The organism is Streptomyces pseudovenezuelae (assembly GCF_029892565.1).
Taxonomy (GTDB): Bacteria; Actinomycetota; Actinomycetes; order Streptomycetales; family Streptomycetaceae; genus Streptomyces; species Streptomyces pseudovenezuelae_A.
In genome coordinates this window covers 172,356-218,399 of record NZ_JARXVH010000016.1, presented here as the reverse complement: position 1 = coordinate 218,399, position 46,044 = coordinate 172,356, and the positions used below count along the sequence as shown (strand labels likewise).

Genomic DNA, 46,044 nt, shown 5'->3' with positions numbered 1-46,044 from the left:
CAAGGGGAGGGGATCGGAGACGGTGACGAACTCCCGCAGCGGATGCTTCGCCAGGACCGCGTCCACCTCCGGCGTCAACCCCGCCGCCAGGCGGGCCGCGACCGGCAGCGAGTCGTCGAGCAGTGCCTTCGCCGCCGCCAGCAGCGTCGTACGCGCCGCTCCTTCGGGTGCTCCGGCTGCCGCCCGTTCGAACAGGTCGGCGCCCTCCTCCAGGACCAGGCCGACGTCGATGCCGGCCGGGATCTTGATGCGGGCGTGGTGCCGCCAGGTCGCGATGGGGTCGCTCCATGCCTCGACCTGGTAGGTCCAGTGGCCGACGGCGGCAGGCGTGACTTCGGCGGCCCAGCGGTCCGAGCCCGGGGCGAGTTCGCGCATCGGCGTCCACGGGCCGGGACGGCCGTCCGGATCGGTGAGTACGACATTCGCGGCGACCGCGTCGTGGCCCTCGCGGAACACGGCGGCGGACACCTGGAACGACTCGCCCGTCACCGCCTTCGCCGGGCGTCTGCCGTACTCGACGATCGGCTGGACGTCGCGTACCGGGATGCGGCCGATGGCCGGGATCGGGCTCATGGGTGTCACCTCCGCCGTGCTCGGGCCGGGCCCGAGGCCCGGCGGGGGATGCAAAGTGCGTGGGCGGACGGTTACCGCCCCGCGGGGGACGGCACGTCCGCGGTCGGCGGTCCGTGTCGGGCGGCCCTGCTCGCGCGCAGGTCCTGGTCCCGGAGGTAGGCCACCAGAGTGGTGCGCAGATAGCGCTCGGCGGCGTCCGCGGCCTCGCGGGCACAGCGCTTGCCCAGCAGCACACACAAGGTGTAGCCCGCGTCCTCGAAAGTGGCCCGTACGGTGCGGTCGGTGGGGGACGCGAGCATCGCGCGTTCCCAGGCCCGGTACCGCCTCAGTTGCCGGGCGACTTCGGCTTTGGCCGGTAGCAGCATGGCGCCGTTCACCTTCCGGGCTCGATCGCGCGTCTCCCGACCGTCGGGCGGCGGCCGCGCGCGGACACGCACGGGCCCGTTGTGGGCATCGAGGTCTTCACACATGGTGCACGCGTGACGACTCAGCGTCTTGTTGGATCCTCAACTAACGGAGATGTGGCTCGTATGTGGCTAGGTGCGCTCTCAGGAGTTCGCTCGTGTTGCACGAATGGCGTAGCTCTCCCACTCTTGAGGTGACTCAGGAGCGATCAGTGCTCACGCTTCGTGTTCGGGCCCGTCCCGCGAGGGCGGTGCGGAGCTGGAGCTTCCGCCGGTGAGGAGCGAACGACGATGAAGACCGCAGTGCCCTGCTACTACCACCTCGATGTGGAAGTCGGCCCGGAGCGGGTCGGACAGGTTCGGCGCATTCTGGCCGCGCATCTGCGGCTCTGGGACCTGGAGACGCTGGTGGAGCCCGTCTGCCGTGGTGCCGAGCTGCTGCTGAAGGCCATCGACGAGCACGCGAGCGACAAGAACACCTCGATCGAGATGTGGTGGAACGGCCAGCATCTGATCACGGCCATCGGCGACCATGACCGCGAGCTGCGCCCGGACCAGGAGCTGCGGGCCTGTCTGCAGCGCATCGCCGCGATGAGCGACGGGTGGGGCTGCTGCGCCACGGACACCGGCAACCGAGTCATCTGGTTCTCCCAGCGGGCCCGCGCCGGCGGGCGCGTCCCCCTGGTGCCGACGGCCCCGTCGCCGAGCCTGCGCGCGGTGCGCCAACTGCCGCGCGAGGTGCCGGCCGAGGCCCTGGCCCCGCCGGCGAACGGCCCTCTGGAAGCCGCCCGGTGACCCGGAGGAACCGTCGCACGGCAGGGGTGCCCGTCTGGAGCGGGCGCCCCTGTCCGTTGGGTGTCGCGTTCGACGGGAAGGGCACCAACTTCGCGCTGTTCAGCGAGGTCGCCGAGCGCGTCGAGCTGGTCCTCGTGGACGACGACGGCACCGAGCGCAGCGTCCCGGTCACCGAGGCCGACGGATTCGTCTGGCACTGCTACCTGCCCGGCGTCGGCCCCGGCCAGCGCTACGGCTACCGCGTGCACGGCCCCTGGCACCCCGAGTCGGGCCACCGCTGCAATCCGGCGAAGCTGCTCCTGGACCCGTACACGCGAGCGGTGGACGGCCAGATGGACAGCCACGCCTCCCTCTTCGAACGCTCACCGGACGGCCCCTCCCCGGCGGACAGCGCCGGGCACACCATGCTCGGCGTGGTCACCGACCCGGCCTTCGACTGGGGCGACGACCGCCCGCCGAGCCGCCCCTACGCCGAGACCGTGATCTACGAGGCCCACGTCCGCGGCCTCACCCGCACCCACCCCGAGGTCCCCGCCGAACTGCGCGGCACCTACGCCGGTCTGGCGGACCCCGCGATCGTCGAGCACCTCACCTCGCTCGGCGTGACGGCGGTGGAGTTGATGCCGGTCCACCAGTACGTGCAGGACGGCGTCCTCAAGGACCGCGGCCTGTCCAACTACTGGGGCTACAACACCATCGGCTTCTTCGCTCCGCACAACGACTACGCCGCCCAGGGCAGTCGGGGCGGGCAGGTCACCGAGTTCAAGTCGATGGTGAAGGCGCTGCACGCGGCCGGGCTCGAAGTGATCCTGGACGTCGTCTACAACCACACCGCCGAGGGCAACGAGAAGGGCCCCACCCTCTCCTTCCGGGGCATCGACAACGCCTCGTACTACCGCCTGGTGGACGGCGACTGGGGGCATTACTACGACACCACCGGCACCGGCAACAGCCTGCTGATGCGGCATCCCTACGTGCTCCAGCTGATCATGGACTCGCTGCGGTACTGGGTCACCGAGATGCACGTCGACGGCTTCCGTTTCGACCTCGCGGCCACACTGGCCCGGCAGTTCCACGAGGTGGACCGGCTGTCGGCGTTCTTCGACCTCATCCAGCAGGACCCGGTGATCAGCCGCGTCAAGCTGATCGCCGAGCCCTGGGACGTGGGGGAGGGCGGCTACCAGGTGGGCAACTTCCCGCAGCTGTGGTCGGAGTGGAACGGCAAGTACCGGGACACGGTGCGGGACTTCTGGCGCGCCGAACCGCACACGCTCGGCGAGTTCGCCTCCCGGCTGACCGGCTCCTCCGACCTGTACCAGCACAGCCGGCGCCGCCCGCGCGCCAGCGTCAACTTCGTCACCGCGCACGACGGTTTCACCCTGCGCGACCTCGTCTCGTACAACGACAAGCACAACGAGGCCAACGGCGAGGGCAATCGGGACGGCGAGAGCGACAACCGCTCCTGGAACTGCGGCGTCGAGGGCGAGACCGACGAGCCGGGCGTCCTGGACCTGCGCGCCCGCCAGCAGCGCAACCTCCTGGCCACCCTGCTGCTCTCGCAGGGCATCCCCATGCTCTGCCACGGCGACGAACTGGGCCGCACCCAGCGCGGCAACAACAACGCCTACTGCCAGGACAACGAAGTCTCCTGGATCGACTGGCGGTTGACCGGCGAGCAGCACGACCTCGCCGACTTCACGCGGTACGTCATCGGGCTGCGCGCCGCCCACCCCGTACTGCGCCGGCGCCGGTTCTTCCGCGGCGAGACCGCGACGCACGCCGATCAGCCGCTGCCCGACCTGGTGTGGCTGGCACCGGACGGACGCGAGATGACGGAGGACGACTGGCAGCGCCCCGACGCGCACTCCGTCGGCGTCTTCCTCAACGGCGACGCCATCGCCGAACCCGACCCGACCGGGCAGCCGGTCGTGGACGACTCGTTCCTGCTCCTGCTCAACAGCCACTGGGAGCCGGTGGAGTTCCTGCTGCCCGACGTGAGTTACGGCGAGCGCTGGACGACCCTCGTCGACACCGCCGAGGCCGAGGGCGATCCCGACGAGGCGGAGCACAAGGCGGGCACGGAGATGACGGTCGAGGCGCGCAGTCTGGTGCTGCTGACCCGGCCCTCCCGTTCGGCCGGCTGAGGGTCAGCGCTCGGGGCGCGAGGTCACCGTGAACAGCGCGCCGTCGGGATCGCGCAGCACGGCCTCGTCGCTCCCCTTGGACAGGACGCTGCCGCCGTGCAGCTCGGCGGCCCGCACACAGGCCGCCACGTCCGCGACCACGAAGTGGACCTGCCAGTGGGGCCGGAGCGTGGGGTCGGGGGCCGCCTCCAGGGCGCCGGAGTCGATGCGCGCCACGATCGTGTCCTCGCTGCGCAGCACGACCTCGCCGCCCTCGTACTGGACCTCGACGCCGCCGGGCCGCCCGGACGCCCAGTCGAGGACCTCGCCATAGAAGATGGCGGCGGCGAACGCGTCGCGTGTGTGCAGCCGGATGTAGGTCGGGGCGGCCCGGCGCCATCTCTCCCAGTGCGCGACGAGCTGGCCCTCCCAGATGCCGAAGGTCGCGCCGTCCCGGTCGGACAGCAGCGCCGCCCGCCCGGGCGGAAAGGAGATCGGCCCGACCGCGGTCGTTCCGCCGCGCTCCTGGACCTTCGCCACGGCCTCGTCCGCGTCGCGCGCGGCGAAGTACGGCGTCCAGGCGACCGCCATCTGCCACATGGTGGCGACCGCGGCGACGCCGGCTACCGGTGTGCCGTCCGCCAGCGCGATCCGGAAGCGGTCGCCGAGGCTCGCGGACCGCCATCGCCAGCCCAGGACGGCTCCGTAGAACGTCTCGGTGGCGTCCAGATCGCGGCTGGTCAGGCTCACCCAGCAGGGGGCGCCGAACACGGAGTGGGTGGAGGTGGTCTTGGGTTCGGTGTCGGGGCGGGTCGTGTCGTGGTTCATGGCACTCGCGTCCTGATCTCGTCGACCGGCGGTCACCGGTCCGCTACCAGTGTCCGACCGGAAGGGGTCCGGGCGCCTGCCGAGTACCCGGCCGACAGCGCGGGACACGAGCCTGGAGCCGTGCGTCCGCCGGGTGGCACGCGGCCGAGTGAGTGACGACGATAGGGGAAGGAACAGTGCCCGAGGCGACCATTGGGGAGGCGACGATGTCCACGGACGGGGACCCGGACCGCATCTTCGCGCTGCAGGAGGAGGTCCACCAGCTCAAGGAGGCCGTCTCCTCGCACGCCGTCATCGACCAGGCGATCGGGATGATCGTCGCGCTCGGCCGGGTGACGCCGGACGAGGGGTGGGAGCTGCTCAAGGAGGTCTCCCAGCACACCAACATCAAGCTGCGCAACGTGGCCGAGATGATCCTCGTGTGGGGCCGCAACGGAGTGATGCCCGAGGAGATCCGCGCCGAGCTGGAGGACACCCTGGACCGGTACGGGCCGACCCAGATCCCCGGCGCCCCGTCGGATCGGTGAGGTGCCGGGGGCGGACGGCCGGGTTCAGCCGGCCCCGGTGAGCACCTCCTCGCGCACCTGGGCGCAACAGCCGCTCAGCAGGCGGGATACGTGCATCTGCGAGATGCCCAGCTGCTGTGCGATGCGCTTCTGCGTCATGCCTCGGAAGAAGCGCAGATAGAGGATGGTCCGCTCACGCTCGGGCAGCGCCCGCAGACACGGCTCCACGGCCACGCGGTCCACGACGGTGTCGTAGGCCGGATCGGGTCCGCCCATCGCGTCGCCCAGGGTGTAGCTGTCGCTGCCGGGTATCTCCGCGTCCAGCGACAGCGCGGAGTAGCAGTCGAGGGCCTCCATGCCGGTACGCACCTCGGCCTCGGTCAGCTGGGCGCACGCGGCGATCTCGGCGACGGTCGGGGGCCGCCCCGCGGTCGTCTGCGCCAGCTCCTTCACCGCCTTGCGTACCCGATTACGCAGGTCCTGGACCCGGCGCGGCACGTGCAGCGTCCAGGTGTGGTCGCGGAAGTGCCGCTTGACCTCGCCGGTGATCGTGGGCACCGCATAGGCCTCGAAGGCGTGGCCGCGGGCCGGGTCGTAGTGGTCGACGGCCTTGACCAGGCCCAGCGCGGCGACCTGGTAGAGGTCGTCCAGGGACTCGCCGCGGCCCCTGAACCGGACGGCGATCCGCTCGGCCATGGGCAGCCAGGCCCGGACCAGCTCGTCCCGCAGCGCGCTGCGGTCGGGCCCCTCGGGCAGCCGCGTGAGCCGGTCGAATGCCGCGGCGGTGTCCGGGGCGTCGTCGTGCGGGTGGGACTTCGTACTGCCGGTGGTGACACGCATGGCGCGCACTTCCCTCAGCCGGTGCTGGATGGACGGACACCGTGGGAAGCGCGCACTCGGAGCGCCAGGAGGACACCCGGGGCCCGACCGGCGGGCTCCCACGGACGTGCCTCCTGTCCGAAGCACTGAGATGCGGATTCCCGTATTCCGGGTGTTCGAAACAAATCGGACATCGCTGTGTCGTCGCATCGCCCTGCAGTCCTGTGCGCTTGACCATCCCTTGGGTTCGTTACCTCTGCTACAGAGGTAATCTTCCTGGTGTGGATCCCGAACGTGAACCGGAGACCTTCCCGGACGAGTTGATGGACGCCCTCATCGGCGTCCAGCGGCTGCTCCGCCGCCGTCTACGCTCGCAGATCGCACCGCAACTGCGTGGCGCCGAAGTGGAGCTGCTGCGCCTGGTCGTGGCCCAGCCCGGTATCGGGATCTCCGACGCCGCCAAAGACCTGCATCTGGCGAGCAACTCGGTGTCGACGCTGGTCAATCAGCTGTCCCGGCAGGGCTATCTGGTCCGCGAGACCGACCCCGCCGACCGACGGGCCGCCCGCCTGCTGCCGACCCCCGCCGCCCATGCCCGGCTCGACGAGTGGCGCAAACGGCGCGCCGAACTCGTACGCGGCGGACTGGCCCGCCTGGACGAGGCGCACCGGGAGGCGCTGCACGCGGCGATTCCCGCCCTGCGCGAACTGGCCGACAACCTGCACGAGGAGGCCGAGGAGTCATGACGCGGGACGCTGCCGACGAGCAGCACGATGCCGTGACCTGTACCGGACTGACCTACACCTTCGGCGAGACCAAGGCCGTGGCCGGTCTTGACCTGTCGGTGGGGGAGGGCGAGGTCTTCGGACTGCTCGGCCCCAACGGCGCCGGAAAGACCACGGCGATCCGGTGCATCACCACCCTGCTGCCGGTCCCCGCCGGAATGGTCCACGTGTTCGGCCACGACACGGCCGGCGACCGCATGGCCGTACGCCGACTGCTGGGATACGTACCGCAGCAGCTGTCCGCCGACGCCGGACTCACCGGCCGGGAGAACGTCGCCCTGTTCGCCCGCGTCTTCGACGTGCCCCGCCGAGAGCGGGCCGCGCGTGTCGAACAGGCGCTGACCGCCGTCGACCTCACCGAGGCCGCGGGCCGGCTCGCCAGTACCTACTCCGGCGGCATGGTGCGCCGGCTCGAACTGGCCCAGGCCCTGGTCAGCGCGCCCCGGCTGCTGATCCTCGACGAGCCGACCATCGGCCTCGACCCGATCGCCCGCACCGGCGTGTGGGAGCACATCAACGCCGTACGCGCCGCCACCGGCATGACCGTGCTGGTGACCACCCACTACATGGACGAGGCCGACCAGTACTGCGACCGGGTCGGCCTGATGCACGGCGGCCGCATCCGGGCCCTCGGCACGCCCATCCAGCTCAGGGAGGGGCTGGGCGAGCGCCGACGTGCCGAGGGCGGGCCGGCCGACGCCCCGCTGCCCACCCTGGAGGACGTCTTCCGCGAAGTCGCGGGCAGCGGACTCGACGACCAGTCAGGAGGCTTCCGCGATGTCCGAAGCACCCGCCGCACCGCGAACCGTGTCGGCTGACCGCCTCGACCCCGACGGCATCAACCTGCTGCTGAGCCCGCCCGAGCCGCGCGCCGGCTGGCGGCTGCTGCCCGCCCGGGTGGTGGCGATGTGCGCCGTCGAACTGCAGAAGCTCAGCCACGACCGCACCGAGCTCTACACCCGCGCGGTCCAGCCCGCCCTGTGGCTGCTGATCTTCGGCCAGACCTTCACCCGCATCAAGGCGATCCCCACCCCCGGCATCCCCTACATCGACTACCTGGCGCCCGGCATCATCGCCCAGTCCGCGATGTTCATCGCCATCTTCTACGGCATCCAGATCATCTGGGAGCGGGACGCGGGCATCCTCAACAAGCTGCTCGTCACCCCGACTCCGCGCTCGGCGCTGATCACCGGCAAGGCCTTCGCGGCCGGCGTGAAGTCGCTGATCCAGGCCGTCGTGGTCATCGTCATCGCCGCGATCCTCGGGGTGTCGCTCACCTGGAACCCGCTCAAGCTGCTCGGTGTCGGGGCCGTCGTGATCCTCGGATCCGCCTTCTTCTCCTGCCTGTCGATGACCATCGCCGGCATCGTCCTCAGCCGCGACCGCCTGATGGGCTTCGGACAGGCCATCACCATGCCGCTGTTCTTCGGCTCCAACGCCCTCTACCCCGTCTCGGTGATGCCCGGCTGGCTCCAAGTGGTCAGCAAGGTCAACCCGCTGAGCTACGAAGTCGACGCCCTGCGCGGCTTGCTGTTGGGCACGCCCGCCCATCTCGCCCTCGACTTCGGGGTGCTCGCCGTGGCCGCCGCGCTGGGCATCGCCGCCGCCTCCTCGCTGCTCGGCCGGCTGGCCCGCTGATCATGGCCGGGGACGTGATGTGCGGCACGCGCCCGTACGCGTGCGCCGGGGCGTGTGTGCCGATTCCTGCTGGGCACGGCTTGATCGCTGATCAAAGGGGGTGAATAGGCTGGCCACAGCGCATTCTGCTCATTTGACAGTGCGCTGAGCACACAGATAGGAAGCAGCTCTCTGAGGTGGAGAGGTGGACCGTGCACGAGCCGAACGTGGTCGGTGACTGGCAGGAGTACGACGAGCACGCCGGCCTGCGTGTCCGCGTCCACCGACTGGAAGCCGCCGAGCCGCCGCGCGGCCGGGACGACGCCGCCGCCGGGCTGACGTACTTCAGTCTCCGCGTGACCGTGGAGAACCGCGGCAACCGGCACTTCGGCATCCACCTGGAGGACGGCCAGATCGACGTCCGCATCGGGCCCGACGGCGAGGCCGCGTTCATCGACTGGCGCAACTCGCAGTTCATCGAGGGCTTCGACGTCTACCCGCTGCGCCGGGCCACCGCCGTGCTCTACGCGGCAGGGCCCGAGGCCTCCCTCAGCCAGGTGGACGTGCAGATCCAGCTGCGCGTCGACGAGGAGTGGACCGACCGCCGACTGTGGGCGGGCGGCATCGGACTCGACGAAGGCCCCGCATGCGCCCACGCGGGTGCCGGGCGCGAGGGCCTGGCACACCAGGTGAGCAACTTCCTGCGGGGTCAGGCGGAGGAGGGCACCGCCTGACGCGGTGCCCCTGTCTCGCCCCGCGTGTCGTGTCGGGCAGCCCGTCCCGACCTCGCCCGGAGACCCCAGAGGACTCAGAGGGCTCGAAGATCAGGGCAGCAGCACGATCTTGCCGCGGCCGCCGCCCCGCTCACTGAGTTCGTGGGCGGTGGTGGCGTCCGCCAGCGGGAGGGTGGTGCGGACCGGGGCCGACAGAGTGCCCGCCGCGTGCAGCGCGAGGGTCCGGGACAGTCCTCCCACGGCGGTGTCGGTGCTGCCGCCGCTGGTGAAGGTGACCCCGAGCGGGCCCGCCTCCTGGGCGGCGGCGATGGTGACCACCCGCTCCGGACCGCCCACCAGCGCCACGGAGTCCGCCAGGACGCCGTCGCCACTGGTGTGCAGCACCGCGACCACGGGTTCACCGGCGGCGGCCTCGCGGACCCGGTCGATGACGCCGTCCCCGTAGAGCACCGGGATGGCGCCCAGCTCACGCAGCGCCTCCTGGTCCCGTTCCCCCGCCGTGCCGATCACCCGGACACCGTCCTCGACCGCGAACTGGACGGCCAGGGTGCCGACCGCCCCTGCGGCGCCATGGATCAGCAGGGTCTCTCCCGGCTTCAGGTCCAGCAGCCCCAGACCCCGCACCGCGGTATCGGCGGCGACCGGCAGCCCCGCCGCCGTCTCCACCGGGAGGTCGGCGGGCCGGGCGGCCAGCGTGGCGGCCTCCGCGACGGCGTACTCGGCGTAGGCCGCGGACGCCAGGCCGAGCACCTCGTCGCCGGCCTGCCAGGACTCGACGCCGGGCCCCGTGGCGACGACCGTCCCTGCCGCCTCCAGGCCCGGAACGTGCGGGAAGGTCACCGGGAACACCCCCTGGAGGAAACCGCGCCGAAGCTTCCAGTCGAGCGCGTTGACGCCCGCGCCGCCGACCCGCAGCAGGACCTGTCCGGGGCCGGGCTGCGGGACGGCCAGGTCGGTGACCCGCAGCTCGTCGGGCTCGCCGTACGCGGCGAAGGTGACGGCCTTGGCTTCGGTGGGCAGGGTGAGATCGGACATCGTGATCGCCTTCGTCCTTGGCTGGTGAAGCGACGCGCGGGGCAGGGATTCCGCTCCCAGGACGAGAATTCCACGGCACCTCGGGGGCGACAATCGGGGCGCTCGCCCGGCGGTCGGCGACCGCGCGGGGGCCGTTACCCGCGCATGGTCTGGCCGGTGAGCCAAGCGGGCTCGGCGGACGGGAGGAAGGCGAGCATGGAGGCGAGGTCCTCGGGCTCGCCGAGCCGGGGGAGCGCGGTCCGCGCCAGGAACGCCTCGCGAACCTCGGAGGGCGTGCCGGTACGGACGTTCTCCGTGAGGACGAATCCGGGGGCGACGGCGTTGGCCCGGATGTTCTTCTTGCCCCAGGCGTGGGCGGTGTGGCGGGTGAGCGCATGCAGGGCGATCTTCGACGAGGCGTACGCGACGGGCGCCGACTCCGGCTCCCATGCCGCCAGGGAGGAGACGTTAGGGCGAGATCCGACGCCACCAGGATGTGTACGACAGGAACGCCACGCGGAGTTCGTGACGGACGTGAGGCGCGGCGGGTCCTGTCTTCGGCACCCGCCGCGTGATTGCCCGGGACAGGCTAGTGCGGGATGCCGTCGATGATCTCGCGGGCGCCCTGACGCAGCAGGGCCACGGCCACCGACGTGCCCAGGGTCGCGGGGTCGAGCCGGCCGGCCCACTCGTGGGCGTTGAGGCGGGTCTTGCCGTCCGGGGTGAACACGCAGGCGCGCAGGGACAGTTCGCCGCCGTGGTCCACGCGCGCGTACCCGGCGATCGGGCTGTTGCAGTGCCCCTGGAGGACGTGCAGGAACATCCGCTCCGCCGTGGCCTCCCGGTGCGTGTCCGGATCGCCCAATCCGCTGACGGCGTCGATGAGTTCGCTGTCGCCCTCGCGGCACTGCAGAGCCAGGATGCCCGCGCCGATCGGCGGCATCATCGTCTCGGTCGAGAGCACCTCGGTGATCACGTCCTCGCGGCCGATGCGCTCCAGGCCGGCCATCGCGAGGATCGCCGCGTCCGCCTCGCCGGCCGCCAGCTTCGCCAGCCGCCGGTTGGCGTTGCCGCGGAACGGCACGCACTCCAAGTGCGGGTGGGTGGCCAGGAGTTGGGCGACCCGGCGCACCGAGGAGGTGCCGATCCGGGTGCCGGCCGGGAGTTCGTCGAGGGTGAGTCCGGCCGGGTGGATCAGGGCGTCCCGGATGTCGTCGCGCTTCAGGAACGCCGCGAACGTCGTCCCCGCCGGCAGCGGTCGGTCCGCGGGCACGTCCTTGACGCAGTGCACCGCGAGATCGGCCTCGCCGGCCAGCAGCGCGGCGTCGACCTCCTTGGTGAACGCCCCCTTGCCCTCCACCTGGGAGAGATCGCCCATCCACTTGTCACCGGTCGTCTTCACCGGCACGACCTCGGTGCGCACACCGGGGTGCAGGACCGTCAACTCGGCGCGGACGCGCTCCACTTGGGCGAGCGCCATGGGCGAGTCGCGGGAGACGATACGGATCAGTTCGGGCACGGACATGCGGACACGATAGACCTTCGCGGAGGGTTGTCCGTACGGGACGGGACGATTCTCACTCTCCTGGCGCCGGGGCGGACAGGCGCCGTCTATTGTGTCTGCGGCTCCGCCACCGGGGCCGCCATCCGGGACCGGGGCCAGGTCAGGACCGCGAGCGCTCCCACCGTGAGCAGCCCTCCGACCAGGACCGTTCCGCGTACCTCGACGAGTGGGAGCAACGCGCCGCCGAAGAGGGCGCCTGCGGCCACACCCACGTTGAAAGCGGCCGAGTTGGCCGCCAGCGCGGTCTCCGTGCGGCCCGGTGCCGTGTGGAGCACCTGACTCTGCGTCGCCATGAACACGGGCCCGACCGAGGCCCCGAGCACCATCAGCAGCAGCACGGTCGCCACCTGGCTGCTCCCGCCCGCGTACAGGCCGAGCAGCGCTGCCGACTGCGTCGCCACCGGCACGGCGAGCGTGGCCCGCGGGAAGCGGTCGAGCAGTGGCCCGGTCACCGTGACACCGACCAGACCGGCCGCGCCGAACGCGAACAGCACCGCGCTCACCGCGTCCTCGCCGAACCCGCTGACGTCGTCCAGGAAGGCCACGATGTACGTGAACCCGGCGAAGGCGCCGGTGACCGACAGGGCGGTGGTGGCGAGGACGGTGAGGAACCGGCGCCGGTCCGGGGCGGCGCCGTACGCCGCGTGGTTCTCCTGCGGACGGGATGTCGGCAGCAGGACGACGACCGCGACCAGCGAGACGAGCGCGAGCGTGCCGAGCACCGCGAACGGCATCTGCCAGCCGGTCCGTCCGCCCAGCCAGGTGCCGGCCGGCACGCCGAGCACCGTGGCCAGCGACCCGCCGACCGACAGCAACCCGATGACCCGGCCGCGCCGTTCGGGCGGGAACAGCCCCACCGCGACCGGACCCATGACGGCCCAGAACGCGGCCTGGGCCAGCGCCGTCACCACCCGCGCCGCCAGCAGCATCCCGTACGAGACCGAGCCCAGCGCCGTGCCCCAACTGGCGATCGCCAGCAGCCCGAGCAGCCCGGTCATGAGGTACCGGCGCGGCACGGACCGGGTGGTGTGGGCGATCGGCATCGACACCACGGCCACGGTCAGCCCGTACCCGGTGACCAGCGCGCCCACGGCCGTGAGCGACACCTTGAGGTCGTCGGCCATGAGCGGCAGCAGGCCGACGGGGATGTTCTCGGTGGTGTTGAAGGTGAACGCCGCCAGCATCAACGCCGCGACGACGGCGCCCCTGCGCCACGCGGCCGCACGTACGCTGCCCATCCAGATGCCCTCCGGAGTATCGGTGAATCGGCAAAGGTGCCGGGAAGCAGGGGGCAAGCGTGTTGCGAGCTGGGGCGGGCTTCTACTGTTTCGATTCGGGCCGAATCACTCATGGAGGCAGCCTTGCCGCTGACCCTGCACCTGGGGACCGACGACCTGACGCGCTGCCGGTTCGCGATCTCGCCGCTGTGCCAGACGCACGAGGCGCTGCGCCTGCTGCGCCGCCCGGCCCGGCACGGCTACCACCACGCCTGGCTGCGCCGGGTACGCCGTGCGCTGGCCGGCCTGGACCTGGCGCCCCTGTGGCTGTTCATCCCGCCCGCCGGCGGCTACACCCCGGACTGTCTGGGCCCGCCTCCGGAGGAGCCGTACCCCTCCATCGAGGAGGAGTTGGCGCGGATGCGGGTCACCGATCCCGATCTGGCCCGGGCCGAGATGGCCCGTTCGCTCGCCTGCACACCGGGACTCGCCGAGTCGCCCCGGGGCCGCGCCGCGCTCGACGACCCGGCCGCCACCCTGCGCAGCCTCGCCGACCTCACCGAACTGGCCTGGCATGTGCTGCTCGCCCCCGACTGGCCGCGCCACCGCGCCGTCCTGGAGGCCGACATCGCCCACCGCTCACGTCAGGCGGCGGACGGCGGTCTCGACGCGGTGCTCGCCGGCCTGCACTCCGGCATCGAGTGGGCCGGTCACACCCTCACCCTGCGCATGACCGGTGATCACGAGGACGCCCAACGGGCCGATGGGCGGGGCGTGTTGCTCATGCCGAGCGTGTTCGTGTGGCCGGACGTGGTCAGCGGCTTCGCACGCCCCTGGCAGCCGACGGTCGTCTACCCCGCCCTCGGGATGGGGCGCCTCCACCAACTCCCGCCGCCACGCCCGCCCGAGGCCCTCGCCCGCCTGCTGGGCCACCAGCGAGCCGCCGTCCTCACCGGCCTCACCATGCCCGCCTCGACCACCGAACTCGCCGACCGGCACGGCCTGGCCCCGTCCACGGTGTCGGCCCACCTCACCACCCTGCGCGAGGCGGGCCTGCTCGACTCCCGACGCCAGGGCTACTACGTCCTGTACGGCCGAACTGCCCTCGGAGACGCCTTGGTTGTGGGGGAGCAGTAGTCCCTGGCGGTCGAGATGGGACCCCGGCGTCAGCTGTTCTGGGCCCGGTCGTACACCTTCTTGGCCAGCGACCCGAAGATCTCTCCCTGCATCTCGGTCGGTGTCAGGGAGTCCAGGCCGCTGTTGACCGAGACGAGGGTGCCCTTGCCGGTGGTGGCGTTGAAGCCGGCCAGCCACGGGCCGCCGCTGGAGCCGCCGGTCAGGTCACAGGGGATGGCCTGCAGGCCGAGCTTCTTCTTCGGTTTGCCGACGCAGCGCAGGAGTTCCTCGCCGAGCTGCGGGTGGGTGGCGGAGTAGCCGAAGGCGGAGATCGTGGCGCCGACGGGGCGGTTGAAGGCGATGGCCTGGCCGCCCACGACGTCGGTCAGCTTGCGTCGGCTCTTGTCCAAGTCGACGGTCAGCGTGGCCAGGTCGTCGGTGGAGTCCTTCTCCCAGGTGCGCGGGGTCGCGGCGTTGCGGACCGCGAACACGCCGTACGGCTTCTTGCCCTTGTGGTAGCCGGGGACGAACACCATCGAGGTGTTGGTGTTGCCGGGAGACGAGCCCAGGCGCACGCAGTGGGCCGCGGTCATCACGGCGGAGCGGTTGGCGCTCGTCACCGCCGTGGCCGTGCACCAGGTGTCGTAGCCCCGCGCGTTGACGAAGAAGAGCCGGCCCACGGTCTTCAGCTCGGTGCCCGTCCACGGCTTGGCCTTGGGCCCGGTCGGACCGAGGTCTACGGACTTCCCGACCGCCTTCATCCGGGCGGGCGTCCAGTAGGCGAGGGCGTCCTTGCGTTCCTTGACGGTGAACTTCAGGACGGAGACCGGGTCGGCCGCGGCGGCACCGGCCTGGACGGTCCCGGCCGTCGCCGGCAGCGGGGCGGCGAGGGCGAGGGCTGTACCGGCCACGGCGAGTCCCGTGGCCCGGCCGCGAAGACGCCGGATGACGGAAGGTGAGGTCTCGGGCATGGCGGGTGTCTCCTCGGTTGGTGCCGGCAGCGGACGGGGCTGCCGGTTCGCCCTGCCAGAGAGGGGAATTCGGCTGTCCGGTTGGCGCTGTTGATGTTCTGTGACACAGGTGCGCCCCTACGGGTGTTCACGGCGCAGTTCCCTCCGCCCGAGTGAGCGTGAGACCTGGTGACCGGGCCGACGGGCAGGAGATACATTCCGTCTGGGAAGTGCGCGAGGCATACGCGCCAGGGGGGCGGGGCGATGATGTGGGCGTTGCTGTGGGGTGTCGGGTTGGTGGTGGCGTTCCTGGCGGGATTCATCGTGCGTGGTCGGATTCCGCGGTCCGGTGACGCGCGCGGAACGGCTGGAGACGCGGTCGGCAGCGGGGACGGGGAGGCCGGGCCGGTGGATGCCGTGGAGGCGGCGGCGAAGGCTGGGACGAGAGCCGAGGGACCAGGTGTAGGGCTGGACAAGGTGAAGGCCCTCCGTCCCGGACGGGCCCCCGGGGGCCGGGGCATTGTCGCGATCGCCGTATGTCTAGGCCTGGTCGGCGGGCTCTGGGCCTGCTGGCCCGGCGGCTCGGACGAGAGCTCCGCGAAGCCGGTCCCGCCCCGGAACAAGCCCTCCCCCTCCGCCAAGCCGACCGTGGCCTGGCAGGTGCCGGCCACCGGCGGCCGGTACGACGAGCAGCCCGGCGCCTGGGGGCTGGGGGACGCCGTGGTGCAAGGACGGATCGACGGACTCTCCGCCTACGCGGCCCGTGACGGCGCCGTGCGTTGGACGCTGCGCGCGCCGACCCGCGAGGCCGTCTGCACGATGAGCCCGAGCGCCGCACGGGGCGTCGGCCTCATCGCGTACGGGAAGCACGACGAACCGTGCGCGACCCTCCTCGCCGTGCGCACCTCGGACGGTGAGGTGCTGTGGCAGCGGTCCCTCACGGGCGACGGCATCGGCGACGGCGGTCTCGCGCTCGCCGGTTCCACCGCCGTCGTCGCGGAGGACGGCGCGCTGCGGGCCCGCTCCACCGAGTCGGGCGCACAGCTCTGGCAGCGGGCCATGAGGAAGAGCTGCGAGGCCAAGGCGGTGGGCGCGACGACGGCCCGTACGCTCCTGGTCGAACAGTGCGGTACGGGCGCGCGGCTGGTCGCGCTCGACACCCGTACCGGCAAGGAGCGGTGGGTCGATCCCCTGCCCGTGGAGTCGGAGGTCACCGCCTCCGTGGTGTCCGTGGCGCCGGTGGTGCTCGCCGTCTCGGAGGAGGACCAGCGCGGCACCCGCGCCCTGCTCGGCTTCGACGACCGGGGGGCGGCGACCGTGACCGTACCGCTGTCCGGGCCCGCCGGAGAGCTCGTCGCTCCGACGGGCGTATGGGCGGACAGCGGATCGGAGGGCCGGCCCCTCGTCATGGACGATCTGGTGATCACGCTCGCCGAGCGGGACGAACTCGTGCCCGACGTGGTGGTCGCCCACTCCCTCAAGAGCGGGCGCAAGGTGTGGGAGTACAAGGCGGACCCGCTGACCACGGACAGCCTCGCCCGCGAGCCGGACGGACGTATCGGAGTCCTGGCCGACAACGGGGACGGCGGGCTGGTGATCCTCCTCGACCGGGATGGGACCGAACGGGGACGGATCGCGCCGGCGAAGACCAAGAGCGTGGCCGTCTCGATCCGTCCCGAACTGATCCCGGTGACGGGCGGTCATGTCGTCGTCAACCACGTCTCGACGACCGGTGAGCCAGGGGTCTTCGCCCTGCGCTGACCCGGGCCGCTCCCGGGGGCTCGCGCCGCACCCACCCCACGGCGCAGAGAAACCGACGCGCGCCCCGTGGGTCATGGTCACTACGATGTGGGACCAAGACAAACCAGTCGACCGGCTGACGGGAGGAGTGCCCTGAGAGCCGGTCGGGGTCGCCGATGCCAGGGACCGCTCCCCGGGCTGCGGTGATCTTCCTTCCCAGGAGGACCCCCCGCATGTTCCGAAGTATTGGCACCGCTGTCGTCCGTCATCCCGTCTGGACGATCGTGGCGTGGCTGATAGCGGCGGTGGCGATTGTCGCCACCGCCCCCGGCCTCCCCTCGAACAGTGACGAGAGCAGTTTCCTGCCCAAGAGTTACGAGTCCATCAAAGCGGCGGATCTCCAGGAGAAGGCGTTCCCCAGCGCCTTCACCCCGTCCGCGATCGCGCTGTTCCAGCGCACCGACGGCGCCAAGCTGACCGCCGACGACAAGAAGGACATCGCCCGGATCACCACGGAGCTGGGCAAGAAGAAGATCGACCAGGTGCAGAAGGTGGTCCCCGGCCAGCCGTCGAAGGACGGCAGGTACACCATGACCCTGGTCCAGATGGACAGCAAGAACGCCGGCCAGCCCAAACAGGCCGACGCGGCCAAGGTGCTGCGCGACGACGTCAAACAGCTGGCCAAGGGCACGGACCTCGACGTCAAACTGGGCGGTTCCGCCGCGCAGGCCCTGGATCAGCAGGACTCGTCCAAGCGCGGTGAAGCGCTGATCGGCATCGGCACCTTCGTCATCATCCTGGTGACCCTGCTGATCATCTTCCGGGCGCCGATCCTCGCCTTCCTGCCCCTGTTCACGATCGGCCTGGTGGCCGCGATCGCCAACGGGCTGATCGCGTACGCCACCAAGCTGTTCGATCTGCAGGCCAACAGCTCGATCTCGTCGATCCTGATCGTCGTGCTGTTCGGCGTGGGCACGGACTACTTCCTGTTCCTGATGTTCCGTTATCGAGAACGGCTGCGGGCCGGTGACGAACCCAAGGAGGCCATGGTCAACGCGGTCGCCCGGGTCGGCGAGGCCATCGCCTCGGCCGCGGGCGCGGTCATCATCGCCTTCCTCGCGCTGATCCTGTCCACACTGGGCTTCCTCAAGCAGATGGGTCCGGCGCTGGCCATCGCGGTCACCGTCACCCTGATCGCCGGCCTGACCCTGATCCCGGCCGTGGTGTCGCTGATCGGGCCGAAGGTCTTCTGGCCCTCCAAGACCTGGCAACGGGAGCCGCAGAACGCCCGGTTCGCCGCCCTCGGGCGCGGTGTGCAGCGCCGCCCGGCCCTGACCGCCGCGGTCTCCGGCCTCATCCTCGTCGCGCTGTCGCTCGGCACACTCGGCTACAAGGCCACCTTCGACCTGGCCTCGGGCTCCATGCCCAAGACCAAGGAGTCGATGGTCGTCCAGGACGAGATGCAGAAGGCGTACTCGGCGGGCGCCGCCGCCCCCACCGACGTCTACCTGTCCAGCACCGACGGCCGGCCGCTCGACAAGGGCGCCTTCGACGCGTACGCCGACAAGCTCGGGGCCGTCGACGGTGTCGCGAGCGCCAAGATGAGCCAGGTCAACAAGGCCGGCACGACCGCCGACTTCACCGTCACGCTCAAGTACGAGGCGTCGACGGACAAGGCGATCGACGCTGTCGGCCGGGTGCGGGACGTCGCGCACGCCGACGCCCCCGACGGTACGGAAGCCCTGGTCGGCGGTATGTCCTCGATCTACAAGGACATCGACACGGCGGTCAACCACGACTACCGGACGGTCTTCCCCGTCGCCGCCCTGCTGATCATGCTGATCCTGGGGCTGTTGCTGCGCAGTGTGGTCGCGCCGTTCTACCTGATCGCCTCGGTGGGTCTCGGGTTCGGTGCCACCCTGGGTGCCACCGTCTGGATCTTCCAGGGCGCGCAGGGACACTCGGGCCTGATGTTCATGCTCCCGGTGATCATGTATCTCTTCGTGGTCGCCATCGGCACGGACTACAACATCCTCATGATCGCGCGGCTCCGCGAGGAGGCCCGGGAGGGCCGCGATCCGCGCGAGGCGGCCGGCATGGCGCTGCGCCATGCCGGGCCGACCGTGGCCGCGGCGGGCTTCATCCTCGCGGCGACCTTCGCCACGATGATGCTGGCCGGCAACGCGCTGCTCACGGAGATGGGCTTCGCGGTGTCCTTCGGCATCGCGGTCGCCGCCTTCGTGATGGCGATGTTCTTCACGCCGAGCCTCACCGCGCTGATCGGCCACGCGGCCTGGTGGCCCGGCCATGCGGACCGCCCGGTGGACACGTCGGGCGGTTCGACCGGCGGTTCGACCGGTACCGGGCCGTCCGCCGGCGCCGGCCGGGACACGATCGCCCACGATCCGGCAGGGCGTCGCAGCTAGTCGCAGCCAGCGCCCCGGTGACGCACGACGGCCCGCCCGAGGTTTCTCGGGCGGGCCGTCGTGGTGAGCGGGCGGGTCAGGCGTTGGGGTCGAACGCGATACCGGACGGCTTCGCGGACGAGAGGTGCGAGGCGAAACTCGCGTCCTTCAGGCCGAAGTTGGCGCTCCCGAAGTCGTACGAGGTCAGCTTGTCGCGCAGACCGGCCGGGTAGCCGTTCCAGCCGACGAGCGGCGGGTACTGCCAGGTGCCCTTGTGGTTCTCCGGCGGCTCGTCGTTGGAGTTGGCCAGCCGGAAGCAGTGTGTGCTGATGCCGTCCTTGTGGTAGACGATCTTCGCGTGGCTGCCCTCGAAGCGGACCGTGGAGGCCGCGTGCACGGTGAACGAGCCGTGGTTGGACGTCGACACGTACTGGATGGCGCCGTTCTGCACCCACACCACGACGTGCTCCCAGTCGTGCCGGTGCCCGCCGATGCTGGTGCCCGCGAGGGCCTGGTCCTTCTCGAAGTACAGGCCGTACATGTACGCACACCAGCCGTTGTTGCACTTGTAGCGCGAGTAAGTGTTGGTGTCGTCGAGGTCGGAGGCGTCCCGGCAGTTCCCGTTGAGGGCACCGGTCGGGTTGAGGCCCCCGTTGATCGAGCCGTCAGGGCCGATGGCGGCAGTGGAGTAGCAGCCGTCCGTGTCGTAGTCGAAGGCCGGCTGGTACGTGAACTCGGCGGACTCGGCGTTCGCCGGCAGCGCCGGCGGGGGAGCGGCGAAGGCGACGGCGGGGAAGGCGATCACGAGCGCGGCGGCACCGACGAATCCGGTGAGCCATCTGCTGCGGTGCGTCTTGAATTTCTCTGACGACACTGCGTCCTCCTGGGGGTGTGCGGGCGCAGCCCAACGGCTGTGGGGGGAAGGGGAGTTCAGCATCCCGGCTTTTCCCGCCCCAGCCAAGAGGTCACAGGCGTCCCAGTGGTGAAGCGCAGCCCAATTGTTGGCGAGTGGCGGTGAATGACGGAATGGTGACCCGGCGTCAGGTGGGGTCGTCCGGAATATCGGCCGCCGATTCCTCGGGCGCCAGGTCGGGCCGCAGCCTTAGCCAGGACGGCTGGCGCAGCAGCCCGGCCCGGGTACGGGTGCTGTAGCGGACCTCGCCGACCAGCCGGGGCACGACCCAGTGCGCGCCCGGCACCGCGGGTACCGGGTCGAAAGGGCAGACGTCCGTCCCGGCCGCCCTCAACAGCTCGGCGAGCTGCGTGCGTTCGGCCTCGTTCCACCCGGTGCCCACACCGCCGACGTACCGCAGTCGCCCCGACGTCCGCTGGCCGACCAGGACCGCGCCCGGCAGACCCGCGAGCCGCCCCTTGCCCGGCAGCCAGCCGCCCACGACGACGTCCTCGGTGCGCAGGTTGCGGATCTTGACCCAGGAACGGGAGCGGACCCCGGGCTCGTACGCCGAGTCCAGCCGCTTGCAGACCAGCCCTTCCAGACCGTGCTCGCGGGTGGCGCGCAGGGCCTGTTCGCCATGTCCGACGAGTGCGGCGGGGGTGGACCAGTGAGGGCCGGCGAGGTCCAGCCCCGCCAACTGCTCGCGGCGCTCCGCGTAGGGGACCTTGAGAAGGGAGCGGCCCGCGAGGTGCATCAGGTCGAACAGCACGAGATGCACCGGCGCCTGTGCCGCCCGGCGCGCCGCCCGTCCCGGCGTGTGCGCGAGTCCCATACGGGGCTGCAGCAACTGGAAGTCCGCGCGGCCCTGTTCGTCCAGCGCCAGTACCTCACCGTCCAGGACGGCGGGGGTCGCGCCCAGCGCCGTGCCCAGCGACCGGAGTTCCGGGTACGCGCCCGTGATGTCCTCCCCGGACCGGGCCCGCAGCAGCACACCGCCGTCGCCTTCGAGGTAGGCCACCACCCGCTGGCCGTCCTGCTTGGTCTCGTAGGCCCAGCGCGCGTCCTGCGCGACCGGTGGCAGGGTGCCGGGCGTGGCGAGCATGGGCGGAATCAGGGGGAGGGTCACGGCTCAGTTGTCGACGCGCGGGCCTGCCGGCACGCGCGCGGCAGGCGGGTTTCCCCTGAACGGCGTTGCCTTCGTCGCGCGTCCGAGCCTCCTGTGCGCATGTGGAAGGCCGGTCTGATGGCCGCGGGCCGACAACGCCCGCGGCCATCAAGGGCGGGCAGGTCAGCTCACCGAAGACGTGCTGGCCGACGATTCGGGGGCCGTGGGCGCCACCGAGGCCGGGACGACCGGGCGGCGGGGCGGGATGAACGAGGCCACGGCGAAGGCCAGCAGGGCCGCGCCCGCGCCGATGGCCATGACCGTCTTGAAGCCCGTCTCGGACGGCAGGGCGACGCCGCCGAAGCTGATGGTCATCTGGGACAGGATGACGCCTGCGATGGCGCTCGCGACCGACGTACCGATCGAGCGCATCAGGGTGTTGAGGCTGTTGGCGGCGGCGGTCTCCGACGGGTCCACGGCGCCCATGATCAGGGCGGGCATGGAGCCGTAGGTGAAGCCGATGCCGGCGCCGATCACGCAGGACACCAGCACCAGGTGCCAGACCTCGGACATGAGGACGATGTTGACGCCGTAGCCCGCGGCGACGATCAGCGCGCCGATCATCAGCGTCACCTTGGGGCCCTTGGCCTTGGAGACGGCCGCGGAGACCGGGGCGAAGGCCATCATGACCAGACCGGACGGGGCCATCACCAGACCGGCGGTCAGCAGCGACCTGCCCAGGCCGTAGCCGGTCTGCTCCGGGAGCTGGAGGAGCTGCGGCAGGACCAGGGACATCGCGAACATCGAGAAGCCGATGGCTATCGAGGCGAGGTTGGTCACCAGCACCTGGCGCTTGGCTGTGGTGCGCAGGTCCACCAGCGGCGCGGGGGTGCGCAGTTCGTAGACGCCCCACGCGAGCAGCACGACCACCGTGCCGACGAACAGGCCGAGCGTGGTGCCGCTGGTCCAGCCCCAGTCGGCACCCTTGGAGATCACCAGCAGCAGGGACACAAGCCCGACCGCCATGCCGATACCGCCGACCACGTCGAAGCGGCCCCCCGAACGCACCGCCGACTCCGGCACGAACAGCACGACCAGGACCAGGGCCACCACGCCCATGCCGGCCGAGCTCCAGAAGAGCACGTGCCAGTCGAAGTGGTCCGCGATGAGCGCGGCCGTCGGCAGACCGAGCGCGCCGCCCACCCCGAGCGAGGCGCTCATCAGCGCCGTCGCCCCGGCGAGCCGCTCGATCGGCAGCTCGTCCCGCATGATGCTGATGCCCAGCGGCACCACGGCGGCTGCCAGGCCCTGGACGGCACGTCCGATGATCATCGGCACCAGCGTCTCGCTGAGCGCGCAGATGATCGAGCCGACGATCAGTACGACGACGCTGACCAGCAGCATGCGGCGCTTGCCGAACATGTCGCCGAGCCGGCCCACCACCGGCGTCGCCACGGCCGCGGCCAGCAGCGTGGCGGTCACGGCCCAGGCGGTGTCCGACGCGGGCGCGTCCAGCAGTTTGGGCAGCTCCGGGACGATCGGGATGACCAGGGTCTGCATCAGCGAGACGACGATCCCGGCGAAGGCCAGCACCGCCACCACGGAGTTCGACCGCGGCGCGACCGAACCCTCCGGGTCGGCGGTTCTGGCGAGGGCGTCGGACATGGGAGTGCCTCCGAAGGGGTGGTGACGGGGGGCGGCGCAGGGGGCGAAGGGGATCGTGCGGGGCCTGGGCGAAGCCAAAGTTTAAGTCAGGCGCTTGACTTACCCTAGCGGCTCCGTTTGCCTGAGCGTGCAGCGACCGCCGGATCGAGGGAGGGCGTATGTACCGAGCCGAGGACCGACCGGCCCTGAGGTATCCGATGCGTGGCAGTACGGCGTTGGAGCCGCCCGCCGAGTGGGCCGCGCTGCGCGAGGGGTGTCCCGTCGCCCACGTGACCCTGCCCAGCGGGGATCCCGCGACCCTGCTGACCCGCTACGAGGACGTCCGCCGGCTGCTCTCCGACGACCGCTTGAGGCGGGTGCTGGACGCGGACGACGCGGCCCGCATCGCCGACGACGAGACGGGCGGGGTGTTCAACAGCGACATGGCCAGGGCCCTCCCGGACCAGGGCGACGCGCACCTGCGATGGCGGCGCATGGTGGGCGCGTGGTTCACCGACGAGCGCATGGCGGCGCTGCGCCCGGGGATCGAGGCGATGGCCGAGAAGCTCGTCGACGACATGGTCGCGCACGGACACCCCGCCGGCCTCGGGGCCCACCTAGCCTTCCCGCTCCCGGTGTGGGTGATCTGCGACCTCCTCGGCATCCCCGACGCCGACCGCGACCGCTTCGCCCGCTGGTCCGACGCACTGCTCAACCTGACCCGGTACACCCAGGAGGAGGTCGATCGGGCGCAGGACGCCTTCGTCGACTACATGGCCGCGCACGTCTGGGCCAAGCGGGCCGCCCCCGGCCCCGACCTGCTCGGGGCGCTCGTCGTCGCGCGGGACTCCGCGGGCCGCCGCCTGTCCGAGCGGGAGTTGGTCTTCACCGGCCAGGCGCTGCTCCTCGCCGGCCACGAGACCACCGCGAACATGATCGGCAAGATGATCGCCCTGCTCCTCGACGACCGGCGACGCTGGGAGCGGCTGCTCGCCGACCCGTCCCTGGTGCCGCTCGCGGTCGAGGAGGTGCTCCGGTTCGACGCCGATCCGGGCATCGGACTGCCCCGGTACCTCGACGCGGAGACCGTGGTCGCCGGCACCGTCCTGCCGCCCGGCACGACCGCGCTGTGCAGCATGGCCGCCGCCAACCGCGACGAGACCGCCTTCGACACGCCCGCCGAGCTGACCCTCGATCGCAGCCCCAACCCGCATCTGGCCTTCGGCGCCGGATCCCGCTCCTGTCTGGGCCAGTCGCTGGCCCGCACGGAACTGCGTACGGTCCTCGACGTGCTGTTGCGTAGGCTTCCGTCGCTGGAACTCGCCGCGCCGGCGGCGGACCTGCGACGGCTCGAGGGACTGGCCGTCGGCGGGCTGAGCGAAGTCCCGGTGCGGTGGTGAGCTGAGCATGGCCGGCAGGACGGTACGGGCGGAGCAGGTCAACGCGACCCGGGAGCTGATCCTGACCGCCGCCGAGCGGCTGTTCGCCGAGCGCGGTGTGAACGCGGTGTCCAACCGCCAGGTCAGCGAGGCCGCGGGGCAGGGCAACAACACCGCCGTGGGCTACCACTTCGGTACCAAGGAGGACCTGGTCCGCGCCATCGTCCGCAAGCACGCGGCGCGGATCGAGGAGATCCGGTCCCGGCTGCTGGCCGGCATCGGCGACAGTCCGGACGTACGGGACTGGGCCGACTGCCTGGTCCGTCCCATCCCCGAACACCTCGCGGACCTGGGCGGCACCACCTGGTACGCGCGGTTCTGCGCCCAGATCATGACCGACCCGGCGCTCCACCTGATCATGGTGGAGGAGTCCCTCTCCTCCCCGTCCCTGCGGCAGATCATCGACGGCCTGAGCTCCTGCCTGCCGGACCTGCCCCCCGAAGTACGGGCCGAGCGCGGCGAGATGGCCCGCCACCTGATCATGCACATCCCCGCCGAACGCGAACGAGCGGTCGCCGAACACACCCCCACCCCCCGTGCCAACTGGCACGACGCGGCCACGGGCCTGGTCGACGCCCTCGTCGGCATGTGGACGGCGCCGGTGGGGCCGGGACGCTGACGTCCGGAGAATCAGCAGCGGGAGTACGACGCCGATGTGTCCGTCGGCATCGTGTTCCCGCTCGCCGGGGGCGCCCGAGCTCATCCCGAAGCGCCGACCGCCTTCAGCACCGCGTCCGCCATGCCCCGCTCACCCCGCTCGTTGGGATGGACCGGCGCGGCGGAGGACTGCGGGACCAGCGGCTCGATCCAGCGGGCGTCCCGCGCCGAGCAGGCGTCACGCCCGACGGACGGGGTGTACGTGTCCACGTAGTGCGCGCCCGTCGCCTCGGCCCGCTCGCGGAGCATCGTGTTGAGCTGCTGTTCCTTCTCGTGCAGGTAGGTCACGTCGCCGGGCGCCAGGCCCATCTCGCGGCCGCAGCCGGCGGTCTTGGCCGGCAGGATCGCCGGGTATCCGACGACGTAGACGCGGGCCTTGGGGGCCCGGCGCTCGATCTCGCCCAGCGTGCGCGACAGTTGGCGGCCGGCCGCGTCGATCTTCTTCCGTACCTTGTCGGTGTCGCCGGAGGCGTAGCGGCTGCGGCAAGGGGCGTCCCCGCCCGCGAACTCGCCGCCGCCCATGGCGAAGTAGAGGACGCCCCGCGTCACGCACTGCTCGATCGTCGAGGCGAATCCGATGTCGTTCCCGCCGATGCCGAGGGTGACCAGCCTCGTTCGGGCGGACAGGGCGGAGAGCTGGGCCCGGTTGGTGCCGTCGTCGGTGGTCTGCGCCGCCGTGAGGTCGGAGAGGGTCGCGCCGGTGCAGCTGACGTCCTTGAACTGAGCTGTGGGGAGGCCAAGTCGGCGGGCCACCAGCGTCGGGTAGTTGCGGTCGGAGCGGTCGCAGCCTGCGGGCGCACCGTGCTGGTCCGGGATCTTCGGGCCGGCGGTGTAGGAGTCGCCCAGCGCGACGTACGGGCCCTTCGGCGGGGACGGATCACCGTCGTCGCGGTGGGCGAGGCCGACCACGGCGGCCAGCGTCCCGAAGGCGAGCACCCCGGCCAGCCCGGCTCGTACGGAGGTCTTCATCGGCGTGTCCTGTCGTGCGTCTCGGATGGTCCCGTGAAGGCGCGGCGCGACCGCGTGGGGCGGGCGCCGGACCGTGGCTCGGCCGGGGAAGTGGGCGGCTGGGACAACCGAGCAGTGAGCGGGGAGGTGCTGCGTCCGTGGGCCCGGCGCCGGCCGGGGAGACCGGCGCCGGGCTCTGGACCGCGCCAAGCACCGCATTCGGGGCGGGGCTCGGCGCGCGGGGCCGCCTCCGCTCAGACGGCCCCTGTCCGACACGGGACCTCGGTCCCGTGTCGGCGGAATGGGTTGATTGCGCCAGGCAAGCACAGATAGATTACTTGAGTCAAGCAATGGATGGGATTTACTTGAGTTAGGCAAGGAGAAGGGTAGGGTGAGTCCCATGCCTCCCTCGTCGCCCCACGGTGCAACCAGCGAGAAACCGGCCCTCGCCCGCGGATCCGGGCAGCATGTCCTGATCGTCGCCGGCGAACCGACACTCGCCGAACTCCTCTCGACCACACTGGAGTTGGCGGGATACCGGATCAGTCTGGTCGGCACCGGGACCGAGGCCATGGCCCGGGCCACCGAGCGCCGCTACGACCTCGTGGTCCTCGACGCCACCCTCCCGGACGTGCCGAGCCTCGCCCGGGTGCGTCGCCCGCCCGTCAGTCACCGCCCGCCGGTCCTCATCCTGACCGCCTACGACTCCCTGGAACTCCTCCTGCCCGAGCTGGGCCTCGGCGCGAAGGACTACGTCACCAAGCCCTTCCGGGTGGCCGAAGTCCTGGCCCGGATCCAGATGCTCCTGAGCGGTACCGCCCCCGGTGCGCACCGGGGGAACTCCCTCACCTACGGCGACCTGGCCCTGGACGACGCCCGATGTCAGGCGCGACGGGGCGCGCGGGAACTCGACCTCACGCCCGCCGAGTACCGGCTGCTGCGCCATCTCCTGGTCAACGCGCACCGTGTGCTGTCCAAGGAGCAGATCGGCCGGTACGTCTGGGGTGACTTCCGCGGCGACAACGCGATCGAGCAGCTCGTCTCCCGGCTGCGTCGCAAGGTGGACCGGGACGGCCCGACGCTGATCCGCACCCGCAGGGGCTTCGGCTACTGGCTCGGGAAGCCCGACGCGGAGGCCTGAGTCCCCGGATAGCAAACGGCGGATGACTGCCGGACGCCGCCATGGCGGCGTCCGTGACGGGTGGTGCCGTTGTCGCGCGCCGGCGTGCGAGGTGTTCACGTCCGCTCGTCCTTCCTCTTTCAACTCCCGTATCACGCAAGCGAGTTGACGTGCCCATGTATGCACCGCTCGCCGGTTCCCGACGCCCCAACTGGCCATGTGATCCAGGTCACGTCAGCTTTCTGTCAGGTAACTGACCGGAAGCCGTCAGCCCGCTCTGTTTGCATGTGCTTATCGAGGCCTCGACTGCTTCACCCCGGCGCTCCGCCCCGATCGGAGCCCCCACCACCGAGGAGAACCATGGCCGACACCTTGGCCGGACCCGTGCCCGAAGTGCCGGACGCCGTCCCTGAGTTCCCGATGCCCCGCTCGGGCCGTTGCCCCTTCGACCCGCCGCCCGGTCTCAAGGACCTGCAGGAGGAGACGCCGCTCACGAAGGTGCGGCTGTGGGACGGCAGCGAGCCGTGGCTCGTGACCCGGTACGCCGAACAGCGGGCGATTCTGGGCGACTCCCGGGTCAGCGCGGACACCGACAAACCCGGCTACCCCACCAAGGCCTCGCCCGAAGGCGGGGAGGGCAAGCTCAGCTTCATCATGATGGACGACCCCGAACACGCCCGGCTGCGCCGGATGGTGACGGCGCCGTTCGCCATCAAGCGTGTGGAGGCGCTGCGGCCCGCCGTGCAGCGGATCGTGGACGACCTCATCGACGACATGCTGGCCGGCCCCCAACCGGTCGACCTGGTCGAGGCGTTCGCCCTGCCGATCCCCTCGCTGGTGATCTGCGAACTGCTCGGCGTGCCCTACGACGACCACGCCTTCTTCCAGGACAACACCAAGACCATGGTCCACCGCGACGCCACCCCCGAACAGCGGGGACGGGCGAGCCGCGAGGTGGCCATGTACCTCGCCGGTGTCATCGGCCAGCGGCTCGCCGAGCCGAAGGACGACCTGCTGTCGAGCATCGCCGGGCGGATCGAGGCCGGCGAGATCGACCACCAGCAGGCCACGGAGATGGCGCTGCTCCTGCTGATCGCGGGCCACGAGACCACCGCCAACATGATCGCCCTGGGCACCCTCGCCCTCCTGCAGAACCCCGATCAACTCGCCCTGCTGCGCGAGACCGACGACGCGAAACTCGTCGCCTCGGCCGTCGAGGAACTGCTGCGCTACCTGCACATCACCCACCTGGGCCGGCGCCGCGCGGTCACCGAGGACATCGAGATCGCAGGCCAGGTCATCAAGGCCGGCGAGGGCGTCATCATGGTCAACGAGATCGGCAACCGGGACCCCGACGTGTTCCCAGACCCCGACCGGCTCGACATCACCCGCGACGCGCGCCGCCACGTCGCCTTCGGCTTCGGCAACCACCAGTGCCTGGGCCAGCCGCTGGCCCGGATGGAACTCCAGGTCGTCTACGGCACCCTCTACCGGCGCATCCCGACGCTGAAACCGGCCGGATCCCTGGAGGACGTCAGGTTCAAGGAGGACGCGTTCATCTACGGCGTCCACGAACTGCCCGTCGCCTGGTGACGGTTGCCCGTCCCGCAGACCGACAAGAACCACGTGTGATGAAGGGGAATCCATGAAGGTGGAACTGGAAGCCGACAAATGCGTCGCCTCGGGCCAGTGTGTGGTCGCCGCGATGGACGTGTTCGACCAGGACGACGACGGGATCGCGATCCTCCTTGAGGAGACGCCCGCGCCCGAACTCCTCGACGACGTCCGGGAAGCCGTGGCGGTCTGCCCGGCCGCGGCGATCCGTCTGGTGGAGCGGTGACCCTGAACCGGATCGTCGTCGTCGGTGCCTCGGCCGCCGGACTCGCGGCGGCCGAGACACTGCGTCGCGAGGGCTACGACGGCACGCTCACCCTCGTGGGTGACGAGCCGCTCGCCCCGTACGACCGCCCGCCGCTCTCCAAGCAGTTGCTGTCCGCCGAGTGGGAGCCCGAGCGGCTCACCCTGCGGCCCGCTGCTGATTTGGCCGCGCTCGACCTCGACCTGCGCCTCGGCGTGGCGGCGACCGGCCTCGAACTCGCCGACCGCACCGTGCGGTTGGCGGACGGTTCCCAAGTGCCGTACGACGGACTGATCGTGGCCACCGGGGTGCGGCCGCGCAAGCTTCCGGGCGAGGGCGCGCACGTGCTGCGCACCCTGGGCGACGCCCTGACGCTGCGCGACCAACTCGCTCCCGGACTGCGCCTGGTGATCGTCGGCGCCGGCTTCCTCGGCGCGGAGGCCGCCGCCGTGGCCTGGCGGCTCGGCGCCCACGTGACCCTCCTCGAACCCGCCCCGGTGCCGCTGGCCCACGCCGTCGGCACGCGGGTCGGTGAGTTGCTCACCCGCGCCCATGTCGACCGGGGCATTGACCTGCGCTGCGGGGTGGGCGTCAGCGAGGTGACCGAGGACGGGGTGCGGCTCGCGGACGGCGAGGTCGTCGAGGCCGACGAGGTCCTCGTCGCGGTCGGCTCCCGGCCCAACACCGAGTGGCTGGAGGGCAGCGGCCTGCCGCTGGGCGACGGTGTCGTCTGCGACGAGTACTGCGAGGCGGCCCGGAACGTGTACGCGGCCGGGGACGTCGCCCGCTGGTACAACCCCCTGTTCGGCACCTCGATGCGGATCGAGCACCGCACCAACGCCGCCGAACAGGGCATGGCCGCCGCCCGCAACCTGTTCCGCCCGGACGCCCGCAAGCCCTTCGCCCCGGTGCCGTACTTCTGGTCCGACCAGTACGACATGAAGATCCAGGCGTACGGCTATCTGCGCGGCCACGACGAAGTCGCCGTCGTGGAGGGCGACTTGGCCGAGCGCCGGTTCGTCGCCGCGTACCGCACCGGCGACCGGGTGGCCGGCGCGCTCTCGGTCGGTATGCCGCCCAAGGTCATCCGGCAGTGGCGGCAGGCGATCGCGGCGGGGACGGCCTGGGAAGAGGCAGTGCGCGTGGAGGCCGCGGTGGGAGAGGGCTGAGTCGAGGGGGAGCGGTGGGCGCAGCAGATTACTTGAGTTACGCAACAAGATGGTAAAGTGGATCGCATGTCCACACCACCGCTCCCCGAAGTCCCCGACACACCCGCGTCGGAGGAAGTGGTCGAGATCGAGCGCGCGCTCACCCGCATCACTTACCTGAGCACCCGGTCCCGGCAGCACGAGCGCCTGATGGCCCTGGCCGGCGTCCCGCTGGACCGGGCCGCCGTGGCGCTGCTGCGGCAGGTCGCCGACTCGGAGCCGCTGCGCCCCGGGGAGCTGGCCAACCGGCTGGGGGTGGAGGCCTCGCACGTCACCCGCACCGTGCAGCAGTTGCAGAAGTCCGGTTACGTCACCCGGGTCCCGGACCCGGTCGACCGCCGTGCCCAGCGCATCGAGCTCACCGAGACCGGCCGGCAGGCCATAGACCGCGTCCGGGACGCCGGTTCGCGCGGTATGCAGCTGGCCCTGTCCGACTGGTCGCCGGAGGAGCTGCGCCAGTTGGCGACCCTCTTCCACCGCATGGTCGACGACTTCCTCGCCCACGCCGTCGACGACGACACGGATCAGCCCGCCGTCGTCCAGGCCTGACCCTCACACCTGCGTCGCGGGCCGGCGCGGCGCGACTGGCGCCGGCGTCGGGGAAGCCGGCTCGCGCAGACCGGCCAGCAGGAGCCGGCCCAGCGCGGGCAGCGCGATCAGGGGGAGCAGCGCCGTCTGCAGGGACGTGGCGTCGGCGAGTGCCCCGATGCCCGGCGTGGCGAGGCCCCCGACGCTCACGGTGAGACCCAGCGTCACTCCACTCGCGGTGCCCACGCGCCGGGGCAGATAGTCCTGGCCGAGCGTGACGTGCAGGGAGAAGGGGACGTACAGGCCCGCCGAGGCGAGCGCGACGAACAGGAAGACCGCCGGGCCCGGCACCAGGACCACGCCGGCGACGGCGAGGACGGTCACCACGTACGACCGCCGCACCACCGCGACCCGCCCGTACCGGTCGGCCAGCCTGCCCCCGGCCACCGTCCCCAGCGCACCGCCCCCGTACAGGACGAACAGTGCCGCCGTGCCGGCCACCTCGCCACCGCCGGTCCGCTGACGGACGTAGAGCGAGATGAACGCGCTCAGGCCGACGAAGACGATCGAGCGGCAGACGATCGCGCCCGTCAGCCGCAGGAACGACGGCCAGTCGTCGGTGCCGGAGGCCTTCGTCGTACGGGCGGTTCCCACGCCGTTCCGTGACGAGCGCACCGCCGCCGCGCACAGGGCCGCTCCCACGAGCGCCGGGACGACCAGCAGGGGAGAGGCGCGCAGGCCCCCGGTGGCCACGACGGCCGCCACGAGCAGCGGCGCGGCAGCGAAGCCGACATTGCCGCCCAGCGAGAACCAGCCCATCCCCGTGTTGCCGCTCCCGGAGGCCGCGCGTGCCGCCCGTGCCGCCTCCGGGTGATAGGCGGCGACGCCGATCCCGGACACGGCGACCGCCGCCAGGGTGAGCGTGTAGGAGCCGCCGACCCCGCACAGGGCGACGCCGGTGCCGCCGGTCAGGGCGCTGAGCGGCAGCAGCCACGGCATGGGCCAGCGGTCGGTGAGAGCGCCGAACAGCGGCTGCACCACCGACGACAGGAGGGAGGCGGCCAGGACGATCCCCGAGGCGGCGGCGTATGTGTAGGCGCGCTCCGACACGAAGAACGGCACGAGCGCGGCGACGGCCCCCTGGTAGACGTCGACGCAGGCGTGACCGAGGGACAGGAGGGTGAGGGGGCGGTTTCGGTTTGTGGACACCCCACGATCGTCTCGACGTCGCGGTGTGGCTCGCTTCCGATAATCTGCCTGATTGTGTCGAACCCCCGCCAGGACCCACATCAGGACGCCCGTCAGGACCTCCCGCTCCCCGTGCGCCACATGTCGAAGGCACCCACGCATGCCCGGAGCCTGGTCGCCGGCGAGATCATCGACGCCCACCGGCACGACGAGCACCAGATCGTCTACGCCGGTTCGGGTGTCCTGGCCCTCACCACCGACGCCGGAACCTGGTTCGCCCCGGGGACCCGCGCCCTCTGGGTCCCGGCGGGCACCGTGCACGCCCACCGTGCCCACGGGCACCTCGACCTGCACCTGGTCGGACTGCCCGCCGACGACAACCCGCTCGGCCTCGACGCCCCGACCGTGCTCGCCGTCAGCCCGCTGCTGCGCGAGCTGATCCTCGCCTACACGAGCGACCCCGACGCCGACACCCCGGAACGTCACCGTCTGCTCGCCGTCCTGCGCGACCAGCTCCGTGCCTCACCGCAGCAGCCGATGCGCCTGCCCGCGCCGAGCGATCCGCGGCTGGCCGCCGTGTGCGAGATCGTCCACGCGAACCCGGGCGACCCGCGCACCCTCGCCGCGCTCGGCGCCGCGACCGGAGCCGGCGAGCGCACTCTCAGCCGTCTGTTCCGCCGCGAGTTCGGCATGACCTTCCCGCAGTGGCGCACCCAGTCCCGGCTCTACCACGCCCTGCGCATGCTGGCCGACGACACCGCCGTCACCACCGTCGCCCACCGCTGCGGCTGGTCCTCCACCAGCGCCTTCATCGACGTCTTCCACCGCTCCTTCGGCTACACCCCCGGCACCCACAACCGCCGCACCTAGACACCGCCGACACCCCTCGTCGTACCCTCCGGTAACATCGCGCGGCAGGACTCCAGAGGAGGAACCGTGCCCCGGTCCCAACGCTCGCCCCTGCTGCTCGCCGGCCTGATGGCCGCCGCAGGCGTCACCCACTTCGCCGCGCCACGCCCCTACGACACGACCATTCCGAAGTCTCTGCCGGGCAGGCCAAGGACCTGGACGTACGCCAGTGGCGCGCTCGAACTCGCCCTCGCCGCCGGCCTGGTGGCGCCGCGCACCCGCAGGGTCACGGCGCTCGCCACGGCCGCCTTCTTCGTCGGTGTGTTCCCCGCGAACGTGAAGATGGCCGTGGACTGGCGGCACCGCCCCACCCCGCTCAAGGCGGCGGCGATCGGCCGGCTGCCGCTCCAAGTGCCCCTCGTACTATGGGCTCGCAGTGTGGCGAAGAGTGCGGAGGACCGGGGATGAGTGATCGCCTGAACGTCGGTGACAAGGTCGACGACTTCGAGGTGCCGGACGAGACGGGCACGCCCCGGACCCTGTCCGAGCTGCTCGCCGACGGACCTGTCGTGCTCTTCTTCTACCCCGCCGCTCTCTCCGCGGGCTGCACCGCGGAGGCCTGCCACTTCCGTGATCTGGCAGCCGAGTTCGCGGCCGTCGGCGCCCGGCCCGTGGGGATCAGCGGCGACTCGGTCGAACGCCAGCAGGAGTTCGCCGGCCGCCACACCCTCGGCATGCCGCTGCTGTCCGACGTCGACGGGACGATCCGGGAGCTGTTCGGCGTGAAGCGGGGCTTCACCATGGCGCCGACCAAGCGGGCCACTTTCGTGATCGCCCAGGACCGTACCGTCCTGGAGATCGTGCGCAGCGAACTGCGGATGAACACCCACGCGGACCGGGCGCTTGCCGCCCTGCGCGACCACAAGGCGTGACACCGCCGAAACGGAGGGCCTCGCCGGTCCTCCGTTTCGGTTGTACCGGGGGGACAAAGCAACCATCCTGAAGGATATGGAGCACGCGTCCGCGGCTGCGGCGATCGTCGATGCCCGAGGCATCGTGACGGGGTGGAGCGAGGGTGCCCGGCTGTTGACGGGCCACCCCGCCGAGGAAGCCGTGGGGCGGCCCGCGCGGGATCTGCTCGCCGAGGAACCCCCGCCCGAGGCCGTGACGGCACTGAGCGGGACGGTCGTGCTGCTGCATCGGGACGGTTCCCCGGTCCGGGTCGCGCTGAGGGCGTGCCCCGTGCTCGGCGAGGGCGGCGCGCCGGCCGGCCACGTGATCACGGCCGAGCCGACGGACGCGTCGGCACTCACCGGCCGGGCCTTCGAGCAGGCGTCCATGTCGATGTCCGTCTTCGACACCCGCCAGCGCTATCTGCGGATCAACGCCGCCGCCCGCCAGGTCATGGGCGTACCGGAAGAGGACCTGGTCGGCCGGTCCTTCCCGGCGATCGTCGAGGACACCGAGCACAGCCAGGGATTCCTCAGCCATCTGCGCGAGGTGACCGAGACCGGCAGACCGGTCCACTACGAGAGCTACACCGGCGGGCCGTCCGGGAACCGCGAGCACTCCTGGAACGTCGAGATGTGGCCCGTACGGGACCCGTCAGGAGAGCTGACGGCGGTCGCCCTCGCCGCCTTCGACAACAGCGAACAACACCGGGCCCGAGAGCGGCTTGCCCTGCTGAACGAGGCGGCGGCCTCCATCGGCACCACCCTGGACGTGGTGCGCACCGCCGAGGAACTGGTGGAACTCCTGGTGCCCCGGTACGCCGACTTCGCCAGCGTGGACCTGCTCGACTGGGTCCTCGGCGCGGACGAACTCCCCGAGGTACCGGACGGCGAGGTCGTACTGCGCCGGGTCGCCCACGGCTCCGGCACGGAGGGCACCCCCGAGGCGGCCCTCCACCTGGGCGAGAAGGACGTCTACCCCGCCTCCTCGCCGCCCGCACGGGCGTTGCGGGAGGGCCGGGCGGTGATCAGCCAGGCGGGCGAGCCGGAGTTCGTGCGCTGGGTCGCCGAACGCAACGCGCGCGCACCCGGCGGGCGGACCTACCGCAAGGGCGTCCACTCGATGCTCGCGGTGCCGCTGCGCGCCCGTGGCACCACGCTGGGCGTCGCCGTCGGCGTACGCATCGGCCACCCCGACGACTACGTCGCCGACGACGGCGTCCTGGCCGAGGAACTCGCCAGCCGGGCCGCCGTCTGCGTCGACAACGCCCGCCGTTTCGCCCGCGAACGCACCATCGCGCTGGCCCTCCAGCACAGCCTGCTGCCCAGAGGCCTGCCCGGACAGGCGGCCGTCGAGGTGGCCCACCGCTATCTGCCCTCCGGATCACTGGCGGGCATCGGCGGCGACTGGTTCGACGTGATCCCGCTGTCCGGCAGCCGGGTCGCGCTGGTCGTCGGCGACGTGGTCGGCCACGGTATCGCCTCCTCGGCCACCATGGGCCGCCTGTGTACAGCCGTGCGCACCCTCGCCGACGTGGACCTGCCACCGGACGAGCTGCTGACCCACCTCGACGACCTGGTCACCCATCTGGGCTCGGACGACGGGGGCGAGGAGGTCGCCGAACTCGGCGCCACCTGCCTCTACGCCGTCTACGACCCCGTATCGCGTTGCCTCACCCTCGCCGCCGCCGGCCATCCACCGCCCGCGGTCCTGCTGCCGGACGGCACCGCGCGGCTTGTGGAGATGACCGCCGGGCCGCCGCTCGGCGTCGGCGGTCTGCCCTTCGAGGCGGTCGAGTTGGAGCTGCCCGAGGGGTCCGTCGTCGCCCTCTACACGGACGGCCTGATCGAGGACCGCGACCGCGACGTCGACCACGCCACCGCTGAACTGTGCCGCGCCCTCGGCGCCCGCACCGACACCCTCGACACCCTCTGCGACACGGTCCTGAAGGCCGTCCTGCCGGAGGAACCCGGCGACGACGTTGCCCTCCTGGTCGCCCGCACCCGCGCGCTCGGCGCGGACCGGATCGCCACCTGGGACATCGAGCCGGACCCCGTCCACGTCGCCGCCGCCCGGCAGGCAGCCACCGAACAGCTGACGGCCTGGGGCCTTGACGACGCGGCCTTCGTCACCGAACTCGTCGTCAGCGAACTGGTCACCAACGCGATCCGGTACGGCGCACCGCCCGTCCAACTCCGCCTGATCCGCGACCGCACCCTCATCTGCGAGGTCTCCGACGCCAGTTCCACCTCACCGCACCTGCGCCGGGCCCACGCCTTCGACGAGGGCGGTCGCGGACTGCTGCTGGTCGCCCAGCTCACCCAGCGCTGGGGCAGCCGGCAGACCGGCAGCGGCAAGACGATCTGGGCCGAACAGCCGCTGCCCGACTGATCATTCGAACGAGCAGCCCGGGTTCGGCACGTCCTCCGAGAACGGCGCGCCGTGCGGCAGGACGTAGAGCACGTCCAGCACCAGCGGCGCGGAACCTTCGTTGCGGCCGATGTGCACATCGCTCGGGCCGCCCGCCTCACGCACGGTGCTGCCCTTCCGATACACGCCGTCCTGGGCGCAGTCCGAGTGATAGTGCGTGAGCGTCCCCTTCTGCACGAAGCCGTAGACCGGGCCGTCGTGGTAGTGCCAGCCGGTGCTCTGGCCCGGCGGAACGGTGATCTCCCGCAGGACGTAGTCGGTGTCCCCGACGGTGGTCTGGCTGATCAGCCGGGCGGTCACCCCCGGGCCCGGAGGGGTGGCGCCGGCGGAGCCGCCGGTCAGGACGGTGCCGGAGACGACTGCCCCGACGACGGCGGTACGGAGCGCGTTGCGCATGCGGAGACCTTCCAGGACGAGGGACGAAGATCGGGTTCCGCCGTGAACATAGGGGCCCGGAAGGGTGGTTGGGATCCGAATGATCGAAACCGGCGCGAAATCGTGGGTGCCCCCCGCGGTTCAGAACTCCTCGTGCACCTCCGGATCCCCGCCGATACGCCGGTGCGCGCGGTCGGCGATCGCGCGCATCTGGGCCTCGCCCAGGGTGAACCCGAAGATGTCGAGGTTCTCACGCTGCCGCTCGGGGTTGGACGACTTCGGGATCGGCACCGCCCCCAACTGCGTGTGCCAGCGCAGGATCACCTGGCCGGGCGTCACACCGAAGGCCTCGGCGATCGTGATGACCACCGGGTCCTCTAGCAGGCTAGAACCGCGGCCGAGCGGGCTCCAGCTCTCGGTGACGATGCCCTTGGCGGTGCCGAAGGCGCGCAGTTCCTCCTGCGGGAAGAACGGGTGCAGCTCGATCTGGTTCACGGACGGCAGGACCCCGGTCTCCTTCTCCAGCCGCTCGATGTACTCGGCCGTGAAGTTGGAGACGCCGATCGAGCGGACCAGTCCGTCCTCGCGGAGCTTGATCATGGCGCGCCAGGAGTCGACGTACTTGTCGACGCGGGGCAGCGGCCAGTGGATCAGATGCAGGTCCACGTATTCCAGGCCGAGGCGACGCCGGGACTCCTCGAAGGACGTGAGCGTCTCCTCGTAGCCGTGGTGGCGGCCCGGCAGCTTCGTCGTCACCACCACCTCCTCGCGGGGGACCCCGCTGCGGGAGACACCGAGGCCCACTCCGGACTCGTTGCGGTAGTTGGTGGCCGTGTCGACCAGGCGGTAGCCCAGGCCGAGGGCCTCGGAGACGGCACGTTCCGCCTCGGCGTCGCTCATCGGCCAGGTGCCGAGGCCGACGGCGGGGAGCGTGGTGCCGTCGTTGAGCGTGTGCGTCGGGATGCTGATCACCGTGGGGCCTTTCCTCGACTGTGTCGTACATCCACCCTTACGGATAGGGCGAGCGGCGTTCAACCGGACGGCACCGTCGTCACGCGTGGCAAAGGCTGAGACGATCTTCCCGGGAACCCTCCTGGGAGCCGACGGACGACCATCGGAGCACGTATGACATCAGGGCGGGACATGGCGGGTCAGGCCGCGAAGATAGGGGCCGCGAGGGCCGCGGCTCCGGGGATCGAGGCCGCGGAGGCCAAAGCCGCGGAGATCAAAGCCGCGGAGACCAGAGCCGAAGGGACCAGAGCTGCGGGGACTGGAACCTCGGGTATCGGAGCCTCGGAGATCGAGGCTTCGGGGATCGAGGTGAATCCGGTCGCCGGGCACATCGGTGCCGAGATCAGCGGCGTCGATCTGGCCGGCGATCTCGACGAGGCCGTGGTCGCCGGGATCCGGGCGGCGGTGCTGCGCTGGAAGGTGGTGTTCTTCCGGGGGCAGCGGCTGGACCATGCGGGGCACGTCGCGTTCGCTCGGCGGTTCGGCGAGCCCGTGGTGCTGGGCAGGCGCGGGAGCGCCTCGCCGCCGGACTTTCCCGAGGTGGAGACGACCGCCGACCGGCTGGAGCTGGGCGGGAAGTTCGGGATGGGGCACGAGGAGTGGCTGCAACGGCGGCGGCACACGCTGCTGCGCGGCTGGCACTGCGACCACGGCGCCCGCATCGACCCGCCGGCGGCGACGATCCTGCGCGCCGAGACAGTACCGCCCTACGGGGGCGACACGACCTGGTCGAACCTGGCCGCCGCGTACGCCGGACTCTCCGGCCCCGTACGGGAGTTCGTGGCCGGACTGCGGGCCGAGCACCGGCTGGGCGTCGGTTACCAGCCGCGGCCCGGCGACGATTCCTACGCACGTCATCTGCTGGACCACCAGGTCGCCTCCGTGCACCCGCTGGTGCGCGTCCACCCCGAGACGGGGGAGCGGGTGCTCTTCGTCAACGGCTACTACCTGGAGCAGATCGCCGGCATCTCCCGCCCGGAGAGCGCCGCGATCCTCGACATGCTGCTGGAGCAGGCGACCCGGCCCGAGTACACGGTCCGGTTCCGCTGGGAGCCGGGCAGCGTGGCCTTCTGGGACAACCGGGCCACCATCCACCTCGCCCCCAGCGACAACGCCCACCTCGGCCACCCCCGGATCATGCACCGGGTGATGCTCACGGGCGACGTGCCCGTCGGTGTGGACGGCAAGCCGTCCGAGCCGATCGTGGGGACTGAGCCGGGCCGTTGGTGAGGTGCTGGTGGGGCGGAGGCCGGTGGGACGCTGGTGGGCCGGTCGCCGACCGGCCGGCTAACCGGCGGCGGGGCGCCGGCCCAGCGCCGGGCCCAGCTTCGTCGCCATGTCGGTCAGGATCTGTACGTAGTCCTCGTGCTCGAAGGTGAACGGCAGGGCGAACGCGACCTCGTCGACCTCGCGGAACGCGGCGTGCGCGTGAAGCCGTTCGGCGATCTCCTCGGAGGTGCCGACGATGTCCGGCGCGAACAGCAGCCCCGCCGGTCCCTGCGGTGATGTGGTGCGCGGGGTCCGCTTGGCCACGAACTCCTCGTATTTCGCGCGCTGTTCGGGCGAGGCGGAGTCGGTGGGGATGACGACCAGGCCCTGGGAGACACGGGCGGCCTCGCCGTCGGGGTGGCTGTCCCGGAAGGCGCGGATGTGGGAGAGCTGGATCTCCGCGAAGTCCCTTTTCTCCTCCGGTCCGTCGGCCCTGACGACGCTGCTGGTGAGGAAGTTCATGCCGTGCTCCCCGGCCCACCGCGCCGAGCTCACGCTGCCGCCGCCGTACCAGAGGCGACCGCTCAGGCCGGGGGAGTGCGGCTGCACCCGGTCCGAGAAGACCTCGATGCCCTCGACGCCGCTGAAGTCGGTCGCGCTCTTGCCTCGCACGAGGTCCAACAGCCGCCGCACCCGCTCGTAGCTGAAGTCCTCGGCGTCGGCCGTGTCCGGGTAGAGCGCCTCCTTGACCTGGTCGAAGTGCATCGGCGGGCCGACGCTGACGCCCGGGTTGATACGCCCGCCGGACAGGATGTCGACCGTCGCCAGATCCTCCGCGAGCCGCAGCGGGTTCTCCCAGCCGAGCGGGATGACCGCCGTGCCGAGCTCGATACGGCTGGTGCGCTGCGAGGCCGCCGCCATGATCGCGACGGGGGAGGAGATGCCGTACTGCAGATGGCGGTGGCGCAGCCACGCGCTGTCGAAGCCGAGTCGTTCGCCCAGTTCGATGATCTCCAGCGTGGACTCGTGGCCCTTGCGCGGATCGGCCTCGTCGAACAGGCCGATGGTCAGGAAGCCCAGCTTGCGCAAGGGGCGTGAGGTCGGTGGCACGGGCTCCTCCGTCGTTCTTCGATCATGTCCGGACGGCAGTGCCAACCGGATCGCCGTACGAAGTGTTCCCGCTGTTCCCGCCCCGCGCCGGGAGTGCCATGCCTGAAAGGATCACGTCGAGCACCTCTCTCCGAAAGGGCACGCATGCCGGCCGACTTCATCGACCTCGTCACCGACGCCGAACTCCCGGGTGACCGGCTGCTCCTGGGCATCCGCCACTTCGACGAGCCGTTCCTGCTCACCGTCTCCCTCTCCCAGGGGCTCGGCTCCAGCGAGCTGTGGCTGGACCGGGGCCGGGCGGGCAAGGCGAGACTCGCGGAGTTCCGGCGGACCGGTGACCGGGTCCTGTTCGTCGTACGCAACAAGCACTTCCTGACGTCGGGTGACGAGGCCGCCGTGCGCGCCGGGCAGCAGTCCTTCGCCATGTCCGTGGTGTGGAGCGGCCGGGTGCTGCGCGAGGAGAACGGGGCGGCCGTCGTGGACGCGACCGGGCTCGTCCTCGCCGACCACGACCGGATCGCCGAGCACCTGCACGAGAAGGAGCAGGGGGAGTACGCCGTCGACGCGTCCCTGAGCCTCCCGCTCGTCGCCGACAGCCGCTCCGGCCCCACCGGCATCCGCCTGCCGGCGCTCCTCACCTTCCGCGGTCCCGGCCGCGGCGCCGCGATCCGGGCGGTCGCCGCCGACCCGCGCGCCGTGACGGTCGTACAGCAGCTCAACCTGATCCGGCTGCCCGCCGACCCGATGCCGGTACGCCGCTTCCACCCCGCCTCCGGCGGCTACGGCGTCGGATACGCCGACCACGGCCGCGTCGGCACGGCCGACACCCAGGTGAAGGTCCAGCCCCGCTTCCGCGTAGGCCCCGGCGCCGCCCCCATCGTGTTCCAGGTCGACCCCGCCGTCCCCGAACCCTTCCGGTCGGCCGTGGTCGAGGGCGGCAACTGGTGGCAGGACGCGTTCGCCGCCATCGGCCTGCCCGACGCCTACCGCGTCGAAGCGGGCGGCGACGGCTTCGACCCGTACGAACCCGGTGTCAACGGCGTGGTGTGGGTGCACCGGGCGGGCCGCGGCTGGTCCCTCGGACAGGGGCTGACCGACCCGCGCACCGGCGAGATCCTGCACGCCCGGGTACGGCTCGGCTCCCAGCGCGTCGAGCAGGTCCGCGCACTCGGCGAAGCCCTGCTCGCCCCGTACGGCCAACCCGACGAAGCCGAACGCCTGGCCGCCGTCGAGGAGTTGGTCCTCGCCCGGCTACGCCACCTCGCCGCGCACGAGATCGGCCACGCACTCGGGTTCATGCACAACTTCGCCAGTACGGCCCACCCGAAGCCGTCCGTCATGGACTACCCCCATGCCCGCGTCCGCGTCGGCGAGGACGGCCGCATCGATCTGGCCACCGCGTACACGACGGGGCTCGGGCCGTGGGACCACTTCCTCGTCGCCCATGCCTATGGGCGGTTCGCGGACGAGGCCGCCGAACTCGCCCGACTGCGCCGGGAGTCCGCCGAGTTGGCCTACGTCTCCGACGACGACGGCCAAGGACCGCACGTCGCCCATGCCGACGGCGTGCCCTGGGTGACGGCCGCACATCCGCTACAGGCCCTGGAGACGATGACGCGCGTCCGCCGTATCGCGCTCGACGGGTTCTCGCGCGGGGTGCTGCCGCCCGAGCGGCAGACCGGTGAACTCGAGGAACGATTCGCGCTGTTGTACCTCCTGCACCGGCACGAGGTGGCCGCGGTGGCGCGGCTGGTCGGAGGAGTGCGGTACGCGTACGGCCTCGCGGGCGACGGGCCCGGCGCGAGCCGGGGTACGGAGGTCGTCGACGCCTCCACCCAGCAACGGGCGCTCGCCCGGCTGGTCTCGCTCCTGCGTGCCGAGCAACTCGCCCTGCCCGACGCCGTGTTGGACACGCTCACTCCGCCCGCCATCCGCTACGGACGCTCCGACCAGTACCTCGACACCGACGCGGGCCGGATCTTCGACCCCATCGGAGCGGTCGGCGCCGCTGTCACCCTGGTCACCGAACAGCTCCTGGAACCGGCCCGGTTGAACCGCGTCGTCTGGCAGCACGCCACGGACCCCGCCGTGCCGGGCGTCAGTGAGGTGGTCGACGCGCTTCTGGCCACCACCTGGCGCCGTATCGATCCGGTCCCGGCAGGGGTGCGCGGCGGTGTGGCGGTGCAGCAGGCGGCCGACTGGACGCTCCTCAACCACCTGTTGACCGTCGCCCGGGACGGCACCCTGCACGCCACCGCCCGGACGGAACTGCGCGCCGCCCTGCGCCGGTTCGCCGAGGAGGCGCGCCGGCGGGACGACGACGGCGGGCGTGAGGCCGCCGACCTGATCGGCCGTTTCCTGTCCGACACCGGGTCGGTCCGCCTCGATCCGCTGCCGCGGGTGCCGCCCGGCGCGCCGAACTGACGGCGCCGGACGGCCGGGTGGGCCGAGCGGTCGGGTGGCCGGTGGGCCGACAGACCGGCAGGCGCGTGGGCCGGGTGGCTCACCACTCCTGGGCGCGGGGCGGGGCCTGGCGGGGCGCCGGCTGCGGGGGACCGTAGGGTCCCTGCGGAGGACCGGCGGGCGGTCCCTGCCGACGCGCGGATGTGGGCGCGGACCTGGGCGCGGATGTGGTCGTCCGGAGCGGTTCCGGAGGGCGCACCGCGCCCGAGCCGTTGGCCGCCCCAGTGGGACGTCCGGAGCCGGTGGTCCCGGTGGGTGCCTGAGGGCGTCCGGGGGCGGCTCGCGACGGATCCCGGTGCCGTCCTCCGGAGGCGACGCGAGACTGCCGGGATGTGGATCCAGTGGATGCGTGGGCGTCCGGGCCAGGTCGCGCAGGAGCGTCGGTCCGGTCGAAGAGGGTGCCGCGGGATCGAGCACCGGGCCCTTCGGCCGGATCGTCCGCGGCGGACGTCTTCCCGGCCGAGCGGCGGGACGAGGCGGACGGGTTCCGGTTCCACTCGCCGTCGCCGAGCACCAGCAGCGGGTCGAACATAACCACCACGCCGGCCAGCAGCAGGAAGACCGCCGGTCCCAGCAGCATCGGGAGCAGCAGGGAGGTGGGCGAGTCGCCCGAGTAGGACCCGTTGCCCGAGCTGTGCACATGCACGGCCACGGCGGCCATGCCGGTGTAGTGCATGCCGGACACCGCGATCCCCATGACCAGGCTGGCCGCGAGACTCGTCAGGAAACCTCGGATGGAGACGGCGGCCCAGAGCGCGGCGGTCGCCGCGACGATCGCGATCAGCACGGACAGGGCGACGGTGACCACGCTGTACTGGATGTCCCCGTTGAGCTGCATCGCCGCCATGCCGAGGTAGTGCATCGCGGCGACGCCGAGCCCGGTGATGACACCGGCGACCGCCAGCGTCGTCCTGCCGGCGCCCAGATAGCCGACGATGAACACACCGATGGCGACCACGACGATCGCCACCCCCAGGCTCAGGACGGTCAGACCCACGTTGTACCGGATCCCGGTCTCCTCGACCTGGAAGCCGAGCATCGCGATGAAGTGCATGGTCCAGATGCCGCAGCCGATGGACGCGGCACCGAGCGCCAGCCAACCGGGCTTCCAGGACTCTTCGTCGAGCAGGGACCGGACGATGCACCGCAGCCCCAGCGCCCCTCCCAGGCAGGCCATCAAATAGGCCGCCACCGGGGTCACCGCACCATAGCGGAACCCGTCAATTGTGCCGTTCATGCGCCAACTCCCCCCAGAGCAAAGGCACCTTGTGGGTGAAGAGTTACGGTCACGGCCCGTTAAAGCAAGCCCTTACCCCTGGTTCGCCGTGAACTCCCGACCACCAGCAGTCGACTCGGACCGCCCCTGAAGCACCCCTTCGGGCCCCGTGAAGAACGGGATCACCAGTCCCGCAACCGAACAGGAAGGCGATGCGTCCCCTGTCGCAAGGGGCTTAAGTGCCTGGTGGGACAGGCGAATTGGGACAGGCGAGAACGAAAGAGGCGACGACGTGGCGGACGGAACTCTCGGCATCGCGGTGTGCGCGGCGGTCGGCCTGCTGCTCTTCACGGTGGCGGTGCGGGACGCCGTGCTGATCCGGCGATTACGGAGACACGGCATCCGCACGCGGGGCGTCGTCGTGGACAACGTGCGCGTCGACGGCCGCGATTCCGGACCCACCTGGGCACCGGTGATCGCGTTCGCCGACCAGCGGGGTTACCGGGTCGAGTTCACGTCCCGGATGCGCGGCTCCGGCATGGGCCTGGCCACCGGCCGAGAGGTGCCGGTCGTATACCTCGCGCACAACCCACAGACCGCCCGCGTGGGCATCTGGCGGCACATGGTGGGTCCGGTCGTGTTTGTCTCGTGCGCGTCGGTGGTCTTCCTGGGTGCTGGGGTGCTGATCGCTTTGACGAAGTGACCGGGGCGCTTTGTCGGCGGCTGTCGGCCCTCGGACGGGTGGTTCGGGAGGTGTCAGTCGGTCCGGTCGTCGCCGGCCGACGTCGTGATGTGCGACCGGCGACGCTATCCGGACGGACTGCTCAGCCCACGTCCCCATCCAGGTCGGACAGGTCGAGGACGAAGCGGTAGCGGACGTCGTTGTGGGCGAGGCGGTCGAGGGCCTCGTTCACCCGTGCCGACGGGAGCAGTTCGATGTCGGCGGTGATGCCCTGCTCGGCGCAGAAGGCCAGCATGGCGGCGGTCCCGGGTCTGCCGCCGCTGCCCGCCGAGCTGAGCTTCTTGCGGCCTATGAGCAGGTCGATGGTCTCCACGGTGACCGGCCCGAGGTGGCCGAGGTGGCTGAGTGTGCCGTCCATGGCGACCAGGCGCAGGTACGGGCCGAGGTCGTGCGGCGCGGAGATGGTGTCGATGACGACGTCGAAGCGGTCACGTGCGCCGGCCATCGAATCCGGGTCCGTGGAGACGATGAGGTCGTGGGCGCCGAGGCGGCGGGCGTCGTCGGCCTTGTCGGGTGAGCGGCTGATGACGGAGGTCCGCGCGCCGAGCGCCACGGCGAACTTGGCCGCGAGGTGGCCGAGGCCGCCCAGACCCGCCACGGCTACCCGGCTGTCCGGCCCGACTCCCAGGGAGCGCAGGGGTTCCCAGACGGTGACGCCGGCGCAGAGCAGGGGAGCGGCGGCGGCCGGGTCCAGGGCGGCGGGCAGCGGATAGGCGAACCGGTCGCGGACGACGTACTCGCGGGAGTAGCCGCCCAAGGTGGTCGATCCGTCCTGTCGGTCGAGGCCGTCGTAGGTCAGGGTCGGGAAGGCGTGGCAGAAGTTCTCCTGACCGGCCCGGCACATGGGGCACTCGCCGCACGAGTCGACGATGTTGCCGACCGCGACGGGGTCGCCGACGGAGAAGCCGGTGACCGCGGGCCCGGTCTCGGTCACCACGCCCGTGAACTCGTGCCCGGGCACCAACGGGCGGCCCGCTTCGCCGTCATGGCCGCGCACGGCGTGCAGATCGGTGTGGCAGACGCCGCAGTAGTCGACCCGGACCGCGAGGTCGTCGGGGCGCAGGTCGCGTCGCTTCAGCTGCGTACGCCGGAGGGTCGTGGTCGAGCCGTCCGCCTGCCAGCCGGTTGTTGTCCGCACGGCGCATCTCCTTCGAGCAAACAAACTGTTCTGTCTGTTTCAACGTAAGCACGGCGGCACCCGGCAAAGCAAACCAACTGTTCTGTCTGGTAGCGTGTCGGCATGCCGGACCAGCCCCTGACCTCGCGCGGAGCGGTGACGTACCAGCGCATCCTCGATGTGGCGACCCAGGAATTCGCGGAGCACGGGATCGCCGGGGCGCGCATCGAGCGGGTCGTGGCCGCCGCCCGTACGAACAAGGCGCAGCTCTACGGTTACTTCGGGAACAAGGAAGCGCTCTTCGACGCCATCTTCTTCGGCTCGCTGGAGCGGATCGTGAACGTCGTCCCGATCGACGCCGCCGACCTCGCGGACTGGGCCGTACGCCTCTACGACGAGTACCTGCGCCGTCCCGACCTGATCCGGCTGGCCACCTGGGCCCGCCTGGAGCGCCGCCCGACCGGGCACCTCGTGGACGACCCCGACCGCCTCGACGACCGCAAGCTGAGCGCCATCGCCGAGGCCCAGGCCGCCGGGCTGGTGCGCCCGGGGGACCCGTTCGACGTGATGGCTCTGGTCATCGCCATGTCGATGGCCTGGTCGCCGGTGAGCAATGTCTACGCGGCGACCGCCGAGGAGCCCGCCGAAGTGCACGAACAGCGGCGGGCCCTGCTTCGCGAGAGCGTGCGTCGGGCTGTGGCGGCCGACTGAGGGGCGCGGGTGGCGCCGGTGCTGTTGGGTCCTACAGCAGCGTCGGTGCGTGGAATTCGCCGAGGCCGGAGGCCAGGTCG

At 71.5% G+C, this 46,044-nt stretch carries 44 protein-coding genes and 1 pseudogene (1 of these 45 cut by a window edge); 25 read left to right on the top strand and 20 right to left on the bottom strand.

Translation table 11 applies throughout. The features are described from left to right. Both M2283_RS38945 and M2283_RS38940 read right to left on the bottom strand, forming a co-directional pair. Nucleotides 1–573: maltotransferase domain-containing protein (locus tag M2283_RS38945; protein ID WP_280881245.1), on the bottom strand; the 573-nt coding region annotated here is incomplete at its 3' end. A gap of 71 nt (nucleotides 574–644) precedes the next feature. After that, nucleotides 645–938 carry a DUF5133 domain-containing protein gene (locus M2283_RS38940; RefSeq protein WP_280881244.1) on the bottom strand — a complete coding sequence of 98 codons (294 nt, stop codon included), beginning with the start codon at nucleotides 936–938 and terminating at the stop codon, nucleotides 645–647. A gap of 330 nt (nucleotides 939–1,268) precedes the next feature. On the opposite strand from M2283_RS38940, the gene M2283_RS38935 reads away from it, so the two are divergent. Further along, the gene (locus M2283_RS38935; RefSeq protein WP_280881243.1) at nucleotides 1,269–1,772 is read left to right on the top strand and encodes a pep a2; all 504 of its coding nucleotides are present in this window, start codon (nucleotides 1,269–1,271) and stop codon (nucleotides 1,770–1,772) included. Beyond that, nucleotides 1,769–3,916, top strand: a complete 2,148-nt coding sequence (glgX, locus tag M2283_RS38930; RefSeq protein ID WP_280881242.1) for a glycogen debranching protein GlgX — start codon at nucleotides 1,769–1,771, stop codon at nucleotides 3,914–3,916. Before M2283_RS38935 ends, glgX begins: the two co-directional genes overlap by 4 nt. Before the next feature lie 3 nt (nucleotides 3,917–3,919). Here glgX and M2283_RS38925 read toward each other — a convergent pair whose 3' ends face one another. After that, nucleotides 3,920–4,723 carry a VOC family protein gene (locus tag M2283_RS38925; protein WP_280881241.1) on the bottom strand — a complete coding sequence of 268 codons (804 nt, stop codon included), beginning with the start codon at nucleotides 4,721–4,723 and terminating at the stop codon, nucleotides 3,920–3,922. A 206-nt stretch (nucleotides 4,724–4,929) separates the two neighbouring features. Here M2283_RS38925 and M2283_RS38920 point away from each other — a divergent pair, with 206 nt between their 5' ends. Then, nucleotides 4,930–5,250, top strand: coding sequence for an ANTAR domain-containing protein (locus M2283_RS38920; RefSeq protein WP_280881240.1), 321 nt, complete (start codon nucleotides 4,930–4,932; stop codon nucleotides 5,248–5,250). A gap of 24 nt (nucleotides 5,251–5,274) precedes the next feature. Here the strand turns inward: M2283_RS38920 and M2283_RS38915 are convergent, their stop codons facing one another. Then, nucleotides 5,275–6,069 carry an RNA polymerase sigma factor SigF gene (locus tag M2283_RS38915; protein WP_280881239.1) on the bottom strand — a complete coding sequence of 265 codons (795 nt, stop codon included), beginning with the start codon at nucleotides 6,067–6,069 and terminating at the stop codon, nucleotides 5,275–5,277. Between the two features lie 302 nt (nucleotides 6,070–6,371). Here M2283_RS38915 and M2283_RS38910 point away from each other — a divergent pair, with 302 nt between their 5' ends. The 4 genes from M2283_RS38910 to M2283_RS38895 all read left to right on the top strand — a co-directional run bounded on the left by M2283_RS38910 (nucleotide 6,372) and on the right by M2283_RS38895 (nucleotide 9,184). After that, nucleotides 6,372–6,794, top strand: coding sequence for a MarR family winged helix-turn-helix transcriptional regulator (locus M2283_RS38910; protein ID WP_280881250.1), 423 nt, complete (start codon nucleotides 6,372–6,374; stop codon nucleotides 6,792–6,794). After that, entirely contained in the window at nucleotides 6,791–7,651 is an 861-nt protein-coding gene (locus M2283_RS38905; protein ID WP_280881238.1) for an ABC transporter ATP-binding protein, read from the top strand. The genes M2283_RS38910 and M2283_RS38905 overlap by 4 nt, the downstream gene beginning before the upstream one ends. After that, the gene (locus M2283_RS38900; protein WP_280881237.1) at nucleotides 7,611–8,471 is read left to right on the top strand and encodes an ABC transporter permease; all 861 of its coding nucleotides are present in this window, start codon (nucleotides 7,611–7,613) and stop codon (nucleotides 8,469–8,471) included. Before M2283_RS38905 ends, M2283_RS38900 begins: the two co-directional genes overlap by 41 nt. 191 nt (nucleotides 8,472–8,662) lie before the next feature. After that, a complete protein-coding gene (locus M2283_RS38895) occupies nucleotides 8,663–9,184 on the top strand; it encodes a hypothetical protein (protein WP_280881236.1) in 522 nt (173 codons plus the stop codon). 90 nt (nucleotides 9,185–9,274) lie between these two features. Here the strand turns inward: M2283_RS38895 and M2283_RS38890 are convergent, their stop codons facing one another. From M2283_RS38890 to M2283_RS38880, 4 genes are all read right to left on the bottom strand, one after another. Next, nucleotides 9,275–10,219 carry an NADP-dependent oxidoreductase gene (locus M2283_RS38890; protein WP_280881235.1) on the bottom strand — a complete coding sequence of 315 codons (945 nt, stop codon included), beginning with the start codon at nucleotides 10,217–10,219 and terminating at the stop codon, nucleotides 9,275–9,277. Nucleotides 10,220–10,353: 134 nt separating this feature from the next. Continuing rightward, nucleotides 10,354–10,887, bottom strand: a complete 534-nt coding sequence (locus M2283_RS52025) for an SDR family NAD(P)-dependent oxidoreductase (RefSeq protein ID WP_432423183.1) — start codon at nucleotides 10,885–10,887, stop codon at nucleotides 10,354–10,356. Beyond that, nucleotides 10,788–11,723: a hydroxymethylbilane synthase gene (gene hemC / locus M2283_RS38885; protein ID WP_280881234.1), complete on the bottom strand. Its 936-nt coding sequence runs from the start codon at nucleotides 11,721–11,723 to the stop codon at nucleotides 10,788–10,790. The genes M2283_RS52025 and hemC overlap by 100 nt, the downstream gene beginning before the upstream one ends. Before the next feature lie 86 nt (nucleotides 11,724–11,809). After that, nucleotides 11,810–13,000 (bottom strand): MFS transporter, encoded by a 1,191-nt coding sequence (locus M2283_RS38880; RefSeq protein ID WP_280881233.1) that lies wholly within the window; start codon nucleotides 12,998–13,000, stop codon nucleotides 11,810–11,812. A gap of 123 nt (nucleotides 13,001–13,123) precedes the next feature. Between M2283_RS38880 and M2283_RS38875 the strand changes: the two genes are divergently transcribed. Next, nucleotides 13,124–14,116, top strand: a complete 993-nt coding sequence (locus M2283_RS38875) for an ArsR/SmtB family transcription factor (protein ID WP_280881232.1) — start codon at nucleotides 13,124–13,126, stop codon at nucleotides 14,114–14,116. 29 nt (nucleotides 14,117–14,145) lie between these two features. Here M2283_RS38875 and M2283_RS38870 read toward each other — a convergent pair whose 3' ends face one another. Then, on the bottom strand, nucleotides 14,146–15,066 hold the full coding sequence (locus tag M2283_RS38870) for a trypsin-like serine peptidase (protein ID WP_280881231.1): 921 nt from the start codon (nucleotides 15,064–15,066) through the stop codon (nucleotides 14,146–14,148). A 243-nt stretch (nucleotides 15,067–15,309) separates the two neighbouring features. Between M2283_RS38870 and M2283_RS38865 the strand changes: the two genes are divergently transcribed. After that, on the top strand, nucleotides 15,310–16,806 hold the full coding sequence (locus tag M2283_RS38865; protein WP_280881230.1) for a PQQ-binding-like beta-propeller repeat protein: 1,497 nt from the start codon (nucleotides 15,310–15,312) through the stop codon (nucleotides 16,804–16,806). A 212-nt stretch (nucleotides 16,807–17,018) separates the two neighbouring features. Beyond that, entirely contained in the window at nucleotides 17,019–19,211 is a 2,193-nt protein-coding gene (locus tag M2283_RS38860; protein WP_280881229.1) for an MMPL family transporter, read from the top strand. A gap of 76 nt (nucleotides 19,212–19,287) precedes the next feature. On the opposite strand, the gene M2283_RS38855 is transcribed toward M2283_RS38860, so the two are convergent. The 3 genes from M2283_RS38855 to M2283_RS38845 all read right to left on the bottom strand — a co-directional run bounded on the left by M2283_RS38855 (nucleotide 19,288) and on the right by M2283_RS38845 (nucleotide 22,855). Further along, on the bottom strand, nucleotides 19,288–20,064 hold the full coding sequence (locus M2283_RS38855) for an NPP1 family protein (RefSeq protein WP_280881228.1): 777 nt from the start codon (nucleotides 20,062–20,064) through the stop codon (nucleotides 19,288–19,290). A gap of 166 nt (nucleotides 20,065–20,230) precedes the next feature. Next, the gene (gene ligD, locus M2283_RS38850; RefSeq protein WP_280881227.1) at nucleotides 20,231–21,211 is read right to left on the bottom strand and encodes a non-homologous end-joining DNA ligase; all 981 of its coding nucleotides are present in this window, start codon (nucleotides 21,209–21,211) and stop codon (nucleotides 20,231–20,233) included. A gap of 162 nt (nucleotides 21,212–21,373) precedes the next feature. After that, nucleotides 21,374–22,855 carry an MFS transporter gene (locus M2283_RS38845; protein WP_280881226.1) on the bottom strand — a complete coding sequence of 494 codons (1,482 nt, stop codon included), beginning with the start codon at nucleotides 22,853–22,855 and terminating at the stop codon, nucleotides 21,374–21,376. A gap of 158 nt (nucleotides 22,856–23,013) precedes the next feature. Between M2283_RS38845 and M2283_RS38840 the strand changes: the two genes are divergently transcribed. After that, nucleotides 23,014–24,234: a cytochrome P450 gene (locus M2283_RS38840; protein WP_280881225.1), complete on the top strand. Its 1,221-nt coding sequence runs from the start codon at nucleotides 23,014–23,016 to the stop codon at nucleotides 24,232–24,234. A 7-nt stretch (nucleotides 24,235–24,241) separates the two neighbouring features. Beyond that, a complete protein-coding gene (locus M2283_RS38835) occupies nucleotides 24,242–24,892 on the top strand; it encodes a TetR/AcrR family transcriptional regulator (RefSeq protein WP_280881224.1) in 651 nt (216 codons plus the stop codon). An 80-nt stretch (nucleotides 24,893–24,972) separates the two neighbouring features. Here M2283_RS38835 and M2283_RS38830 read toward each other — a convergent pair whose 3' ends face one another. Further along, a complete protein-coding gene (locus tag M2283_RS38830; RefSeq protein WP_280881223.1) occupies nucleotides 24,973–25,899 on the bottom strand; it encodes an SGNH/GDSL hydrolase family protein in 927 nt (308 codons plus the stop codon). 379 nt (nucleotides 25,900–26,278) lie between these two features. Between M2283_RS38830 and M2283_RS38825 the strand changes: the two genes are divergently transcribed. From M2283_RS38825 to M2283_RS38805, 5 genes are all read left to right on the top strand, one after another. Next, on the top strand, nucleotides 26,279–27,019 hold the full coding sequence (locus M2283_RS38825; RefSeq protein ID WP_280881222.1) for a response regulator transcription factor: 741 nt from the start codon (nucleotides 26,279–26,281) through the stop codon (nucleotides 27,017–27,019). A gap of 339 nt (nucleotides 27,020–27,358) precedes the next feature. Further along, nucleotides 27,359–28,591: a cytochrome P450 gene (locus M2283_RS38820; RefSeq protein ID WP_280881221.1), complete on the top strand. Its 1,233-nt coding sequence runs from the start codon at nucleotides 27,359–27,361 to the stop codon at nucleotides 28,589–28,591. A gap of 52 nt (nucleotides 28,592–28,643) precedes the next feature. Further along, nucleotides 28,644–28,838: a ferredoxin gene (locus M2283_RS38815; RefSeq protein ID WP_280881220.1), complete on the top strand. Its 195-nt coding sequence runs from the start codon at nucleotides 28,644–28,646 to the stop codon at nucleotides 28,836–28,838. Between the two features lie 2 nt (nucleotides 28,839–28,840). Continuing rightward, nucleotides 28,841–30,025, top strand: a complete 1,185-nt coding sequence (locus tag M2283_RS38810) for an NAD(P)/FAD-dependent oxidoreductase (protein WP_280881249.1) — start codon at nucleotides 28,841–28,843, stop codon at nucleotides 30,023–30,025. 66 nt (nucleotides 30,026–30,091) lie between these two features. Continuing rightward, nucleotides 30,092–30,613 (top strand): MarR family winged helix-turn-helix transcriptional regulator, encoded by a 522-nt coding sequence (locus M2283_RS38805; RefSeq protein WP_280881219.1) that lies wholly within the window; start codon nucleotides 30,092–30,094, stop codon nucleotides 30,611–30,613. A 3-nt stretch (nucleotides 30,614–30,616) separates the two neighbouring features. Here M2283_RS38805 and M2283_RS38800 read toward each other — a convergent pair whose 3' ends face one another. Beyond that, a complete protein-coding gene (locus M2283_RS38800; RefSeq protein ID WP_280881218.1) occupies nucleotides 30,617–31,801 on the bottom strand; it encodes an MFS transporter in 1,185 nt (394 codons plus the stop codon). A gap of 120 nt (nucleotides 31,802–31,921) precedes the next feature. On the opposite strand from M2283_RS38800, the gene M2283_RS38795 reads away from it, so the two are divergent. From M2283_RS38795 to M2283_RS38780, 4 genes are all read left to right on the top strand, one after another. Then, entirely contained in the window at nucleotides 31,922–32,650 is a 729-nt protein-coding gene (locus M2283_RS38795; protein ID WP_280881217.1) for an AraC family transcriptional regulator, read from the top strand. 66 nt (nucleotides 32,651–32,716) lie between these two features. Further along, nucleotides 32,717–33,097, top strand: coding sequence for a DoxX family protein (locus M2283_RS38790; RefSeq protein WP_280881216.1), 381 nt, complete (start codon nucleotides 32,717–32,719; stop codon nucleotides 33,095–33,097). Next, nucleotides 33,094–33,561, top strand: coding sequence for a peroxiredoxin (locus M2283_RS38785; protein WP_280881215.1), 468 nt, complete (start codon nucleotides 33,094–33,096; stop codon nucleotides 33,559–33,561). The genes M2283_RS38790 and M2283_RS38785 overlap by 4 nt, the downstream gene beginning before the upstream one ends. A 76-nt stretch (nucleotides 33,562–33,637) precedes the next feature. After that, nucleotides 33,638–35,971: a SpoIIE family protein phosphatase gene (locus M2283_RS38780; protein WP_280881214.1), complete on the top strand. Its 2,334-nt coding sequence runs from the start codon at nucleotides 33,638–33,640 to the stop codon at nucleotides 35,969–35,971. Here the strand turns inward: M2283_RS38780 and M2283_RS38775 are convergent, their stop codons facing one another. Together M2283_RS38775 and M2283_RS38770 are read right to left on the bottom strand one after the other, a co-directional pair. Then, nucleotides 35,972–36,406: a cupin domain-containing protein gene (locus M2283_RS38775; protein ID WP_280881213.1), complete on the bottom strand. Its 435-nt coding sequence runs from the start codon at nucleotides 36,404–36,406 to the stop codon at nucleotides 35,972–35,974. A 120-nt stretch (nucleotides 36,407–36,526) separates the two neighbouring features. Beyond that, on the bottom strand, nucleotides 36,527–37,357 hold the full coding sequence (locus tag M2283_RS38770; protein ID WP_280881212.1) for an aldo/keto reductase: 831 nt from the start codon (nucleotides 37,355–37,357) through the stop codon (nucleotides 36,527–36,529). A 153-nt stretch (nucleotides 37,358–37,510) separates the two neighbouring features. On the opposite strand from M2283_RS38770, the gene M2283_RS38765 reads away from it, so the two are divergent. Next, the gene (locus tag M2283_RS38765; protein WP_280881211.1) at nucleotides 37,511–38,626 is read left to right on the top strand and encodes a TauD/TfdA dioxygenase family protein; all 1,116 of its coding nucleotides are present in this window, start codon (nucleotides 37,511–37,513) and stop codon (nucleotides 38,624–38,626) included. 57 nt (nucleotides 38,627–38,683) lie between these two features. On the opposite strand, the gene M2283_RS38760 is transcribed toward M2283_RS38765, so the two are convergent. Beyond that, entirely contained in the window at nucleotides 38,684–39,715 is a 1,032-nt protein-coding gene (locus tag M2283_RS38760) for an LLM class flavin-dependent oxidoreductase (protein WP_280881210.1), read from the bottom strand. Nucleotides 39,716–39,859: 144 nt separating this feature from the next. Here M2283_RS38760 and M2283_RS38755 point away from each other — a divergent pair, with 144 nt between their 5' ends. Further along, nucleotides 39,860–42,139, top strand: coding sequence for a zinc-dependent metalloprotease (locus M2283_RS38755; protein WP_280881209.1), 2,280 nt, complete (start codon nucleotides 39,860–39,862; stop codon nucleotides 42,137–42,139). 526 nt (nucleotides 42,140–42,665) lie between these two features. Here M2283_RS38755 and M2283_RS38750 read toward each other — a convergent pair. Beyond that, a pseudogene (locus tag M2283_RS38750) lies at nucleotides 42,666–43,415 on the bottom strand (MHYT domain-containing protein); the annotation flags it as partial. A 271-nt stretch (nucleotides 43,416–43,686) separates the two neighbouring features. Here M2283_RS38750 and M2283_RS38745 point away from each other — a divergent pair. After that, the gene (locus M2283_RS38745; RefSeq protein WP_280881208.1) at nucleotides 43,687–44,097 is read left to right on the top strand and encodes a DUF3592 domain-containing protein; all 411 of its coding nucleotides are present in this window, start codon (nucleotides 43,687–43,689) and stop codon (nucleotides 44,095–44,097) included. Between the two features lie 121 nt (nucleotides 44,098–44,218). On the opposite strand, the gene M2283_RS38740 is transcribed toward M2283_RS38745, so the two are convergent. Further along, a complete protein-coding gene (locus M2283_RS38740; RefSeq protein WP_280881207.1) occupies nucleotides 44,219–45,274 on the bottom strand; it encodes an NAD(P)-dependent alcohol dehydrogenase in 1,056 nt (351 codons plus the stop codon). A 102-nt stretch (nucleotides 45,275–45,376) separates the two neighbouring features. On the opposite strand from M2283_RS38740, the gene M2283_RS38735 reads away from it, so the two are divergent. Beyond that, the gene (locus tag M2283_RS38735; protein ID WP_280881206.1) at nucleotides 45,377–45,964 is read left to right on the top strand and encodes a TetR family transcriptional regulator; all 588 of its coding nucleotides are present in this window, start codon (nucleotides 45,377–45,379) and stop codon (nucleotides 45,962–45,964) included. 31 nt (nucleotides 45,965–45,995) lie between these two features. On the opposite strand, the gene M2283_RS38730 is transcribed toward M2283_RS38735, so the two are convergent. Next, nucleotides 45,996–46,044: the 3' end of an Lrp/AsnC family transcriptional regulator gene (locus tag M2283_RS38730; protein WP_280881205.1), read on the bottom strand. Its footprint extends 977 nt past the window's final position; 49 of the gene's 1,026 nt are visible here — the last part of the coding sequence; its start codon lies off the right edge, out of view; it ends in the stop codon at nucleotides 45,996–45,998.

Excerpts from the sequence above, each read along its gene's own strand:
- M2283_RS38910 (WP_280881250.1), top strand. The coding sequence starts at position 6,372 with ATGGACGCCCTCATCGGCGTCCAGCGGCTGCTCCGCCGCCGTCTACGC.
- M2283_RS38825 (WP_280881222.1), top strand. The coding sequence starts at position 26,279 with ATGCCTCCCTCGTCGCCCCACGGTGCAACCAGCGAGAAACCGGCCCTC.
- M2283_RS38860 (WP_280881229.1), top strand. The coding sequence starts at position 17,019 with ATGTTCCGAAGTATTGGCACCGCTGTCGTCCGTCATCCCGTCTGGACG.
- hemC (WP_280881234.1), bottom strand. The coding sequence starts at position 11,723 with ATGTCCGTGCCCGAACTGATCCGTATCGTCTCCCGCGACTCGCCCATG.
- M2283_RS38865 (WP_280881230.1), top strand. The coding sequence starts at position 15,310 with ATGATGTGGGCGTTGCTGTGGGGTGTCGGGTTGGTGGTGGCGTTCCTG.
- M2283_RS38940 (WP_280881244.1), bottom strand. The coding sequence starts at position 938 with ATGCTGCTACCGGCCAAAGCCGAAGTCGCCCGGCAACTGAGGCGGTAC.
- M2283_RS38765 (WP_280881211.1), top strand. The coding sequence starts at position 37,511 with ATGACATCAGGGCGGGACATGGCGGGTCAGGCCGCGAAGATAGGGGCC.
- M2283_RS38915 (WP_280881239.1), bottom strand. The coding sequence starts at position 6,069 with ATGCGTGTCACCACCGGCAGTACGAAGTCCCACCCGCACGACGACGCC.
- M2283_RS38735 (WP_280881206.1), top strand. The coding sequence starts at position 45,377 with ATGCCGGACCAGCCCCTGACCTCGCGCGGAGCGGTGACGTACCAGCGC.
- M2283_RS38840 (WP_280881225.1), top strand. The coding sequence starts at position 23,014 with ATGTACCGAGCCGAGGACCGACCGGCCCTGAGGTATCCGATGCGTGGC.
- M2283_RS38795 (WP_280881217.1), top strand. The coding sequence starts at position 31,922 with ATGTCGAAGGCACCCACGCATGCCCGGAGCCTGGTCGCCGGCGAGATC.
- M2283_RS38905 (WP_280881238.1), top strand. The coding sequence starts at position 6,791 with ATGACGCGGGACGCTGCCGACGAGCAGCACGATGCCGTGACCTGTACC.
- M2283_RS38890 (WP_280881235.1), bottom strand. The coding sequence starts at position 10,219 with ATGTCCGATCTCACCCTGCCCACCGAAGCCAAGGCCGTCACCTTCGCC.
- M2283_RS38835 (WP_280881224.1), top strand. The coding sequence starts at position 24,242 with ATGGCCGGCAGGACGGTACGGGCGGAGCAGGTCAACGCGACCCGGGAG.
- M2283_RS38785 (WP_280881215.1), top strand. The coding sequence starts at position 33,094 with ATGAGTGATCGCCTGAACGTCGGTGACAAGGTCGACGACTTCGAGGTG.
- M2283_RS38815 (WP_280881220.1), top strand. The coding sequence starts at position 28,644 with ATGAAGGTGGAACTGGAAGCCGACAAATGCGTCGCCTCGGGCCAGTGT.
- M2283_RS38845 (WP_280881226.1), bottom strand. The coding sequence starts at position 22,855 with ATGTCCGACGCCCTCGCCAGAACCGCCGACCCGGAGGGTTCGGTCGCG.
- M2283_RS38900 (WP_280881237.1), top strand. The coding sequence starts at position 7,611 with ATGTCCGAAGCACCCGCCGCACCGCGAACCGTGTCGGCTGACCGCCTC.
- M2283_RS38830 (WP_280881223.1), bottom strand. The coding sequence starts at position 25,899 with ATGAAGACCTCCGTACGAGCCGGGCTGGCCGGGGTGCTCGCCTTCGGG.
- M2283_RS38925 (WP_280881241.1), bottom strand. The coding sequence starts at position 4,723 with ATGAACCACGACACGACCCGCCCCGACACCGAACCCAAGACCACCTCC.
- M2283_RS38935 (WP_280881243.1), top strand. The coding sequence starts at position 1,269 with ATGAAGACCGCAGTGCCCTGCTACTACCACCTCGATGTGGAAGTCGGC.
- M2283_RS38775 (WP_280881213.1), bottom strand. The coding sequence starts at position 36,406 with ATGCGCAACGCGCTCCGTACCGCCGTCGTCGGGGCAGTCGTCTCCGGC.
- M2283_RS38870 (WP_280881231.1), bottom strand. The coding sequence starts at position 15,066 with ATGCCCGAGACCTCACCTTCCGTCATCCGGCGTCTTCGCGGCCGGGCC.
- M2283_RS38820 (WP_280881221.1), top strand. The coding sequence starts at position 27,359 with ATGGCCGACACCTTGGCCGGACCCGTGCCCGAAGTGCCGGACGCCGTC.
- M2283_RS38805 (WP_280881219.1), top strand. The coding sequence starts at position 30,092 with ATGTCCACACCACCGCTCCCCGAAGTCCCCGACACACCCGCGTCGGAG.
- M2283_RS38780 (WP_280881214.1), top strand. The coding sequence starts at position 33,638 with ATGGAGCACGCGTCCGCGGCTGCGGCGATCGTCGATGCCCGAGGCATC.
- M2283_RS38755 (WP_280881209.1), top strand. The coding sequence starts at position 39,860 with ATGCCGGCCGACTTCATCGACCTCGTCACCGACGCCGAACTCCCGGGT.
- M2283_RS38880 (WP_280881233.1), bottom strand. The coding sequence starts at position 13,000 with ATGGGCAGCGTACGTGCGGCCGCGTGGCGCAGGGGCGCCGTCGTCGCG.
- M2283_RS38920 (WP_280881240.1), top strand. The coding sequence starts at position 4,930 with ATGTCCACGGACGGGGACCCGGACCGCATCTTCGCGCTGCAGGAGGAG.